Consider the following 53,745-nt stretch of genomic DNA (forward strand, 5'->3'; position numbering starts at 1 on the left):
CGCGGACCTGGACCCGTTCGACGGCGCGCCGGTGCAGGTGGTGGAGAAGCCGCCGCAGATCGCGCGAGTGGACGCGAAGCAGGTGCAGAAGCTGATCGTGCCCGCGCCCGAGGCGGCGCCGGCGAAGGTCTCGCGCGCGCAGAGCCCCGCCGAGACGGCCACCCGCGCCAGCGCCAAGGCCGCGCCGCCGCCGGTCCCCGGCGTCATCCAGTACGACGACTTCGCGAAGGTGGAGCTGCGGGTCGGGCTGGTGAAGGCCGCCGAGAAGGTGGAGAAGGCCGACAAGCTGCTGAAGCTCTCGGTGGACGTGGGCGAGCCCGAGCCGCGCACCATCGTGGCCGGCATCGCGCAGGCCTACCCGGAGCCGCAGGCGCTGGTGGGCCGGCGCATCGTGGTGGTGGCGAACCTCGCGCCGCGGCCGCTGCGCGGGATCACCTCCCACGGGATGCTGCTCGCCGCCGGCGAGGCGCCGGACCTGCAGGTGGTCACCGTGGGCGAGGGGATCGCGCCCGGGACGCGGGTGAAGTAGCGCCTCGGCACGGCCCGCCCGCCCGCTTTGCGGGCGGGGCGGGCCGGGTTAGATCCACCCGATGCTGATCGACTCCCACGCCCACCTCGACCTCGACGACTACCGCGGGGACCTCGACGCGGTGATCGCCCGCGCCCGCGAGGCGGGCCTGGCGCGGGTGGTCTGCGTCGGGCTCTGGCGGGGCCCCGGCGACTTCGGCAACGCGCTGGCGCTCGCCGATCGCGATCCCGGCTTCTTCGCCGCGACCATCGGGATCCACCCGCACGAGGCCGCGCGCGTGCCGGAGGAGGACTGGGCCCGCCACGAGGCGCTGGCGCGCGACCCGCGGGTGGCCGCGGTGGGCGAGACCGGGCTCGACTTCCACTACGACCACTCGCCGCGCGACGTGCAGGAGGCCGCGTTCCGCCGGTCGCTGCGGACCGCGCGCGCCGCCGGCAAGCCGGTGGTGATCCACGTGCGCGAGGCGGACGCCGCCTGCCTGCGCGTGCTGCGGGAGGAGGGCGTCCCGGACGCGGGCGGGGTGATCCACTGCTTCACCGGCGACGCCCCCGCGGCGCGCGCCTACCTCGACCTCGGCCTGTACGTCTCGGTGGCGGGCATCGTCACGTTCAAGACCGCCGAGCCCATCCGCGAGGCGGTCCGCATCGTCCCGCGCGACCGGCTGCTGGTCGAGACCGACAGCCCGTTCCTCGCCCCGATCCCGTTCCGCGGGAAGCGCAACGAGCCGGCGCACGTCGTCGAGACCGCGCGCAGGGTGGCCGAGCTGTGGGGCGCGCCGCTCGAGGAGGTGGCCGCGCGGACCGCCGAGAACACCCGGCGGCTGTTCCGGCTCGCCTGAGCGGCGGCGCGGCCCGCCCGCGGCCCGGCGTCAGCCCTCCCAGCTCCCCCACTCGTCGGCGAGGTCCGGCTCGACGCCCGGGCGGTTGCGCTCCTTCCAGGTGACGATCTCCCAGCCGCGCTTCTCGGCGACGGCGCGGAACGGCGCCTTGGGGTTCACCACCACCGGCGTGCCCACCGCCTCGAACAGCGGCACGTCGGCCATCGAGTCGGAGTAGAGGAAGCTGCGGGTCAGGTCGAGGTCGAACCGCTCGGCCAGCGCCTCCACCGCCGCGCGCTTGCCGTCCTTGAAGACCACCGGCGGCAGGATCTGGTCGGTGATGCGGCCGTCCACGATGCGCGTGCGCGTGCCGACCGCGGCGTGCACGCGGAGGTGCCGGCCCACCTCGTCGATGATGTACTGCGACGAGCCGGAGGCGATCACCACGAAGTGCCCGGACAGCAGGTGCTTGCGGATCTGCCGGATGGCGCCGGAGGTGATGCGCTTGCGCAGGTGCCGCTCGAAGCAGACGTGCGCGTGCGCCTTCACCTGGTCCGCGTACAGCCCCTCCTGGCAGCGCGAGCCGACCTCCACCATGTCCTGCTCGGTGAGGCGGTTGCGGGCGTACTCGTAGATGACGCGCGGGATGCGGGACCGGACCTCGGGCCGCATCACGCGCTCGCTGTACAGGTACCAGGTGAAGATGGTCCCGGCGTTCCCGTCGAGGAGCGAGTCGTCGACGTCGAAGATGGCGGCCGTGCGGCCGAACGGGACCATGGACCGGTGCGCCTCCCCCGCGCGTCCGGCCGGCGGCCGCGAGGCCGCGCCGGGCGCGAGGAGGCGATTCTACGACAACTACCCCGCCGGCTTGTCCTCGGGAGCGGGCGTCCCGGCCGGAGCGGGCTCCGGGGCGACGTCCGGCTCGTGCGCGCCGGTGGACTGGTCCTGCGGCGCGGGGGGCGTGGGGGCGGGCGCCTGCTGCTGCTCCGCCTCGGCGGGCGAGGCCGGCTTCTCCTCGGCCGGCTTCCCGGCGTCCTCGAGCTTCTGCGCCAGCGCGGCGAACGGGTTGTGCGTCAGGTTCTTCTTCTCCGGCGGCCGGTGCGGGCCCTTGTCGCCGGGCAGCCGCGGGCCGGTGTAGCCGCGCTTCTTGTCGCCGAACCCGCCGCCACCGCCGCCGAAGCCGCGGTGCTGGTCGCGCGGGCCGCGGTCGGGCCGCTCGGCGCGCTCCGGCCGGCCCTCGCGCGGCGCCTGCGCCGGGGCGGGCGCGCCCTCGGCCTTCGCCTCGCCGGCGCCCTCGGCCGGCTTCGCCTCGGCGGCGGCCTGCTGCGGGCGCGGCTCGCGCTTGCGGTCCTTGGGCTTCTTCGGCGGGCGCGGCTGGCCCGGGGCGCCCGCGCCGTTGCGCGGCACGTAGATGACCGGGGTGAGGAGCTCCGGCGCCGGGCCCTTCTTCTCGGCCTGCACGGTCGGCAGGTTGCCGCGCCAGATCGGCTGCTCGTAGACGTTGTTCGCGTCGGTCCAGCGGCGGTTGCCGCCGTCCTTGCCCATCAGGTTGAGCCAGGAGTTCACCCGGCTGTCGATCTCGTCGATGGCGTGCGTGAGCATCGCCTCGAGCGTCATCGGCACCTTGGGCGAGCCGTACTCGAGCCGCCCGTGGTGGGAGAGGACCATGTGCACGACGTGGTGCTCGAGGTCGCGCGAGGCGCCCACGCGGCGCGCCTTGTCGTGGATCCACTGGGCGGTCATGACGAGGTGCCCGACCAGCCGGCCCTCGTCGGTGTACTCGGTGCTGCGCTCGCCGCTCAGCTCGCGGATCTTGCCCAGGTCGTGGAAGAACGCGCCCGCCACCAGCAGGTCGCGATCGACCTGCGGGAAGTGGTCGGCGAGGCGGTGCGCCAGCTTGAGGCAGGAGACGGTGTGCTCGAGCAGGCCGCCCGCGTAGGCGTGGTGGACCGTCTTCGCGGCGGGCGCGCGGCGCAGCCGGGCGGCCACGTCGTCGTCCTCGAGGAACGCCTTGATGAGGTCCTTCACGTGCGGGTCGACGACGCAGTCCACCAGCGCGAGCAGCTCGGTCCAGTGCGCCGACTCGGCCTCGCTCGGCCCGGGCTTCTCCGGCTTCTTCGGCTCGGGCGGCGGGGCCCAGACGAACTCGGCCGCGTCCAGCGTGGCCGGGTCGACCTTCGCGAGCGACTCGATCCGCAGCTGCGGCTTGCCCTGGAACGCGCCGATGGCGCCCTCCACCTCGACGAGGTCCTTCTCCTCGAAGGCCGCCGCCAGCTCCTCGACCTTCTCGAAGGCGCGCGCCTCGAGCTCGCCGGTCTTGTCCTGGAAGGTGACGGAGAGGTACGTCTTCCCGCTCTTCGCGGTGGGGATCGCCTTGCGGGCGACGAGGAACACGCTCTTGGCGCGCTCTCCCTCCTTGACGTCCTTGGCCCAGATCTTGTCCATGGTGCGCGCAAGCTAGCTCAGGCCGCGCGCGGACACAACACGGATTGGGCGCGGAATCGGGCCATCCGCGGGCTCCGCGCGCGGCGCTCCGGCGTGTGCGACCGCGGCCCCGCGGCCCGGCCGGGGGACGCGCCGCGGGCCACCTCCGCGGACGATCCGCCGCGCCGGTGTTATGGGGTGCGCATGCGGATCGATCGCGCGTCGGATGCGCTCCTGGTGGTGGACCTCCAGCACGACTTCCTGCCCGGCGGCGCCCTCGGCGTCGCCGAGGGCGACCGGATCGTGGAGCCGCTGGCGCGCCTGGCGCCCGCGTTCTCGACCGTGGTGGCGACGCAGGACTGGCACCCGCCCGGCCACGTGTCGTTCGCCTCCACGCACCCGGGCGGCGAGCCCTACGCGTCGATCGCGCTGTCGCAGGGCCCGCAGGAGCTCTGGCCGGACCACTGCGTCCGCGGCACGCGCGGGGCCGCGCTGCACCCGGCGCTCCCCGACGCGGCCGTCACGCTGGTGCTGCGCAAGGGCACGCGGCGCGAGGTGGACTCCTACAGCGCCTTCCGCGAGAACGTCGGCCCGGACGGCCGGCGCCCGTCCACCGGGCTGGGCGCCTGGCTCTCGGCCCGCGGCGTCCGCCGGGTGTTCCTAGGCGGGCTGGCGCGCGACTTCTGCGTGCGCGTGTCCGCGGTGGACGCGGCCGCCGAGGGGTTCGAGGTGGTGGTGCTGGACGACCTCACGCGCGCGGTGTTCCCGGAGCGGCGGGAGGCGGTGGATCGCGAGCTCGCGGCCGCGGGGGCGCGCCTGGCGCTGAGCGGCGACCTCATCCGCTGAGGCGCCACCGGGCGGGCGCTCAGAAGAGCGCGCGCTGGCGCGGCGCGGACGGCGCGGCGAGGCAGGCCGCGTCGTCGTTCGCGGGCGAGTTGACGCGCGGTGACACGGGGCGGACCGCGAGCACGCCGTCGCCGGGCGCGGGCAGGGCCGGCGGCGGGCCGGCGAGCCAGGCGTCGAGCAGCGCCGGCGGCACGAGCAGCGGCATGCGGTCGTGCAGCCGGCCCACCTCGGCGTTCGCGGCGGTGGTGAGGATCGCGAAGGCGGGTCCGCCCCCGGGCGCCTCGCCCCACAGCGCGGCCAGCAGCAGCGTGCCGCCGGCGCGCGGGTGGAGCCAGCTCGGCCGGCGATCCGCGGCCGGGCCCTCCCACTCGTAGAAGCCGTCGGCGGGCACCGCCGCCCGCCGCCCCGCCCACGCCTCGCGGAACGCGGGCCGGTCCGCGGCGCCCTCCACCCGCGCGTTCAGCAGGAGCTTGCCGCCCGGGCCCGCCAGCCCGAACGCGGCCGGCTCGAGCCGGCGCGCGCCGCCGCGCCCGCGGAGCACCGGGTGCGGATCGCCGGGGGCCACGTTGAAGCGGGGCCGCCAGCGCGCCGCGAGCGCCGCGTCCACCTCCGCCGCCCACTCGCGGGCGAGCGCGGCGAGGTCCGCCACGGTCAGCGTGAAGCGTCCGCACATGCGCCGGACCATAGCAGGCGGCGAGCGCTCCCGCCGCCGCCGGCCCGGGTGGCGCCCGGCGTTTGCGGTGCGCGCGGGCCGGGAGAACCTTCACCCCGGGGGGTGGGATGCGCGCGCTCGTCTACGAGGGGCCGTACCGGGTCAAGGTGAGGGACAAGCCCGCGCCGCGGATCGAGCACGGGGAGGACGTGGTGCTCCGGGTGACGCGCGCGGCGATCTGCGGCTCGGACCTGCACCTGCTCCACGGCTTCGTCCCGGACACGCGCGTGGGGAGCACGTTCGGCCACGAGTTCACCGGCGTGGTCGAGGAGACCGGCCCGGCGGTGCGCACGCTGCGGGGCGGCGACCGGGTGGTGGTCCCGTTCAACATCTCGTGCGGGCGCTGCTTCTACTGCACGCGCGGCCTCTCCGGCGACTGCGAGGCCTCCAACCCCATGTCCGACCTGGCCTCCGGGGTGTACGGCTACTCGCACACCACCGGCGGCTACGACGGCGGGCAGGCGGAGTACGTGCGCGTCCCGTTCGCCGACGTCGGGCCCATGAAGATCCCGGAGGACCTGGAGGACGAGGACGTGCTGCTGCTCTCGGACGTGCTGCCGACCGGCTACCAGGCCGCGGAGATGGGCGGCGTCCGCGAGGGCGACGTGGTGGCGGTGTTCGGCTGCGGCCCGGTGGGCCTGGTGGCGGCGCGCTCGGCCTGGCTGCTCGGGGCGGGGCGGGTGATCGCGGTGGACCGGGTGCCGGCCCGGCTGCGCTTCGCGGAGCGCTGGGCCGGCGCCGAGACGCTCGACCTGGAGGCGGCGGGCTGGGACCCGGTCCCGGTGCTGAAGGAGCTGACCGGCGGGCGCGGGCCGGACGTGTGCGTGGACGCGGTCGGGCTGGAGGCGTCCGGGTCGCCGTGGCAGACGCTCCTCGGCCGCGGGCTGAAGCTGCAGGCCGGGTCGGCGGTGGCGCTCTCCTGGGCCATCCACGCGGTCCGGAAGGGCGGGACGGTGTCGATCGTGGGGGTGTACGGACCGCCCGCCAACCTGGTGCCGATCGGCGCGGCCATGAACAAGGGGCTCACGCTCCGGACCGCGCAGGCGAACGTGAAGCGCTACATGCCGCACCTGCTGGAGCACGTGCGGGCGGGGCGCCTCGACGGGAAGGGGCTCATCACCCACCGGTTCCCGCTGGAGCGGGCCGCGCACGCGTACGCGGTGTTCGGGGACCGGGCCGACGGGTGCGTGAAGTGCGTGCTGGTCCCGGGCGCGGCGGCGTGACCGCGCGGGACGAGGGGGGACGGATGCAGGGGATCGGGCCGGGCACGATGCGCGCCGGGAACGGGCCGCCGCCGGGCGCGGGCGTGGACGGCGCCCTGCCGGCGCGGCCGGGCGTGCCACGGGAGCAGCGGGAGCTGGCGGTGCCCGACGTGGACCGCGACGAGCCGGCGCGCCAGCCCGGGGCGGACGCGCTGGGCCGGACCGGGCTGCGCGTCCGGACGCCGGTGTTCGGGACGGCGCAGCCGGCGCGGGGTGCCTCCGGCGCGCTGCGGCGGGCCGCCTACCGCATCCCCGAGCACCGCGCCGGACGCTGGGCCCTGCTGCTGGCGGCGGACCGGGTGGACGTGCTGGAGCACCGGCTCCGGCGGGCCGGGTGGGCGCTTCCCGCCCTCGCGGCGCTCGCGGCGGGGTACCTGGTGGCCTCCCGCGCGCTGCGCCGCCGGTGAGCGCGCCGGCGCCGGCCTTGCGCCCCCGGGCGCCGCCGCCGAGGATCCGCGCGCGGGCTCGCGTGAGGAGGACTTCGCGGCGCGTTCTGCTGCTAGAATGGCGGCGGCGCCCGTCGAGGAGGTGTGCTTGCCCGCCGTCACCCGAGTGCTGGTTCCCATCGACTTCTCGCCGTCGTCGCGGGCGGCCCTGGAGTAGCGATCTTCGTCGCGGGCAAGCACGGCGCCGAGCTCGAGGTGCTGCACGTCTGGGAGCCGCCCGGCTACGTCGGCCCCGACACGCTCGCGCTGCTGCCGGTGGGCAGCGGCCAGCCGGGCTGGGAGCAGACGCGCAACGAGGTGCAGCGCGAGGTGGATCACTTCCTCGCGAAGGCGGCGGCGCGCCCGCGCTCGCTCTCGGTGCGCGTCGAGGCGGGCGAGCCGTCCGACGCGATCCTGGGCATGGCGCGGGAGGGCGGCGCCGACCTGATCGTCATGGGGACGCACGGGCGCACCGGCCTGTCGCGCCTCCTCATCGGCAGCGTGGCGGAGGCGGTGCTGCGCCGCTCCACCTGCCCGGTGCTGACCCTGCGCGTCGCCTCGCGGGCGCCGCGCGAGTCGGTGCCGCTGTAGCAGCGACGGGCGGACGCGTCCGCCCGTGATCGGGGGGGACCGGGGACGGGCGTCGGCGTCGGCTCCGCGGGGCCGCCGCGCGGGCCGGTCCCGAGGAGGAGGTCGTCCCGATGACGCTCGTCTGCGAGGCGATGAACCGGGCGCCGGCGACGGTGGAGGCGGACGCGACGGCGGCGCGGGCGCTCGCCGTGGTGGAGGCCACCGGGGCCGCGCACCTGCTGGTGATGGATCACGACGACCTGATCGGCATCCTCTGCGCGTGCGACCTGCGCGCGGCCGGGCCCGACGAGGCGGTCTCGGAGCGCATGAGCGTGCCGGTCATCACCATCCGTCCGGACGCGACGCTGGAGGACGCGGCCGTCACCCTGGGTGACTGCGGGGTGGGCTGCCTCCCGGTGGTGGTGGGCGGCCTCGTGCTCGGGACCGTCGGCGAGGAGGAGCTCGCCGCGGCCGGGATCCAGGGCCGGCTGCCGCACCGGCGCTGCCACCCGCGCGCGCACGGGCTGGAGCCGGCCGGGCCCCACCTGGCGCACCATCACTGAGGGTGACGGGCGCGCGCCGGAGCGCACGCCCGCGTGGCCTCCCCCTTGCTACGGAAAGGGCGGGGGAGGCGCATGCGCAAGCAGACCGTCCAGGCGTTCATGACGATCGGCCCGGTGGTGATCGCGCCGGAGCGCACGCTCGCCGACGCACACCGGCTCATGCGCGAGCGCGGCATCCGCCACCTGCCGGTGGTGGACGCGGGCGCGCTGGTCGGGGTGGTCTCGCAGCGCGACCTGTACCTGCTCGAGACGCTGCGCGGCGTGGACCCGGAGCAGGAGCGCGTGCGCGAGGCCATGACGCCGGAGCCGTTCGCGGTGCCCCCGGACGCGGCGCTGGACGAGGTGGCCGAGCACATGGCGGAGCACCGGCTCGGGTCCGCGGTGGTGGTGGACCGCGGCGCGGTGATCGGGCTGTTCACCACGGTGGACGCGCTGCGCGCGCTGGCGGCGCTGGTGCGCCGGCGCGGCGCGAGGCCGGCGCGGAGCCCACCCCGCGAGCCTCCCGCCGGCGTGTCAGGCCGGACCGACCGCTGAACGCACGCTTGCGCAAGCCGTGCGCCAAGTCGCCGGGGGCACGCAACTCTCGCGGCCGAATTCCCGGAAACCGCTCGGAAATCCGCCGCGCTGGGCCCGGGCACGGCTCGTGAAGAGCGTGGCCGGCATGAGCCGGTTCGAAGCGGACGCCCGCGAGGTGCTGCTGCGGCGTCGCCGCTCGCTCAGCCAGGGCGTCGCGCCGCCACGCCCATCCGATCCCGCCGCGCGCTGGGCAGACTACGAGTCCATCCCGGCGCCGGTGCCGGAGGGCGTGCGCCGCGAGCTGGCCGAGATCGACGCGGCGCTCGAGCGCATCCAGCAGGGCCGCTACGGCACCTGCCTCGCGTGCGGCGGCCCCATGGGCCTGCAGCGGCTCCGGGCCATCCCCGAGGCGCGCTACTGCATCGCCTGCAGCGGTCACCACCACGCCGCCGAGTAGCGCCGCGGCGCGCGGAAATGCCCGTCGCCGCCGCCGGTTGAACCGGTGAGCGGCAGGACGCATCCGGGTGGCGCTCCCGCCTGGGTCCTGCTATCACCCGGGCGCTCGTGACCACGGAAACCTCTCCCAGGAACGCGCCGGTGCTCGCCTACCCGCTGGGCGACGCGCTCTACCTGAACGTCACCAGCGGCTGCACCCTCGCCTGCACGTTCTGCCCGAAGATCCGCGACGACGACTTCACCGTGGGTGGATTCGACCTGCGGCTGGCGCGCAACCCGGACGCCGACGAGGTCTGGCGCGCGATCGGGGAGGTTGGCCTGGAGGGGCGCTCCGAGGTCTGCTTCACCGGCTTCGGCGAGCCGACGCGCCGGCTGGAGGTGGTGCTCGAGCTCGCGCGGCGCCTCCGCGCGGCGGGCGCGCGCCGGATCCGGCTCGACACCGACGGGCTCGCGAACCTGCGCGAGGGGCGCGACGTCGTGCCGGAGCTCGCGGCCGCCGGCGTCGGCGCGGTGTCGGTGTCGCTGAACGCGCCCGACGCGGCGACCTACGCGCGCATCTGCCCGAGCCGCTACGGGGAGGCGGCGTACGAGGCGGTGAAGGCGTTCATCCGGGCCGCGGTCGGCGTCATCCCGGACGTCGCCGCGAGCGCGGTGGCGATGCCGGGCATCTCCGAGGCGGCGTGCAGGGCGGTGGCGGAGTCGCTCGGCGCCCGCTTTCGTTGGCGCCCGTACGACCGGGTGGGGCGTATCCCGTCCTCGGCGGGGTCGGCCCGGGTGGGCTGAAGCTGCGGAAGCCCGGGGGAGTAACGGGGTTTTTCAGGTGTCGGCGTCAGGACTTGGCCTCGGGTAGTCACTGGACCTCGGGGCGAGAATGGTGCATAACCTGCGGACCGACGCAGGGTTTGCGCAGGTCAGGAGCGGCATGAGCATGCCTAATGTGGGCGCCCGGCCGGGCAAGGAACGGATCCTGGTGGTGGACGACGAGCAGAACGCTCGCGTCGCGCTTCGGACCATCCTGAGCGAGGAGGGGTACGAGATCGCCGAGGCCGCGGACGGCGAGGAGGCCCTGGCGCTGCTCCCCGGGTTCGCGCCGGCGGCGGTGCTCGCCGACGTGCGGATGCCCCGGATGGACGGCATCAACCTGCTGCGCCGCGCGCGCGAGCAGGGCTCCGACGCGGTGTTCGTGATGATGACCGCGTTCGCGAGCGTCGAGGCCGCCGTCGAGGCGATGCGCGCCGGCGCCGAGAACTACCTCGTCAAGCCGCTCGACGTGAACGCGGTGCTGGTGGTGCTGGAGAAGGCGCTCGAGAAGCTGCGCCTCCAGCGCGACACCGCGAACCTGCGCGAGCGCGTGCGCGAGCGGTACCGGTTCCACAACATCGTCGGCGACGCGCCCGAGCTGCACGCGGTCTACGAGGTGGTGAAGCGCGCCGCGCCCACCCGGGCCACCGTGCTGATCCTGGGCGAGTCGGGCACCGGCAAGGAGCTGTTCGCGCAGGCGCTGCACGAGGAGTCGCCGCGGGCCGACAAGGCGTTCATCAAGGTGAACTGCGCGGCGCTCTCCGAGACGCTGCTCGAGTCCGAGCTGTTCGGCCACGAGAAGGGCGCCTTCACCGGCGCCATCGGCCGCAAGGAGGGGCGCTTCGAGCTCGCCGACGGCGGCACGCTCTTCCTCGACGAGATCGGCGACATCTCGCCGGCGCTCCAGATCAAGCTGCTCCGCGTCCTCCAGCAGCGCGAGTTCGAGCGCGTCGGCGGGACCCAGACGCTCAAGGTGGACGTGCGCCTGGTCGCCGCCACCAACCGCGACCTCGCCGCCGAGGTGAAGGCAGGGCGGTTCCGCGAGGACCTCTACTACCGGCTGAACGTGGTGGCGGTGACGCTGCCGCCGCTGCGCCAGCGCAAGGGGGACATCCCCGCGCTGGTGAGCCACTTCATCGACAAGTACTCGAAGGCGTACGGCAAGGACATCCGCGGCCTCGCGCCCGGCACGCTCAACGCGGTGCTGAGCCACGACTGGCCCGGCAACGTCCGCGAGCTGGAGAACGTGGTGGAGCGCGCGGTGGTCCTCTGCAAGGGCTCCGAGCTCACCGCCGACGACCTGCCGCCCACGCTGCGCGGCCCCCGCCCGCGCGAGCGCGCGCCGGGCGCGCTCATCCCCGGCGCCACCCTCTACGAGATCGAGCGCGAGGCGATCCTCCGCACGCTCGAGATGGTGGGCGGCTCCACCTCGCGCGCGGCCGAGATCCTCGGGATCAGCGTCCGCAAGATCCAGTACCGGCTGAAGGAGTACGCGGCCGGCGGGCGCGAGGGCGCGGCGGGGCACGACCACCACCACGACGCCGAGCACGAGCCCGAGAAGGCCGGCGGGATGGAGTAGGGCGCGGCCCGCGCGCTCACTGCGCGCGCGGGAGCCGCAGCGTGAAGCGCGCGCCGCCCTCCGGGCTGTCCTCGATCCGGATGGTGCCCCCGTGCTGCGTGACGATCGCGTGCACGATGGAGAGCCCCAGGCCGGAGCCGCGCGCCTTGGTGGTGAAGAACGGCTCGAAGATGCGGTCGCGCTGGTCGGGCGAGACGCCCGGGCCGTCGTCGTCGATGAGGATGTCCACCATCGGCGACGCGTCGGGGTGGTCCACGTCGGCGGGCGCGGGCCGGCAGGAGACCCGGACCAGCCCGCGCGCGTCCACCGCCTCGAGCGCGTTCAGGCACAGGTTCACCAGCACCTGCCGCAGCCGCTCCTCGTCGCCCGCGACCGGCGGCACCGGCTCGAGCTCGCGCTCCAGGCGGACGCCGCGGCGCTCGGCCTCGCCGCCGAGCAGGTCCACCACCTTCGTGATCACCGGCGCGACCTCGATGGCCTTGCGGACGAACTCGCGCGGGCGGGCGAACTGGAGGAAGTCCTCGAGGATGTGATCGAGCCGGCGGATCTCGTCCTTCACCAGCGTGAGCGGCTCGAGCAGCGGCCCCTGCCGCTCCGCCTCGAGCTTCTGGACGCGCCGCTCCAGCACCGAGAGCTGGAGCGCGGCGGCGTTGAGCGGGTTGCGGATCTCGTGCGAGAGCCCGGCGGTCATGGTGCCGACGGCGGCCAGCTTCTCGGCCATCTGCGCGCGGCTGGCGAGGTCGCGCTTCTCCTGGTGCAGGCGCACCTGCCGCATGGCCTGCTCCACCGTCAGCAGCAGCTCCTGGGTGGCGCACGGCTTCACCAGGTACGCGCAGGCGCCGGCGCGCACCGCCGCCACCGCCGACTCCAGCGTGGCGAACCCGGTGAGCAGCACCACCTCGCCGTTCGGCGACAGCTCCTTCAGCCGCGGCGCGAGCGCGGTCCCGTCGCCGTCCGGGAGCTTCAGGTCCACCAGCGCCACGTCGAAGCCCTGCTCGGCGAGCGGGAGCGCGGCGGCGCAGCTCCCGGCGCCGGCCACCGCGTACCCGGCGCCCTCCAGGATCTCGGACAGGTTGTCCACCAGGCTGGCGTTGTCGTCCACCACCAGCACGCGCGGCCGCCGCGGCCCGTTGCCGTGCTTCACGGGCCGGGCACCGCGGAGGGGGCGCGCGCGCCGTGGAGCCGCTCCACCGCGGCGAGCAGCGCGGCGGTGTCGAACGGCTTGTGGAAGAAGCCCTGGTGCGGGAGCGCCGGCCATGCGTCGTGGTGGGCGGTGACGACGATCATGGGGAGGCCGGGGTACTTGGCCGCGAGCCGCTGCATGGCCGCGCCGTCCGGGCCGCCGGGCACGCGCAGGTCGACCAGCGCGCAGAACGGCTGCACCGGCCCGAGCCGCTCGGTCTCCAGCACCGAGGCGGCGGTCACCGCCGCGAAGCCGCGCGAGCGCAGCGCCTCGCAGAGGTTGTCGGCGAGCCGGGGATCGTCCTCCACCACCACCGCCAGGCCGTCGCGCCGGGCCGCCTCGAGCAGCTCCACCAGGTACGCCGCGTTCACCGGCTTCTGCAGCACCGCCACCAGCCCCTCGCGCCGCGCGGCGTCGAGGTCGTTGTCGCCCACGTAGGCGGTGATGACCAGGGCGGGCGCGCCGGGGTCGAGGCGGCGCAGCTCGTGGACCAGCTCGGCGCCGCCCATGAGCGGCATGCGCATGTCGGTGAGGATGGCGTCGAAGCGGGTCCCGCGCGCGAGCGCCAGCGCCTCGGCGCCGTCGCCCGCGAGCGCGACCTCGTGGCCGGCGTCGCGCAGGATCTCGGCCAGGTTCTCGGCGAAGTCGCGGTTGTCGTCCACGATGAGGTAGCGGCGCATGCGGGATCCTCCGCTCAGGCGGGGAGGCGGACGGTGAACCGCGCGCCGCCCCCGGGCCGGTCCGAGTACTCCACCGAGCCGCCGTGGCGCTCGGCGATGCGCTTCACGAGCGCCAGGCCCAGGCCGATGCCCTTGTCCTTGGTGGTGATGAGCGGCTCGAACAGGCGGCGGCGCGTGGCCGGGTCCACGCCGGGGCCGGTGTCCTCGACCTCCACCTCGACCGCGCCGTCGGCGCGCCGCGCGCGGACCGTCACCGCGCCCTCCGGCGCCGCCGCGAACGCGGCGTTCTCGAGCAGGTTCACGAACACCTGCCGGAGCTGGCCCGGGTCGCCGTCCACCGGCGGCAGGCCCTCGAACCCCTCCACCGCGACCGACACGCCCGGCGCGTGCTTCACCGCGCCGGCGGCGGCGGCGACCACCTGGCCGACGTCCACCGGCTCGCGCGCCAGCGGCCGGTTGCGGATCATGTCGAGCAGGTTGGAGATGATCCCGTTCGCGACCCCGAGCTGCTCGCCGATGCGGTCCACGTGCTTGCGGGCGCGCTCGTCGTCGCCCACCCGCCCGCGCAGGATGTAGAGCGAGGTCTCGATGACGCCGAGCGGGTTGCGCAGGTCGTGCCCGATGGAGCCGACGAGCTGGCCGAACGTCGAGAGCCGCTCCACCCGCGCCTGCTGCGCGAGCAGGTCGTCGCGGTAGGTGTGCAGCATGATGGCGAGCTCGAGGTCGAGGATCTTGGCGAGCGCGTTGCGCACCCGCTCCAGCTCCGGCGGGTCGGCGTTGAAGCGCTCCCAGGAGACGCGCATCAGCTCGGTGCGGATCACGTTCATCGCGCCGAACATGTAGTGCTGCGGCAGGCCGATGCGGACGTGGACGCGGCCGATCCGCGTGCGGTGCTCCCAGTACGCCTCGTCCCACGGGCCGGTGAGCAGCGTGTCCATCCACGCGATGAGCGTCACCTTGAGGTGGCCCACCCGGCTCTCGCCGCCCACGAGCGCGGTGCGCGCGCCCTCGTGCCCGAGGATGCGGTCATAGAAGACCTGGGCGATCCGGTCGAGCTGCGGCGCCGCCGCGCCGTGCAGGGCGCGGAGCGCCCGCTCGTCCCCGGCGTCGAAGTGGACGTAGCGCTTCAGCTCCTCGAGCACGGTCTCGGGCATTCGACCCGTATGTAAGGGGGACCCGGGCGGCCGGTCAACGCGCGTTGCCCCGGGCGGGCCGGCGGGCGCCGGCCCCGGTGGAGCCCTAGGCCTGGCCGGCCCGCTCCCGCGCCTTGACGGCCTCGGAGACCAGATCGAGGTCGCGGACCACGTCGGCGGCGAAGCGCACGAAGTCGGCCTCGGTGACGATGCCGACCAGCAGCCCGTCCTCCTCGCACACCGGGAGGCAGCCGAACTTCCGCTCCAGCATGAGGCGCGCGGCGTGGGCCAGCCCGGTGCCGGGGCGCACCGCCACGGGCTCGCGCGTCATCACCTCGGAGACCGCGCGGTCGCGGGCCGCCGGCGCGCCGGCCTGGCCGGAGCGGAGCAGGTCGCGCTGCGTGAGGAGGCCGACCAGCTTGCGCTCGCGGACGACCGGCAGGTGCCGGATCCCGCCCAGCTTGAGCAGGGACTCGGCCAGCGCGAGGTCGTCGCTCTCGCGCACGGTGACGAGGTCCCTGGTCATGAAGTCCGCCACCGAGATCATGAGGCCTCCGCGCGCGTCGCGCGCGCGGCGAGTGTAACCCGGGACCGGGCGCGCGGCATCGCCTCAGCGGACCACCAGCACCGGCTTCGAGCTGATGTGCACCAGGCGGTCGGAGACGCTGCCCAGGAACATCCGGGCCACCGCGCCGTAGCCGCGGCTGCCGACCACCACCATGCCGACGTCCACCGCCGCGGCCTCCTCGGCGATGGCCTCGGCCGGGGAGCCGTAGAGCACGGTGGTGGACACGTCCAGCCCCGGCTCCTCCAGCGCCTTCACGGCCTTCTCCAGCAGCGCGTCCGCGTAGGCGCGGTGCTCCTTCTCGACCTCGGCGATGGTGAGCCCGTAGACGTCGGGGGAGGAGCAGCTTCGGGACCACGTGCACCAGGGTCAGCTTCGCCCCGAAGCGCAGCGCCACGTCCGCCGCCATCCGCGCCGCCTTCAGCGAGGTGTCCGAGCCGTCCACCGCCACCAGGATCCGCTTCATGGCCGCTCCCCTCCGGTTCAGGCACGCCTTCCCCCTTCAAGGGGGATGCCGGCGCGGGCAGGGGAAGGAGGCGGGACGCTCGGGCGCGCCGGGCAGGTCTGCGAGCCTCGCCCGCTCCAGCGTCCGACCGGTCACCGCGATCTCCAGGCTCGCCCGGAACGCTCGCCGGGCGAATCGCGGGTGCCGTGCGGGCGCCTGGGCTCCCCCGCCTGTGCGGGTGGCTCCAGCAAGTCTGCCCGGGTTGCGCGAGACGCGTCCCTGGAAGAACGGAGAGCAACGGAGAGGCCAGCCGCGATGGGTGCGGCGCCGGGTAAGGCGGGGAGGTGGGCCGGGCCGGCCCGGTGGGCCGGGGGAGGGGGAAACGGCGGTCGGACGCGGGGTCGGCCCCAGGGCTCGCGCACCGGCGCGCAGCCCGCGGCGCGCGGGCGCCGGGGGAGGCGTGCGCGTGCGGCGGCGCCACGCCGGGCGACGGCGCAGGGTCCGCGCGCGACGCCCGGTGGCCGGCGTGTGCGCGGTGGCGCACCCGCGATGCGGCACCGCCGGTGCCCAGGGGCACCGGCGGCCGTGGAACGAGGCTGGCGGGGAGGCGAGGGCGGCGGACGCCGCGCCTCGATCAAGCCTGCTTCGAGCCCTGGTCCGACGACGACTGCGTCGGGGTGCTGCCGTTGCCGGAGGCGGTGGGCTTCTCGTCCTCGCCGCCGAACGCCTTCTTGAAGCTGCGGATGCCCTGGCCGAGCCCCGCGCCGAGCGCCGGGAGCCTGCTCGCGCCGAACAGGATCACGACGATCGCGAGGATGAGCAGCAGCTCCGGCATTCTGAGACCGAACATGGGGGTGTTCCTTTCGTCGCCTGACGCGCTCCTCTTCTAACAGGGATCAGGCCGCGTTGTCTTCCATCGCGAGCGCGGCGAGGCGACGCTGATCGAGGACCTTCACGCCCCGCGACGCGTCCACCACGCCGTCCTTCTCGAGCTTGGTGAGGCAGCGGGAGAGCGTCTCCGGGCGCATCCCGAGGAGGCGCGCGACCACCTGCTTGCGCACCGCGTTGGGCCTGTCGGCGAGGAACCTCGCATGGGCGAGCGCGAACCGGGCCACGCGCGAGAGGCAGTCGCCCTGGCGCCAGTTGACCTCGTCGCGCTGCTGCCGCGACTCGGTGAGCAGCAGGTCGAGCACCACGCGCGCGGCGCTCTTGTCCGGGCCCACCCACTGCGAGAGCGCGTCGCCGCCGATGCCGCAGATCTTCACGCGGGAGAGCGCGCGCACCTCGAACGGCGAGGGCTCGGCCTGCATCGCCTCGGTGCAGAGCAGCGAGCTCGGGCCGCGGAGCGACAGCAGCAGCTCGGAGCCGCGCGGCGAGACCGCCGAGAGGGCCACGAAGCCCTCCTTGACGAAGTAGACGGTGCGCGGGCGCTCGCCCTGGGCGCAGATCGTCGCACCCGATTCGCGGGTGGTCGGCGTCAGCCGGCAGCGGCCCTGGGACGCGATCCCGAGCGAGCAGGAGCCGCAGTCCGAGACGGGAGTGTTGGAGAGCACGGCGGGATCCTCCGATGGCGAACGGCGCCTTGATCGGCGTCTGTTTGCACGAGCTAGGCCCGCGAGAGAGCGGGGTTTTGCCCGCCTGCTGCCGCAGACGTTGCGCTTTGGCCCGGATCAATACTCGCCCGGCGCACCTTTTGCGATCGGGTCGTCTCGCGATCGCCTCGTCGCGGCGCAGCCACGTGGCATGATGCGGTCCACGATGGACAGGCTCCTCCGCATCCGCGACGGCATCCTCGCCGCGCTGCTCCCGGTCGGCGCCGAGGACGTTCCCTCCGAGGAGGCGCTCGGCCGCTGGCTCGCCTCCCCCGCGCTGGCGAGCGTCCCGGCCCCGCCGCACACCTGCGCCGCCATGGACGGCTACGCGGTGCGCGCCGCGGACGTGACCGCGCCGGCGGTGCTCCCGGTCCGCCAGACGATCTACGCGGGCGACGTGCCCGCGGCGCCGCTCTCGCCCGGCGAGGCGGCGCGCATCTTCACGGGCGCGACGCTGCCGCAGGGCGCCGACGCGGTGGTGCGCGAGGAGGCGACGCGCGAGGAGGGCGGCGGCGTCCGCTTCCTCGAGGCGGCGCGGCGCGGCGAGCACGTGCGCCAGGCCGGCGAGGACGTGCCGGCCGGCGGGCTGGCGCTCGCGGCCGGCGTGCGCGTCGGCCCGCGCCAGGCGGCGCTGCTGCGCGCGGTGGGCGGGCCGGTCGTGTCGGTGCGGCGGCGGCCGCGCGTGGCGGTGCTCTCCACCGGCGACGAGGTGGTATCCGGCCGCACGCCGGACTCGAACGGCGAGGCGGTGGCGGGGCTGATCCGGGCGATCGGCGCGGACGTCGAGCGGCGCCCGGTGCCGGACCGGCTCGAGGCGGTGGTGGCCGCGATCCGCGAGGCGCTCGCGAGCGCCGACGCGGTGGTCACCATCGGCGGCGTGTCGATCGGCGCGCGCGACCTGGTCCCGGAGGCGCTCGCGCACCTGCAGGCCGACGTGCGCGTCCACGGCGTGCCCATGAAGCCGGGCAAGCCGTTCCTGTTCGCGCTCGCCGGCGGCGCGCCGGTGCTGGGGCTGCCGGGCAGCCCGTCGGCGTGCCTGGTGGCGTTCGAGGTGTTCGCGCGCCCGGCGCTGCTGGCGCTGTGCGGCGCGGCCCGCACCGAGCGGCGGGCCGTGCCGCTGCGGCTGGCGGCGCCGGCGGAGGGGCGGCCGGGCCGGGCCCGGCTGCTGTGGGCGGCGGTGGAGCCGGGCGGGCGCGCGCGGCCGCTGGGCCGGGACTCGGCGCAGGTGCGCGGGCCGGCGCTCGCCGACGCGCTGCTGTTCGTGCCGGCCGACGCCGGCGACCTGCCGGAGGGCGCGGAGGTGGCGGCGTGGCTGCTCGAGGACTGCGCCGGGTGAGGCGGCGCGCGCCGCCCATCGTGGCGGTGAGCGGGCCGAGCGGCGTCGGGAAGACCCGCCTCCTGCGCCGGCTGGTGGCGGAGCTGGCGCGGCGCGGCCTGCGCGTCGGCATCCTCAAGCACACCGGCCACGAGCACCCGTTCGACCGCCGGGGCAAGGACACCGAGGTGCTCCGGCGCGCCGGCGCCGTGGCCGCGGCGATCGAGGGGCCTTCCGGCATGGCGTACTTCGGCCCACCCGCCGGCGGCGCGCGCGCGCTCGCCCGGATGCTGCCGCCGGTGGACCTGGTGCTCGCCGAGGGCTGGAAGCGCGAGCCGCTGCCGCGCGTCGAGGTCCACCGCCGCGGCGTGTCGCCGGAGTTCCTGTGCGCGCGCGACCGGCGCGTGTTCGCGGTGGTGACCGACGCGCCGCCCCCGCGCCCGCTGCCGGCGTTCGATGCGGACGACGCGTCCGGGCTCGCGGACCTCCTCTGCACGCGCTGGCGGCTCGGGCCCGCGCCGCGGCGCACCGCGGGCGGGCGGTCCGCGGCGCCGCGCCGGCGCGGGTGATACAACCGATCGCGATGCCCGCGCTCCTGTGCCCGATCCTCCTGTCCGCGGCCCTGGCCGCCGAACCCGCGCCCGCGCCGCCGCCCGCCGATCCGTTCCTGCGCCAGTACGCGGAGACCCGCGGCTTCCGCGCCGGGCGGCCCACCGCCGTCCAGCTCTCGCCCGACGGTCGCGCCGCGCTGTTCCTCCGGTCCGGGCCGCGGTCGCGCGCGCAGGCGCTCCTCGAGACCGACCTCGCCACCGGGGCCACCCGCAGGCTGGTCGAGGCCGACGGCGCCGGGGCGCTCACGCCCGAGGAGGCGGCGCGCCTGGAGCGGCAGCGGATCACCGGCCGCGGCATCACGCACTTCGTGCTCTCGCGCGACGGCGCGCACGTCGTGTACGGGCTGGGCGGGCGCCTGTGGCTGCTGGACCGGGCCGCCGGCCGCGCCGCCCCGCTGCCCGGCTCCGAGGGCGCCCTCGATCCGCGCTTCTCGCCGGACGGCCGGGCGCTCGCGTACGTGAAGCGCGGCGACCTGTACGTGCGCGCGGTGCCGGGCGGGACCGAGCGGCGGCTGACCCGCGCCCGCGGGCGGGACGTCACGAACGGCCTCGCCGAGTTCGTGGCGCAGGAGGAGATGGACCGCGACGAGGGCTACTGGTGGTCGCCGGACGGGCGGCGGATCGCCTACGCCGAGGTGGACGAGTCGGCGGTGGAGCGGCGGATGCTCTGCGACCCGGCGCGCCCGGCGCGGCCGTGCGAGGCGCGCGCCTACCCGCGCGCCGGCACGCCCAACGCCGCGGTTCGCCTGAAGGTGGTCGCGGTGGCGGGCGGCCGCGCGGTCGAGATGAGATGGGACGCGGCCCGCTATCCGTACCTCGCCGCGGTGCGCTGGGCGAGAGGCGGCCCGCTCGCCCTCGTCGTGCAGGACCGGCTCCAGAAGGAGGAGCGGGTGCTCGCGGCCGATCCCGCCACCGGCAGGACCCGCACGCTGCTCGTCGAGCGCGACGACGCCTGGCTGGACCTGTGGCCCGGCATGCCGGCGTTCCTCCCCGACGGCCGCTTCTGGTGGGTGACGGAGCGGGGCGGCGCGCCGGAGGTGGAGCTGCGCGCGGCCGACGGCGCCCGCCTCGAGGTGTCGGTCCCGCGGGCGCTCGGGTACGCGGCGTTCGCCGGGGTGGAGGGCGGCGCGCTGGTGTTCGCGGGCGCGCCGGATCCCACGCGCGAGGAGCTGTACCGGGTGCGACCCGGCACGCCGCCGGAGCGGCTCGCGCTCGGCGAGCCTGGGCCGGCGACGCGCCGGGCGGCCCTGGCGCCCGGCGGCGGGACCCTCGCGGTGACCTGGAGCACGCTGCGCCGGCTGCCGGTCACCGCCGTGTTCGGCGCCGACGGCTCGCGCCTGGCGGTGCTGCCGAGCGTCGCGGAGGAGCCCGCGTTCGTGCCCACCACCGAGCTGCGGCAGCTCGGCGGCGCGGACGGGATCCGGGCGGCGGTGCTGCGGCCGCGCGCGCTCGGCGCCGGAGCGCGGCTGCCGGTGGTGGTCGAGGTGTACGGCGGCCCGGTGCCGGCCTGGTACGTGCCGCAGGTCGCGCACCGGCCCATGCTGATCGAGCAGTGGCTGGCGGACCAGGGCTTCCTGGTGGCCGTGTTCGATGGGCGCGGCACGCCGCGCCGCGGCCGCGACTGGGAGCGCGCCATCGCCGGCGACCTCGGCACCGTGCCGCTCGAGGACCAGGTGGCCGCCCTCGAGGCGCTCGGGCGCGAGGTCCCGGAGGCCGACGTGGCGCGCGCCGGGATCACCGGGTGGTCGTTCGGCGGGTACCTGGCGGCGCTCGCGGTGATGCGGCGGCCGGATCGGTTCCGGGCGGCGGTCGCGGGCGCGCCGGTGGTGGACTGGGAGCAGTACGACACGCACTACACCGAGCGCTACCTCGGCCTGCCCGGCGAGCACCCGGAGGCGTACGCCCGGAGCGGGCTGCTCGCCTGGGCGCCGCGGCTGGACCGGCCGCTGCTCCTGCTGCACGGCACGGCCGACGACAACGTGTTCCTGTCGCACTCGCTCGCGCTGGCGGACGCGCTGTTCCTCGCCGGGCGCCCGTTCGAGCTGGTCCCGATCGCCGGCGCCACGCACTCGGTGCCGGACCCGCTCGCGGCCGAGCGGCGCTGGGAGTGGACCGCCGGGTTCTTCCGGCGGGCGCTGGGCGCGGTGCGGCCGGGCCCCGCCCTCGCGCCGGCGCCCTGACGCCACGGCCCTGACACCACCGCCCCGGCCGGGGAGCCCCCGGCGCGCACGGACGCGCCGTGAATGCGTCCGGCGCGTACACCCGTGGTCACGGGACTGACGGTCCGTCCGCGCGGCGGTAGGTGATCCCTGCCCGGAAGCGGGCAGGGGGGCGGATGCGCGAGACCGGCGGCATGGAGGATGGGTCGGGCGAGGAGGTCGAGCTCGCCTACGGCTCGGCCGCGGCGGCGCGCCGCGACGCGGTCCCGCAGCTCGAGCACGGCCTGCTGGTCCGGACCCGCGCGCAGGTCGCGCCGGGAGCGTGGCTGCGCATCCGGCTCGGGCTCGCCGAGGAGCGCGTCGAGCTGCACCTCGCCGGCGAGGTGCGCTGGACCACGCCGCTCGCGGACGGGGCGCTCGCGGCGGTGGCGCTCCGGCCCGCCTCGCACCGCGATCGCGTCCAGCTCGACCTCCTGTTCCAGCGCCGCACCGCGGGCGCCGCGCCGGAGCCGCTCGCGCCCGGCGACGCCGGCGAGGCCGGGCCGCTCACCGCCGCCCTGTTCGCGCCGGACCCGCTGCTCCGGGCCGGCCTGGCCGAGGCGCTGGAGGCGCTGGGTCGCCAGGGCGGGCGGCCGGTGGTGGTCGCGGCCGCCGCGGACCCCACCGCGCTGGTCCGGGCCCTCTCGGCGGCGCCGCCCGGCCTGGCGGTGCTGGACTGCGACGCGCTGGGGGCCGCCGCGGCGCCGCTGCTCGCGGCGATCCGCGGCCACGCCGGCTGCGCGCTGCTGCCCGTGGTCCTGCTCGCCGGGGATGGCGCGAGCGACGCCGAGGACGCGCACGCGGTGGTGCTCGCGAAGCCGGTGGACCTGCGCCGGTTCGGCGAGCTGGCGGCGGCGCTGCTCGGCGCCGGCGGCCCGTGTCAGCGGTGCGACGCGCCGGGCGCGCCAGCGGCCTGACGCGCGCGCAAGGTCGCGCCGCGACGGGCGATCGCCGCGGCGGCACCGTCCTTGCTCCGGGGCGGGGGATGGCCAGGGTGAAGGTCTCGCTGTGCCTCATCGCGAAGGACGAGGAGCGGATGCTCCCCGGGTGCCTCGAGTCGGTCCGCGGCGTCGCCGACGAGATCGTGCTGGTGGACACCGGCTCGACCGACCGGACCCGCGAGCTGGCGCGGGCCGCCGGCGCGAGGGTGCTGGAGCGCCCCTGGGACGACGACTTCGCCGCCCCCCGCAACCTAGCCGCCGCGCACGCCACCGGCGACTGGATCCTGCCGCTCGACGCGGACGAGCGGCTCGCCCCGGCGGCGGGCGCGGCGCTGCGGCGGGCGCTGCGCGGGGCGGCCTTCGACGTGGGGCTGGTCCGCTGCCACAACGCCGACGCGCCCGATGCGCCGGCGGCCGAGGTCCTCTCCGGCGCGCGCCGCGCCGGGCCGCCCGCCCTGCTGCCGCGCGTGGTGCGGCGCGCGCCCGGCCTGCGCTGGGCGGGGCGGATCCACGAGAGCGTGCTGGACTGGGCCGCGGCGCGCGGCGGGCGGATCGTCCCGCTCGACCTCGACGTCGTGCACCTCGGCTACGCGAAGGAGATCTGGGACGGGCGCGGCAAGCGCGCGCGCAACCTGGCCCTGCTGCGCCGGCGCGCCGAGGAGGAGCCGGACAGCATCATCGCGCTCGGCTACCTCGCGGCGGAGCTGCTCGCGCTCGGTCAGGCGGAGGAGGCCGGGGAGGTCGCGGATCGCGCCTGGGCCGCGCTGGGCCGCCAGCCGCGCCACCGCTCCATCCGGCGCCTCGCGGTGGTGCGCGCCGCGCTCGCGGTGCGCCGCGGCGACGCCGGCGCGGCGCGGGAGGCGGTGGATCGGGCGGAGGCCGCCGGCGGCCCGAACCCGGACCTGGCGTTCTTCCGGGCGTGCGCCCTGGAGCTCTCGGCCGGCGGCACGGGCGCGCCGGACCGGGACGAGCGGCTGGCGCGGGCCGCCGCCGAGCTGCACCGCGCGCTCGCGCTCCTGGAGGGCGGGGTGTTCGAGCAGGTGATCTACGCGCAGCGGGCGCGGGTGCTGGCGCGGCTGGGCGCGGTCGAGCTGCGGGCCGGCCGGCCGCAGGCGGCGCGCGCGGCGCTCCGCGCGGCGCGCAGCCCGGGACGGCCCGCCGACGCGCTGCCGCCGCCGGAGGCGATCGAGGCGGCGGCCGGCGAGGCCGAGGCGCTGGTGGCGCTGGGGCGGGCCGGGGAGGCGCTCGCGGCGGTCGAGCCGGCGCTGGCCGGGGGCGGGACGCCGCGCGCCTGGGCCGCCGCGGCCCGGGCCGCGCACGCGCTGGGCGCGCTGGACGACGCGCGGCTGTTCCTGGCGCGCGCGCGGGCGGCGCCCGCCGCCTGATCAGCGGCCGCCCGCGGCGAGCCGCGCGGCGGCGGCCTCGAACGCCTCGGCGATCGGGGCGAGGGCCCGCTCGGCCTCGCGCGCGGCGCGCGCGTCGCGGGCCAGCGCGGCCGCTCCGAGCCGGTCGCACACGAACCGGTAGACGGCGGCGAGCTGGTCGCACAGCTCCGGGGCGCGCGGGCGATCGAGCGTGGCGTGCAGCTCCACCACGATGTCCGACGCGAGGGTGAGGGGGCGGGCCGCCTCGGCGGCGCGGCCCTGTTCGAGCGCCTCGGCGCCGGCGCGGACGTTCCGCAGCGCGGCCTGGAACAGGAGCACCATCAGGCGCTCGGGGGAGGCGGTCTGGCGCTCGGCCTGGGTGTAGCGGCGGGCGGCTGGGTTCACGGGCGCACCTCGGGATCGGGAGGGAGGGGGCCGGGGGCGGCCCCGGGCTCGGGGCGCGGGGTCACCTTCCGGGAGGTCGGGGCGGCGGGGCGCTACCCGCCCAGCAGCTTGAGCGCGAGCTGCGGCGCCTGGTTGGCCTGGGCGAGCACCGCCACGCCGGCCTGCTGCAGGATGTTCGCGCGCGCCAGGCGCGAGGTCTCCTCGGCCACGTCGGCGTCGCGGATGCGGCTGTTCGCGGCGGAGAGCGCCTCGGCGAACGCCTGGATGTTCGCGATGGTGCTCTGGAACCGGTTGCCCACGGCGCCCAGGTCGGCGCGGCTCCGCGAGATGGTCTCGATGGCGGCGTCGAGGGTGGAGAGCGCGTCGCGCGCGCCCGCGGCGGTGGTGAAGTCGAGCGTGGAGGCGTCCAGGCCGAGCGCGGCGGCGGTCGCGTCCAGGGTGGAGAAGCCGATGCGGTCGCCGCCGGACGCGTCGCGCTCCACGCCCACCTGGAACCCGAGCGCGCTGCCGGTGCCGTCCAGCAGCGGCGTCCCGTCGTATTTGGTGACCACCGCGATCCGGTCGATCTCGGCCCGGAGCTGGTCGGCCTCGGCCTGCACGTAGCCGCGCTCGGCGCTGCCGATGCCGTCGGAGGCGGCCTGCATGGCCAGCTCGCGCAGCCGGCTCAGCACGTTGGAGGTCTCGTTCAGCGCCGCCTCGGTGGTCTGGATCACCGAGAGGCCGTCGTTGGCGTTGCGCGCCGCCTGGTTGTAGCTGCGGATCTGGGCCTCGAGCTTGGTGCTGATGGCGAGCCCGGCGGCGTCGTCGCCGGCCCGGGTGATGCGGTAGCCGGAGGACAGGCGCGACATGGAGGACTCGAGCGCGGTCTGCGTGGCGGACAGGTTCCGCTGCGCGTCCAGCGAGGCGAGGTTGGTGCGGATGGACAGGGACATGGTCGGTCTCCGGGGCGCGCCCGCCTGGACGCGACGGGCGCTTCACCCCGGGATTCGGCGCGCTCCGGCCCGGGCTTAAGGGCCGCGGCGCGGCCCGTCTCACCCGCGCCGGTAGGCGGCCGCCGCGCGACGCGAGCGCGCGGCGCGGTCGAGCGCGTCGAGCAGGCGGGCGCGGCCGGCCTCGGCGCGAGCCAGCGCGCGGCGCTGCGAGTCCACCGCCCGCGCGACCCCGCGCGGGTCGAGGCGGGCGCGCGCGGCGGCGAGCGCCTCGCAGGCGGCCGCGGCCCGGCGGACGGCGCGGGCCGCCGCGGCCACGTCGTCGCGGGCGAGCGCGGCCTCGACCTCCGCGAGCGCGTCCTCGAGCATGGTGCTCACCGCGCCTCCCCGCGGCGCGCGCCCGCGAGCAGCGGCGCCACCACGCGCTCCGCCTCGCGCGCCAGCGCGGCGTCGCCGAGCAGCGCCGCGTCGGTGAGGCGGCGCGCCGCGCGCACGCACGCCAGGGCGACCGGGCCCTCCGGCGCGTGCCCCGCACCGGGCGCGAGCGCGGCGAGGCGCACCGAGACCAGGTGGTCCACCGCCGCGCCCAGGGCGCGGACCGCGTCGGCGGGCCGGCGCGCCTCCAGGGCGGCGGCGCCGGTGCGCATCAGCGCGACGGCGCGGCGGAGGTGGGCGCCCGGGTCGGCGGGGCCGGGGCCCGGGCCGGGCCCGGCGAGGCAGGCGGTCACGATCCGCTCCCGTTCCGCGGCTGGGCGGTCTGGCTGGCGAGGAAGTTGCCGATCGACTTGAGGCCGCTGACGGTGTTCTCCATCGCGGTGAACTGCCGGATCAGGTTCTGCTGGAAGGCGTCGATGCGGAGCTGCAGCGCGGCGGCCTGGCCGTCGAGGTCCTTCACCGTGCGGCCCAGCCCCTCCTGCCGGAGCACCAGCGCGCCGTCGCCGGCGCGGGTGTGGTCCGTCACGAGCGACCTCACCACGGCCGCGAGCCCGGTGCCCGGGGTCGAGAACAGCGCGTTCACCGCGGCGGGGTCGCGCGAGAGCGCCGAGGCGAGCGTGGCGGCGTCGACGGAGAGGCTGCCGTCGCGCGCGGTCTTCACGCCGAGGTCCGCGAGCGTGCGCACGCCGGCCAGGCCGGGCACCTCGGTCACCAGCACGCGCTGGAGCCGGGCCTGGAGCGAGCGCAGCGTGGAGTCGCCGGCCAGGGTGGTGGCGCGGTCGGAGTCCTTCGCGACCGCGAGGTGGCGCTGCACCAGCCGCATCGCGCCGTTGTAGGCGTCCACCAGCTTCTGCAGCCGCGCCTGGGTGCCGTCCGCGTCGGTCCCGAGCACCAGGTCCTCCGCCGGGCCGCCCTCGGCGCCGAGCGTGAGCGTCACCCCGGGCAGCGCGTCCGCGATCACGTTGCCGGTCCGGGTGAACGTCAGGCCGTCCACCTGCACCTGCGCGTTGCGCGCGGCCTGGACCTCGGCGAGGCCGGGCGCCTGGCCGGCGGCGCCGGCGTCGGCGGTGAAGGCGATGGACAGCGCGTCCGCGGGTGTCCCGCCGAGCGGGTGGCCGGTGTCGCGGGCGGTGACGGAGAGCCAGGACGAGGTGCCGTCGTCGAGCACCACCGCGGACACCGGGGCGCCGCTCTGCCGGATGGCGTAGGCCACGTCGGCGAGGCTGGCGCCGTCCGCGACGGCGATGGGGGGGATGGCCGCGCCCTGCACGGTGAGCCGGAGGGTCCCGCCGGCCACCCCGGCGCCGGGGGCGAACGCGGCCGAGCGCCACTTGGCCGGCTGCGCGAGCGCCGTCACCGCCACCCGGTAGCTGCCGGCGATGGCGTCCGAGCCCGGCGCGGCCGAGAACGCCTTGGGGCCGGAGCGCACCTGCGTGGAGAGGACGCCGTGGTCGCCGAGGTCGGCGGCGGCGGCGGCGAGGGTGGACAGGCTGGAGATGACGTCGCCCAGCGCCGAGATCTGCGTGCGGAACGCGGCCTGCCGCTGCCGGAGCTGGTCGAGCGGCCGCGACTCCAGCTTGACGAGCTGGTCGACGATGGCGTTGGTGTCCATCCCCGAGGCGAGACCGCCCGCGCGGAACGATGCGTCCATGAAGGCCTCCGGCCGCCCCCCGGCGCGTGGCCGGGGGGCGGCGCGGGAAGTTCACCGCGAGATCACCCGAGCAGCTTCAGGGCGAGCTGCGGCATCTGGTTCGCCTGGGCGAGCACCGAGACGCCCGCCTGCTGGAGGATGTTGGCGCGGGCGAGGCGCGAGGTCTCCTCGGCCACGTCCACGTCGCGGATGCGGCTGTTCGCGGCCGAGAGCGCCTCGGAGAACGACTGGATGTTGTTGATGGCGCTCTGGAACCGGTTGCCGACCGCGCCCAGGTCGGCGCGGTTCTTCGAGACGGTCTCGATGGCCGCGTCGATCGACGACAGGGCGTCCCGGGCGGTGGTGCCGGTGGTGAAGTCCAGGGTGGTCGCGTCCAGGCCCAGGCTGGCGGCGGTGGCGTCGAGCGTCGAGAAGGAGATCTGGTCGTTGCTCGCCGTGTCCTTCTCCACGCCCACCTGGAAGTTCAGCGAGGTGGCCGTGCCGCTCAGCAGCGCGGTGCCGTTGTACTTCGTCACGTTGGCGATGCGATCGATCTCGCCGGTGAGCTGGTCGGCCTCCGCCTGGACGTAGGCGCGCTCCTTGTCGCCGATGCCGTCCGAGGCCGCCTGCATGGCCAGCTCGCGGAGGCGGGTGAGGATGTTCGAGGTCTCGTTGAGCGCGGCCTCGGACGTCTGGATCACCGAGAGGCCGTCGTTCGCGTTGCGCACGGCCTGGTTGTAGCTGCGGATCTGCGCCTCGAGCTTGGTGCTGATGCCGAGGCCGGCGGCGTCGTCGCCGGCCTTGGTGATGCGGTAGCCCGAGGACAGGCGCGACATGGACGAGTCGAGCGTGTTCTGGGTGTTGGACATGTTTCGCTGCGCGTTGAGCGAGGCGATGTTCGTCCGGATCGAGAGGGACATCCGTGGTTCTCCTTGTCGGTGTGGCGGGGCGATCGGTCTGGTCGCCCTCACCCTCCGCATCGGCGCGCCGGCGGCCGGCGATAAGGCCGGCCGGCGCCCGCGCTCACCGCAGCCGGTCGAGCAGGGTGAGCTGGAACCCCTTGGCGGTGGCGGTGAGCGCCGCGTCCAGCGCGCGCTGCGCCAGCGCCAGCTCGCTGGCGGCGGCGATGGGGTCGGCGTCGGCCAGCTTCCCGATGGCCGCGCGCGCGTCGTCGCGGGCCGCCTGGCCGGCCCGGGTGGCGGCGTCGAGCGCGGCCATGGCGGCCCCGGCGGCGCCGCGGGCGGAGGAGAGCTGGTCGGTCCCCCGCGCCAGCGGGGAGAGGGTGGCGCGGATCGCCTCCGGGTCGTCGGCGTCGAGCGCCGACGCCAGCGCGGCCAGCGTCGCGAGCACGTCCACGCCGCCGCCCGCGCCGGCGATGGCCACGTCGGCGCGGACGCCGGCCGGCTGCCGCACCCCGGGGGCGAGCTCCACCTCGCGCACCCCGGCGTCGCCCAGGTACGCGCCGCTCGCGTCGAACGGCGGCGCGCCGTCCCGGAACCCGCCCAGCAGGTACCGGTTGCCGACCTTCACCCCGAGGCTGGCCACCGCCGAGGCGAGGAGGCCGCGCACCTCCCGGGCGCCGGTGGCCCGCTGGGCCGCGTCGTACGGGGCGCTCGCGAACTTCGCGGCGAGCTCCTGCGCCCGGGCCAGCCCGTTCGCCACCTCGCCCAGCGCCGCGTCCACCGCGGCGAGCTCGTCCGAGGCGCGGCCGGTGGCGGTGGCGACCGCCTCCATGCGCCGCGCCTTCACCCGCTCCGCGGCGACGCGGGAGGCGGCCCCCGGGTCGTCCCCGGGGTGGACCACGCGCACGCCGCTCGACGCCTGCGCCACCGCGCGGTCGAGCCGCGCGCGGGCCTGGCCGCCCTCCCGGGCGGCGCGGTCGAAGGTCATCCGGTCGGTCACGCGCATCGCGGCTACTCCAGCTTCAGCAGGGTGTCGAACATCTCCGACGAGGCCTGGATCACCTTCGAGATCGCCTCGTAGGCGCGCTGCGCCTTCTCCATCTCCAGCAGCTCCTCGTCCACCGAGACGCCGCTGGCCGACTCGCGCATCGCGGCGAGGTGGTCGGCCATGCCCGCGTCCTGGGCGGCGGACGCGGCCAGGCCCCGCGCGGCGGCACCGAACGCGCCGGTGATCCGCGCGAGCGCGCCGGTGGCGTCGACGCCGGCCAGCAGGTCCGAGCCCTGGCCGCTCGCGATCCGCGCGGTCGAGGTGGCGAGCAGCGCGAGCACGTTGCCGGCGTCGCCGGGCTGGCCGGCGGCGGTGGCGGTGGCGAGCCGCGAGGGATCCGCCGCCACCGCGCCCGCCACGGCGATGCGCCGGGCCGCGCCGGCGGAGGTGGTGCCCACGTCCAGCAGGTCCAGCCCGGTGGAGCCGTCGAGCCCGTAGCCGGCGCGGTGCGCGGCGTTGAGCTGGTTGCCGACCGCCCAGGCGAGCTGGTCGAGCGCCGTGATCGCGTCCTTCAGCGGGCCGGACGACGCGTCCACCAGCCCGCCCAGCTCGCCGCCGGGCGGGGCGTCGGCGGAGGTGCCGCCGATGGCGAGCTGCACGGAGAGGTGGCCGTCCGGGCCGGGCTGCGGGAGCAGCGTGGAGGCACGGAGGCCGGCGACCAGGGCGGCGCCGCCGGGCAGGAGCAGCGAGACGTCGCCCTCGCTCGTCGCGGCCGGCACCGCGCCGGTGAGCGCGGCGAGCCGGTCCACGGAGCGCTGGCGCGCGTCGAGCAGGTCGTTCGGCTCCCCGGCGCCGGCGGCGCGCGCCGCGCGGATGTCGCGGTTCAGCGCGGCCACCTCGGCGGCGAGGGCGTTCGCCTCGGACAGTCCGGCGGCGATGCGCGCGTCGGCGCCGGCGCGCGCGTCCTCCAGCCCCTGGCGCGCGCGGTTGAGCGAGAGCGCGAGCGTGCGGGCGGCCGCGACGGCCGCCTGGCGGAGGCCGGGATCGGAGGGCGCCTGCGACAGCTCGGTGAGGGCAGCGTAGAGGCCGCCGAGCGCGTCGGCCGGGCCGCCCTCGGCCTCGGGGTCCAGCACCTGGACCGCCTCCAGGAGCGAGGACGCCGCGGCGGAGCGGGCCGACCGCCCCTGCGCGGCGGGGAGCTGCGCCTCGAGGAAGCGGTCTCGCGCCTGCGTCACCTGCGCCAGCGCCGCGCCGCGGCCGATCCAGGCCCCGCCGGCCTGCTGGGCGGGGAGGACGGTGGTGAGCACCGCGCGCTGGCGGGCGTACCCGGGGGTGTTGGCGTTCTGCAGGTTGTGCGAGGCGGTCGCGGCGGCGGCGCGCTGCGCCGCGAGGCTGGCGGCGCTGGAGGAGAGGATGCTCAGCAGGTCGGCCACGGGGTCGCTCCTCAGCGGCGGCGGGCGGCGCCCGCGGGCGCGCCGCGCCGGTCGTAGGCGGCGGGGCAGGGGCAGAGCGCGGCGAGGTAGCCCTGGACGCAGGCGCGCGCCCGCGCCGCCAGCGCGAGGTTGAGCCGGTCGCGCTCCGCGATCTCGGTGGCGAGCGCGCGCACCTCGGCGAGCAGGACCCCGAGCGCGTCCGCCGCGCGGGGCGCCCGCGCCCGCAGCCGGGCCAGCGTCGCCTCGCCGCCGGGGGCGGCGCGCGCCAGCGCCGCCGCGAGCCGCTCCTGCAGCGCCGCCACCTGCGCGTTGAAGCCGGCGCGGGCGCTCGCGCCGTCGAGGATGCGGGGGGCGTCGAGCGCGCGCAGCGCCTCGGGCACCGCGGCGGCGCGGGCCGCCTCGGCGCGGAGCGCGTCGCGCAGCGCGGCGGCGGCGGCGAGGACGTCGTCCATCGGGCGCCTCACCCCTGGAGCAGCGCCCGCAGCCGCGCGGTCAGCTCGGCGTCGTCGAGGATCCGCTGCGCGATGCGCTGCGGATCCGGCCGGAACGTGCCCTGCCTCACCGCCGCCTCGATGGCCTCCAGCCGCACGGCCCGGTCCTTTGCCGCGCCGCCCCGGGCGGCGGCCGCGGCGGCCTCGAGGCGCGCCAGCGACTCGGTCGACACCCGGTCGGCCGCCGGTGCACCCGGCTCCCGGGTGCGCTGCGACCCCGCGGCGCGGCCTGCCTCGACGCGACGGATCTCTGCGGCATCGTTGACCTTCATGGAGACCTCCTGCTCACGGTCCGCTCCTGCCGCTCTCATCGGCACGCCGCGCGTAGATCTTGAGGGCTCGCGTCGGGTCGATCGCGCGGCCGGCCATCCGGACCTCGAAGTGGAGGTGCGGCCCGGTGGAGCGGCCGGTGCTGCCGACGCGCGCCAGCTCCTCGCCCGCGGCCACCACCTGGCCCGGGCGGACGCGCACCTCCGCGGCGTGGCCGTACAGCGTCACGAGGCCGCCGCCGTGGTCCACCTCGACCGCGTTGCCGTACCCGCCGCGCGGTCCGGCGCGGACCACCACCCCGGCCGCGGGGGCGCGCACCGGCGTGCCCTCCGGCGCGGCGACGTCCACGCCGTCGTGGCGCGCGGCGGCGCCGGTGAAGGGATCGGCGCGCGGGCCGAACGCGCTGGTGATCCGCCCCGGCAGCGGCGGCGCGAGCGCGCCGGGCGCCACGGTCGCGGTGCGCGGCGGCGCGGCCGGGCCGGCCAGGGGGGCGGGCCCGGGATCGCCGCCGCCCAGCGACCGGGTGATCTCGCCGGCGAGCCCGATGCCCCCCGAGCGCGCCACCGCGTCGGAGAGCGCGTCGGCGAACAGGTCGGCGCGGACCCCGGCGCCGGCGCCCTCGCCGCCCCGGAACGCGCCGCTCGTCCGCACGATCTCGCGGAGCAGCATGGCCTCCAGCGCCTGCGCGGCCTCCCGCAGGCGCGGATCCGCGGCGGGCGCGGCCCCGGCGGCGGGCGCGATCACTCGAGCACCTCGAGGTCGGCGTCGAGCGCGCCCGCGGCGCGGATCGCCTCCAGCACGGCCACCAGATCCCGCGGGCTCGCGCCGAGCAGGTCGAGCGCGCGGGCGAGGTCCTCGACCGAGGCGGCGGCGGGCAGCGCCACCACGCCCCCCGCGGCCTCGGCGGCGGCGGCGCGGTCGCGCGTCGACTCCACGGTGCGGCCGGCGCCGAACGGCGCGGGCTGCGAGACCGCCGGGTCGCGCTGCACGCGCACCTGGAGGCCGCCGTGCGCCACGGCCACCGGGCGCAGCCGCACCCCCTCGCCGGCCACCACCGTCCCGGTGCGCTCCGACACCACCACCCGGGCCCGCTGGTCGGCCTCGACCTCCAGCAGCTCGACCTCGGCCAGGACGCCCACCGCGTCGTCCCTGCGCGCCGCCGGGGGCGAGAGCTCCACCGCGGCCGGATCGAGCGCGCGGGCGGTGCCGGCGCCGAGCTTCGCGTTCACCGCCGCGGCGACGCGGGTGGCGGTGGTGAGATCGGGCCGGCGCAGCGCGAGCACCAGCGGCGCCTGGCCCAGCGCGAAGTCCACCGCGCGCTCCACCGTGGCGCCGCCCGCCACGCGCCCGGAGGTGGGCGTGTTCTTGCGCAGCTCGGCGCCGCCGGCGCCCGCGTCGTAGCCGGCCACCTGCACCGGGCCCTGGCCGACCGCGTAGACCTTGCCGTCGCCGCCGGAGAGCGGCGTCACGAGGAGCAGCCCGCCCGCGAGCGAGCGCGCGTTGCCCATCGAGGCGACCGCCACGTCGATCCGGGTCCCGGGCCGCGCGAACGGCGGCAGCCGCGCGGTGACCATCACCGCGGCGACGTTGCGCGAGCGGACGTCCTTCGGATCGATCCGGATGCCGAGGCGCCCGAGCATGCCCGCCACCGACTGCTGCGTGAACAGCACGCGCTCGGAGTCGCCGGTGCCGGGCAGGCCCACCACCAGGCCGTAGCCGTACAGCGCGTTCTCGCGGACGCCCACCACGTCGGCGAGCTCCTTCACGCGCGCGGCGGCGGCGGGGGCCGGCGCGGCGAGCGCGGCGGCGAGGGCGAGGGCGAGGGCGGCGGGGGTCGGGCGCGCGGGCATGGCGGGGCTCAGAACGGCCAGAACCAGCCGAGGAGGCGGGAGAGCCAGCCCTGGCGCTGGTTGTCGGAGAGCACGCCGCGGCCGGTGAACTCGATCTCGGCGTCGGCGACCATCGAGGACTTCACGCCGTTCTCCTGGTCGATGTCGATCGGCCGCACCACGCCGGAGATGTAGAAGTGCTGCTCCTCGGCGTTCACCAGCACCACGCGGTGCCCCTCGATGAACAGGTTGCCGTTGGGCAGGACCTTGCGGACCACCGCCGGCACGGTGGCGGTGAGCCGCTCGGTGCGCGCGGTGGAGCCGAGCCCCTGGAACCCGGTGTCCGCGCCGCCCTTCAGCGCGTACGGCTTGCTCAGGGAGGAGAGGAACGCCTCGATGGACGCGTTCAGCTCGCTGCGCCGCGTGAGATCGGTGTCGGCCGAGCGCTTCGCGTCGGCGATCTCCTCGATCCGGACCACCACCAGGTCGTTCTCGCGGAGCGCGCGGGCGTCGGTGTAGAGCATCGACGCGGCGCGCCCCTCGCGCCAGATCGAGCCGGCCGTGGCGGCCTGCGCCTCCTGCCCGGAGGCGCCCGGCACGGCGTAGTCGCGGCGCTTCGGCACGTAGCCGGCCACGTGGGCCGGGCCGCAGGCGGACAGCGCCAGGACCAGCGCGGCGAAGGCCGCCACGGCGAGGGCGATGCGGGTGAGCGCGCTCACGGGACCTCCACCAGGATCCGGCCGTCCTGCAGCCGGCCCTCCACGCGGCGGCCGCCGGGGAGGAGGGCGCAGGCGCGGCCGCGCACGCATGGGACGGCGCGGGCCGCGCGGGTGATCTCCAGGCCGCCGGCGCGGACCACCACCTCCACCGGCTCGCCGGGCGCCGGCCCGGCGCGGACGTCGGCCGCGGCGAGCAGCGCGCCGGCGGCGAGGGCGCGGGCGGCGCGCGCGCGGGGGGGAGGTCGGCCAGCGGGGCGCGCCCGGGCACGCGCTCCGCCTCGGCGGGCTCGACCGCGCCGGCGATCGGCTCGCCGCCGCGGAGCGCGCGCGTCGTCCGGAGGGCCGGCCCGGTGACGCGCACCGCGGCCCAGGCGAAGGCGCGGCAGGGCCGGCCGGCGCCGTCGCGCCCGTCCACCTCCAGCGGGATCTCGCCCGAGGCCTGCACCGGCCGCAGCGCGCGGTAGCCGCCGGGCGCGCAGCCGGGCGACCCGCCGCGGAGCGCCTCGACGCGCGCCCGGGCACCGTCGGGCGCGAGTGCCGAGGCCACCGCGGCCTCGGCCGAGGCGGCCGGGGGCGGGGCGGCCGGGGGCGGGGCGCCGAGGGCGGCGAGGAGCGCGGCGGCGAGGCCGAGGGCGGGCATGGCGGGGCTCAGCGCAGCGAGGTGAGGCGCTGCAGCATCTGGTCGGCGGTCTGGACCACGCGCGAGTTGAGCTCGTAGGCGCGCTGGGTGGCGATCATGTCGATCATCTCCTCGACCGCCTTCACGTTGGCGCCCTCGAGGAAGCCCTGGGCGAGCGTGCCCGCGCCCTGCTCGCCGGGGCGGGCCTCCACCGCCTCGCCGCTCGCGGCGGTCTGGAGGAGCAGGTTCCCGCCCGCCGCCTCCAGGCCGCCCGGGTTCGGGAAGGTGCAGAGCTCGAGCCGCCCCAGCTCCTGCGGCGCCTCCCGCCCGGCGACCTGCGCGCGCACGGTGCCGTCGGCGTCCACCGTCACGCGCGTCGTCTCGGGCGGGAAGGTGATCTCCGGCTCCACTACCTCGCCGCGCGCGGTGACCAGCCGGCCGGCCGCGTCCACCCGGAAGTTCCCGGCGCGCGTGTAGGCGAGCGAGCCGTCCGGGCGCTGCACGCGGAAGAAGCCGTCGCCCTCGACGGCGAGGTCGAGCGCGTTGCCGGTGGTGAGCAGCTCGCCCTGGCCGAAGTTGCGGACGGTGGAGCCGGTGCGCACGCCGAGGCCGACCTGCAGCGCGGCGGGCGCGGTGCCGCCGCGGGGGTCGGGCGCCTCGGCGCCGTGGAGCGTCTCGGAGAGCAGGTCCTCGAACTCGGCCCGCTGCCGCTTGAAGCCGGTGGTGCCGGTGTTGGCGAGGTTGTTGGCGATGACGTCCATCCGGAGCTGCTGGGCTTCCATGCCGGTGGCGGCGGTGTAGAGCGAGCGGAGCACGGGGGGTCCTTTCACTTCACGCGCGCCACCTCGACGGCGCGCTGGTCGAGCTGCCGGTACGTCTGGATGGCCTGCAGCGAGGCCTCGTAGGCGCGCTGGGCCGAGACGAGCTGGATCGACGCCTCCAGGGCGCCGGCGTTGCCGAGCTCGAGCTCGCCGCTGCGCACCGCGCCCTCCGCCGGCAGCGCCCGCCCGCCGGCGCCCGGCGCGAGCAGGGAGGGGCCGACCCGGTCCACCGGGCCGTCCAGCCGGGCCAGGCCGAGCGCGGCGACCTCCACGTCGCCGGCCCACACGCGCCCGGCGGCGTCCACCCGCGCCTCGAGGTCGGGCGGGAGGACGATGGGCTCGCCGCGGGCCGAGAGCACCGGCCGGCCGTCAGAGACGAGACGCCCGCCGGCGTCCAGCGTCAGCCGGCCGTCGCGCGTGTACGCGGCGGCGCCGCCGGCGGTGCGCACGGTCAGGAACAGCCCCGCCTCCGGCACCACGTCGAGCGCGTTGCCGGTCCGCTGGGTCGGGCCGGGGCGCAGGTCGATCCCGGTGGCGACCGCGGCGGCGTAGCGCTTGTCCTGGGCCGCGCCGGGCGCGAGGAAGCTCTCGAAGGCGGGGCGCGCCGCCTTGAAGCCCGGCGTCTGCGCGTTGGCGAGGTTGTCGGCGACGGCGTCGAGCTGCTCCGCCCGGGCCACCGCGCCGCACATGCTCACGTAGATGCCGTCCGCCATGTTCGCGTCTCCCGCCCGGCGCCTTCGCAAGCGTCGCGCCAGCCGGGCGCGCCACGGGACCGTCGCGGCGCGGGGGGCCCGTGGCGTGCAAGGCGGGGCCGGCGGGGGAGTGGAGGGGCGGCTTGGCCCGGACGCGGCTGGATCGGCTGGTGAAGGTGCGCGAGCGCGCCGAGGCGCGCGCCGAGGAGGGCCTGGCGCGGGCCCGGGGCGGCGTGGCGCGCGCGGCGGAGCGGCTGGAGGCGACGCGCGCGGGCGCGCGGGCCGACGGGCGCGGCGCCGGAGCGGCCGGCCTGTGGGCGGTGGAGGAGCTCGCGCACGCGCGGGCGCTCCGCTCGGTGGAGGCGGCCGAGGCCGAGGTGGCGCAGGCGCTCCGGCGGGAGGCGGTCGCCCGGGCCGGGGTGGCGGGCGCGCGGACCGAGGCGGAGGCCGCCCGCCGCGCCCGCGAGCGGAAGCTCGCGGAGCAGCGGGTGGAGGAGGAGCGCGGGGAGCGTCGCGCGCTGGACGAGCTCGCGACGCTCGCGTTCAACCGGCGCGCCTGAGCGCCGGCGGGCGCGCCGCCGCGGCGGCGAAGGGCAGCTGGCCCACCCGCGGCCGGGGCGCGGCCGGGCGGGCGCGCAGCGCGGCGCGGCCCGGGTCGAGCAGCATCCACGGCGCCCGGGCCTCCTCCGGCCCGGCGGCGCCGCGGGCCAGCCGCAGCACGGACTTGGAGAAGCCGTCCTTGCCGCGCGGCACCAGCGCGAGCGGCGCGTCGGAGGGGCGCATGCGCTCGAAGCCGAGCTTCTGGTAGACGGCGAACGCGCGCGGGTTCTCGGCCTGCAGCGTGACCCTCCCGCCGGCGCCGGCGCCGCGGGACAGCGTCACGGCGCGGTTGACGAGCGCGGTGCCCGCGCCGCGCACGGTGCGCGCGTCGGGCGGATCGGCCGGGCCGAGCAGGTTCCACGGGGCGGTGGCGAGCAGCTCCACGAACGCGGCCCCGGGGCACACGAAGAGGGAGGTGACGGCCTGGATGCGGCCGCGGTGGACGGCGGCGTGGACGGTGCGCTGCTCGGTGACGCCCTCGCCCTCCTCCTCGCCGGCCAGCACGCGGGCGAGCTCGCCGACGATGCGCAGCGAGTCCTCCAGGCGGGCCCGCGTGGCGGGGGCGACCCCGCGTGCCAGGAAGGCCTGGGCGGTGAGGACCCAGCCGCGCAGCTCCTCGGCGAGATCCGGGTCGTCGGGATCGAAGGTGGTGAAGCGGAAGGTCGCCCGCCCCGTGGGACGGGCGCATCGTTCGTCTGGGTCGTCGTACGACGGCATGGCTCAGCGTGCTCCTGGCGGCGCCCTTCGCGTCCGCCTCGACCGCGTCCTCGCCGGCGGGGACATCCCGGAACGGCGGCGCGGTCGGGCCAGACGACAGCACCGGGCCCGGGGCCGGTAAAGGTTTCCGCGAACGGCCGCCCGTTTCGCGGGGTTCCGCCTGTCTTGGCTCCGGTGTAGGCCCGAATGCTACCCGGGAACGTAGGCAAATGTGGTTACATCTCCGACACGAGCGTGCGGAGCTTCTTCACCGCCTCCGCGTGGAGCTGGCAGACGCGCGGCTCGGACACCCCCAGCACCTTCGCGATCTCGCGGTAGGTGAGCGCCTCGTCGTAGTACAGCGCCAGCAGCACCTGGAGCCGCTCCGGCAGCGCGGCCACCGCGCGCGCCAGCGCGCCGCGCCGCTCGGCCGCCGCGAGCGCCTCGTCCGCCGGCGGCGCCGGGGCGGGCGCGACGTCGTCCTCGACCGGCGCGGGGGGCGCGGCGAGCAGGAGCAGCTCGCCGACCTGCTCGGCGGGCAGCCCCACCGCATCGGCCACCTCGACCGGGTCCGGCTCGCGGCCGATGGCCTGCTCCAGCCGCGCCCGGGCCGCCTGGACGCGGTCGGCGTCCGCGCGGAGGCGCCGCGGCAGGTGGTCCATCCGGCGGAGCTCGTCCAGCATGGCGCCGCGCACCCGGTGCTCGGCGAAGGTCTCGAAGCGGACGTCCTGGGACGCGTCGAAGCGCCGCGCCGCCTCGAGCAGCCCCATGGCGCCGGCGGACCAGAGGTCGCCCGGGTCGACCGCGTGGCCGGTGCGGGCGGCGAGGCGGCGGGCGCAGCGATCGAGCAGCGGCGCGTGCCGCCGGAGCAGGGCGTCGTCCGGCCCGGGGGCGGGCGGGCCGTAGCGGGCGAGAGCGGCGTGGGCGGCGGGCATGGCGGGCTAGGCGGGCGAGGCGGGCGAGGCGGCGGGCTGCCGCTCGCGGAGGAGCTGCTGCCAGAACAGCTTCACGCCGCCGGGCAGGGCCTCCGGCGGCGGCGCGGTGAGCAAGGCGTCGCAGAGCGCCTGGAGCGCGCGGCTGGCGTGCGCGCGCGGGTAGAGCTCGACGAGCGGCTGCTGCACGCGCCCGGCCCGGGGCAGGTCCTCGTCGCGCGGGATGGCGCCGAGGTAGGCGAGGCGCGCGTCGAGGAACTTGCCGGTGACCTGGGTCAGCCGCCGGAACACGTCGCGGCCCTGGAAGTCGGCCGCCTGGTTCGCGACCACCCCGAACCGCGTCACGCCGGCCTGCTGGGACAGGACCTTCACCGTGGCGTAGGCGTCGGAGAGCGAGGTGGGCTCGGGCGAGACCACCAGCAGCGCCTCCTGCGCCGCGCCGGCGAAGAAGAGCACGTTGTCCCCGATGCCCGCGCCGCAGTCCACCAGCACGAGGTCGAAGCGCCGGTCGAGCGCCTCGAACGCGGACACGAGCGTGAGCTTCTGCGCGTCGGTGAGCCGGGTGAGCGACTGGATGCCGCTCGACGCGCCGAGCACGCGCACGCCGCGCGGGCCCTGGGTGAGCACCTGCTCGGCGGTGGCCGCGCCCTCGAGCAGGTGGCCGAGGTGGTGGGTGGGGCAGATCCCCAGGACGATGTCGGCGTTGGCGAGGCCCAGGTCCGCGTCCACCAGGAGCACGCGGCGCCCGGCGCGGGCGGCGAGCACCGCCAGGTTGGCGGAGATGTGCGTCTTGCCCACGCCGCCCTTGCCGCTCGTCACGGCGATCACGCGCAGCGGCGGGGCGGGGTCGCGCGGGGCGACGCGGTCGCGCAGGCCCTGGGCCTGGTCGGCACGGGCGCGCTCGGGGGAGGCGGTCACGGGGCGTCCTTTCCGGCGACGAGGTCCACCAGCGCCGGGCCGGCGAGCGCGTGCACGTCCTCGGGCACGCGCTGGCCGTCGGTCACGCAGGCGATGGGGCGGCACACCCGCACCGCGGCGGAGAGCACGCTGCCCGGCCCGGCCGCCTCGTCGAGCTTCGTCAGCACCAGGCGATCCGGCGCGAGCGCGCGGTAGCGATCCGCCACCGCGGCCAGCTCCAGCGCGCCCGCCGCCGCCGACACGGCCAGGTGGAGCTGGACCCGCGGGACGGAGCGGACCAGCGCCGCCTGGCGCTCCACGTCCTCCACCGAGGCGTGGCCGGCGGTGTCCACCAGCACGAGGTCCACGTCGGAGAGCCGATCCAGCGCGCGCCCGAGCTCGCCGCGGTCGCGCGCCACGAGCACCGGCACCTCCATGATCCCGGCGTAGCGCGCGAGCTGCTCGGCGCCGCCGAGCCGGTAGGTGTCCACCGTCACGAAGGCGACGCGCTTGCGCGTCTCCAGCAGCGCGCGCGCCGCCACCTTGGCGAGCGTGGTGGTCTTGCCCACGCCGGTGGGGCCCACCACGGCGAGCACGCGGCGCGCGTCGTGGAGCCACGGGGCGCGGCACGGCACCAGCCGCTCGCCCAGCAGGTCCTTCACCGCGCGCCAGGCGCGGGCAGGGTCCGCGCCGCCCAGCTCCAGCGCGGAGCGGACCAGCCCCTCCGCCAGGGCCGGCTCCACCCCGCGCCCCACCAGCCGGGCGTAGGCGTCGGCGCCGGCCGGCGGGAGCTGCAGCTCGCGCCCGGCGCGCGCCTCCAGCGTCACGGCGGCGAGCGCGCGGCGCGTCTCCTCCACCGAGCGGCGCAGGAGGCGCAGCTCGTCCTGCAGCGGGTCGTCGGGCGGGCGCGCCGGCGCGGGCGCCGCGGCGGGCAGCGGCGGCGGGCGCGGCGCCGCCGCCGCGGGGCGGCGCGGCGGCCCCGCGAGCGCCGGGCCGGGGCCGGCCGGCTCCAGCGCGGCGGTGATCTCCACCTCGGCGCGGCGGAACAGCCCGCCGTCCACGGTGCGGGTGGCGAGGATGACCGCCTCGGGGCCGAGCGCGGCCTTCACCGCGGCGAGCGCGGCGGCGGAGTCGGGGGCGCGGAAGGTGCGGACGGTGGGCGTCATCGGCGTGGCTCCTGGCGCCCGGTAGTGCAACCGTCAGGCCGCGAGCTGCGGCTGCGCCTGCACCGTCCCGGCCGGCTCCACGGTGGTCCCGGGCACCAGCTCGCGCGCCGCCAGCACCTGGACGTCGGGCACGAAGCGGCTGGCGAAGTCGAACAGCGGCCGGCGCAGGTCCGGTGGCGCCAGGACGACGACGGGGTGCCCCGCGCCGGTCAGGCGCGTGGCGCCCGACTCGAGCGACGCCACCAGCCGCCGCGCGGTCTCGACGTCGGGGGCGAGCGCCGCCTCGCCGTCGGACGCGCCCAGGGTGGCCCGGAGCGTCTCCTCGGTGCCGCGGTCGAGCGTGAGCGCGCGCACCACGCCGTCGGCGTTCGCGGCGCGGGCGGTGAGCTGCCGCGACAGCCGCCGCCGCGCGGCCTCCACCAGCCAGGCCGGCTCCTTCGAGCGCGGCGCCGCGTCGGCGACGGCCTCCAGCACCGTGCGCAGGTCGCGCACCGACACGCCCTCGCGGAGCAGCCCGCGGACCACCCGGACCAGCTCGCCCAGCGAGATCGCGCCGGGGACCACGTCCTCGACCAGCTTGGGCGCGTCGCGGCCCAGGACCCCGAGCAGCTCCTGCACCTCCTGGCGGCCCACGATCTCGTGCGCGTTGCGGCGGAGCAGCTCGGAGAGGTGCGTGGTGATCACCGACGCGGCGTCCACCAGCGTGAGCCCGAGCGCCTCGGCGCGCGGGCGATCGGCCGGGGTGATCCACACCGCGCGCAGGCCGAACGCCGGGTCCACGCCCGGCACGCCCTCCACCGCGGGGTCGCCGCCGTTCGGGTCGAGCGCCATGAGCCGCTCGGGGTGGGCGAGGCCGCGGCCGAGCTCGACCCCGCGGAGCAGCACGCGGTACTGGCCGGGCTCGAGGTGGAGGTCGTCGCGCAGGTGCACCGGCGGGAGCACGATGCCGAGCTCGGTGGCGAGCTGGCGCCGGAGCGCGGTGACGCGCCCGGGCAGCTCGCCGCCCCTGTCCAGGTCGATGAGCGGCACCAGCCCGTAGCCCACGCCCAGCTCGAGCGCGTCGAGCGCGAGCAGGTCCTGGATCCGCTCCGGGCCCTTCTCCTCGGCGGCGGGGCGCGGCGCGCGGGCGGCGGCCTCCCGCCGGGCGGCGGCCCGCCGCGCCGCGAGGAGCAGCGCCCCGGCCACCCCGCCGAACGCGACCAGCGGCATGCCCGGGAGCAGCCCGAGCGCCACGAGGACGCCCGCGGCGGTGCGGAGCACGGCGGGCCGGCCCAGCATCTGGCTCGCGACCTGCGTGCCGAGGTCGCTGCCGGCGGCGCGGGTCACCACCAGGCCGGAGGCGGTGGAGACGAGCAGGGCCGGCATCTGCGAGACCAGCCCGTCACCCACCGTGAGCAGAGTGTAGGTCTCGGCGGCGGCGGAGAGCGAGAGGTGGTCGCGCAGCAGGCCGGCCAGCAGCCCGCCCGCGATGTTCACCCCGGTGATGGCGAGGCCGGCCACCGCGTCGCCGCGCACGAACTTGGAGGCGCCGTCCATGGCGCCGAAGAACTCGGTCTCCCGCTCCAGCGCCTGCCGGCGGGCGCGCGCCTCGCGGTCGTCCACCAGGCCGGCGGCGAGGTCGGCGTCGATGGCCATCTGCTTGCCGGGGAGCGCGTCGAGGGTGAAGCGCGCCGCCACCTCCGACACGCGGTTCGAGCCCTTCGTGATCACCGTGAAGTTCACGATGAGCAGGATGAGGAACACCACCAGCCCGACCACCAGGCTGCCCCCCACCGCGAAGCGCCCGAACGTCTCGATCAGGTGGCCGGCCGCGCCGGCGCCCTTGCCGCCGTCGGTGAGGATGAGCCGGGTGGTGGCGACGTTGAGCGCCAGCCGGAACAGCGTGACGAGCAGCAGGAGCGAGGGGAACACCGAGAACTCGACCGCGCGGGTGAGGCCGAGCGCGACGAGCAGCATGAGCACCGAGAGCCCGATGGACAGGGCGAGGAACACGTCCAGCGCCGCCGCCGGGAGCGGGACGATCAGGATGGCGAGGATGCCGAGCACCCCCACCGCCACCGCCAGCTCGGCCCGGCCGCCCGCGGGCGCCCCGGGGGTCGTGGTCGTGCTCACGCGCGCGCCCCTCCGTCGCGGCGGCCGGCGGCGCGGTAGACGAACGCGAGCACGGCGGCCACGGCCTTGTAGGTCTGGGCGGGGATCTCCCGGCCCACCTTCACCTTCCGGTACAGCAGCCGCGCGAGCGGCACGTCCTGCACCACCGGGACGCCGTGCTCGCGCGCGAGCGCCCGCATCTGGCGGGCCAGCTCGCCCTTGCCCTTGGCGGTGACCCGCGGCGCGCGCCCCTCGTCGCGCCGGTAGCGGAGGGCGACGGCCACGTGGGTCGGGTTCACCACCAGCGCGTCGGCGCGCGGCACCTCCAGGCGCGCCTGGTTGCGGAGCAGCTCGCGGTGGCGCCGCCGCCGCTGGCCGCGGACGAGCGGATCGCCCTCGTCCTCCCTCACCTCGCGCTTCGCCTCCTCCTTCGTCATCCGGTGCTTGCGCGCGAAGCGCCACCGGGCGAGCCCCAGCTCCGCCAGGGCGAGCGCGGCGGCGGCGAGGAGCACCGGGAGCGCCACCCGCGCGAGGAGCGCGAACAGGGCGGCGAGCTGCTCCCCCGGCGCGGCGCCGAGCAGCGCCGGCAGCCGCGCCACCCCGTCGCGCGCGGCGCCCCGGCGGCCGCGGCGAGCGCCGCGACCTTGGCGAGCGCCAGCGCGAGGTCGAGGAGGAAGTCGCGGGAGAGCGGGCGCAGCAGGCGGCCGGGCTGGAGCAGGCGCGAGGGATCCGGGGCGGCCAGCCGGGGCCAGAAGCCGCCGCGCGTCTGCGCGAGCGTGGCCGCCGCGCCGCCGAGCGCCGCGGCCGCGCAGACGCCCAGCGCCGCCGCCGCCGGCCGGACCGCCAGCGCGGGCAGGGTGGCGAAGGGCGCCCGGTCCACCGAGGCGGCGGCGTGGCGCAGCAGCTCCGCCAGCCCGCTGCCCAGCCCGGGCGCCTGCGCCACGAGCGCGAGCGCCGCGCCGGCCAGGCCGGCCGCCAGCGCGGCGTCGTGGCCGAGCGGGACCTGGCCCTCCTCGCGGGCGCGCGCCAGCCGCTGCGCGCTGGCCGGCTCGGTGCGGTTCTCCTGGTCCTCGGCGTCCGCCACGCGTCACCCTCCCGGCCCGGCGAGCGCCGCCACTGCGGCCCGCGCGGCCAGCTCGGCGGCGGCGGGCGCGGCCAGGTACAGGGCCAGGCCGGCGGCGAGCGTGGAGGCCGAGAACCCCACGTTGGAGAGCGAGAGCTGCGGGGCCATCCGGCCCATCACCCCCAGGAGCAGGTGGCCGAGCAGGGCCGCCGCCATCACCGGGAAGGCGAGCCGGACCGCCAGCGCCACCGAGAGCGTCGCCTGGCCGGCGGCGCGCGAGGCGAGGCCGGCCAGGTCCGGCGCGGCGCCGGGGGGCCAGGCCAGGGCGGCGCGGGTGAGCCAGACCACCGCCTCGCGGTGCACGCCGAGCGCCACCGCCACCGCCTGCGCCACCACGAACACCGTCTGCGAGACCGCGCTCGACTCGGCGCCGGTGATGGGATCGACGAGGGCGGAGTACCCCAGGCCCGCGGAGAGCCCGGCGAGATGGCCGGCGGCGAGCGCGGCGTCGAGCGTCCAGCGCGCCGCGAGGCCGGCGAGGAGCCCGGTGGCGGTCTCGGCGAGCGCGGCGCCGGCCAGCCCGGCCAGGCCGGCGGGCGGCGGCACTGCGGGGGAGCCGGCGCCGGCGTGCACCGCCCAGGTGAGCGCCAGGGCCAGGCCGAGCCGGACCCGGGCCGGCACCACCCGCGCGCCGAGCACCGGCGCGACCGCGCACAGGCCCGCGGTGCGGAGCAGCAGCAGGCCGAAGCCCCAGGCGGTGGCGAGCGGCAGCTCCACTCAGCGCCCCGCCATCCGGAGGATGCACTGCGCCAGGAACCCGGAGAGCCGGTCCATCATCCAGCCGCCCAGCAGCCAGATCACCGCGCCGGCCGCCGCGGCGCGCGGGAGGAAGCCCACCGCGGCGTCGTTCACCTGCGTGGCCGCCTGCAGCACGCCCACCACCAGGCCGACGAGGAGCAGCGCGCCCAGCACCGGCCCGCCGACCGCGGCGAGCAGCAGCAGCGCCTCGCGCAGCAGCGCGCCGGGCAGCTCCGGGGTCACGCGAAGCTCCGGGCCAGCGCGCCGACCACCAGCCGCCAGCCGTCGGCCATCACGAACAGGCCGATCTTCACCGGCAGCGCGACGAGCGTGGGCGGGACCATCATCATGCCCATCGACATGAGGATCGCCGAGACGAGCAGGTCCACCAGCAGCAGCGGCACATAGAGGAACAGGCCCATGCGGAAGGCGGTGGTCAGCTCGGAGATCATGAAGGCGGGGACGGCGATGGACATCGGGATCGCGTCGCCGCTGGCGGGCCGGGGCGTGGCGGAGATCTCGTAGAACAGCGCCAGGTCCTGGTCGCGCGTCTGGCGCAGCATGAACTCGCGCACCGGGCCGCTCGCGCGCTCCAGCGCCTCCGCCTGGCCGATGCGGTCGTCGAAGTACGGGCCCAGCGCGTCGGCGTACACGCGGGTGGCGGTGGGCGACATGACGAAGGACGAGAGGACCAGCGCGAGCCCGACCAGCACCTGGTTCGGCGGGACCTGCGGCGTCCCGAGCGCCTGGCGCAGGAAGGAGAGCACGATCACGATCCGCGTGAACGAGGTGACCGAGACGAGCAGCGCGGTCGCGAAGCTCAGCGCGGTGAGCACCAGGAACAGCTTCACCGGCGCGGAGCCGCCGCCGTTCACCGAGAGCTGGAGCGCGCCCTCGGCGGCGGGACTCGCCACCGACAGCGCCGCGATCGGCAGGCCGAGCGGGCTCACCGGACCCTCCCGGCCTGGCCGCCGGCCAGCTTGCGGCGCAGCGCCTGGTCCTCGGCGCTCTCCGCGAGCAGCGCCTCGAAGCCGGGCGCCGGGGCCGGCGCAGCGGACCGGCCGAGGCCGCGCAGCCGCGCGAGCAGGTCGGGCGGCGCGGCGCGGGCGGGGAGCGGCGGGGGCGAGGCCGGCGCGGGCGCGGCCGCCGGGAGGGGCGGGGCGGCGGGGAGGGCGCGCAGGAGCGCGAGGCCGGCCTCGCTCGAGCCGAGCAGCAGCACCTCGTCGCCGACGCGCGCGAGCACCAGCGCGCGGCGGGGGCCGAGGCTGGTGGTCTCGAGCACCTCCACGTGGCGCGGCGCGGCGCGGCGCCGGCGGGCGAGGAGCAGCGCCGCGGCGGCGAGGGCGGCGAGCAGCAGCCCGGGCGCGGCGAGCGATCGCCCGAGCGCCGGCGTGCCCGCGAGGTCGAGGGCGCGGGCGGCCGGCGGCGCCTGCGCCGGCCCGGAGGGCGCGGGCGAGGGCGACGTGGCGGCATCCGCCGCAGCGGGCGCGGGGAGCGGGACGGCGGACAGCAGCAGCGCGGCGAGGAGCGCGGTGGGCATGGGCTCGGCTCCTAGCGCAGGCGCTGGATGCGCTCCTGCGGCGAGACGATGTCGGTGATGCGCACGCCGAACTTGTCGTTCACCACCACCGCCTCGCCGCGCGCCACGAGCCGTCCGTTGACCAGGATGTCGAGCGGCTCGCCGGCGACCTTGTCCAGCTCGATCACCGAGCCGGGCGCGAGCTGGAGCAGGTCCTGGATGGTCATGCGGGTGCGGCCGAGCTCGACGTCGATCTCGAGGGGCACGTCGAGCAGCAGGTCGAGGCGCCGGGTCGAGTCGCCGTTGCGAGGGGTCTGGGCTTCCATCGGGATCCTCAGCGGAGGAGGGTGGCGGGGGTCAGCGCGGGCGGGCGGAGCGGCTGGTCCAGCACCACCGCCAGGCTGCCGCCCGAGACGGTGGGCGTCCCGAGGAGCTTCTCGCGCCCCTGCACCACCACCGGCACGGGCCTGCCCTCGTCGGTGTCGAGCAGCAGCACCTCGCCCTCGGCGAGCTCGAGCAGGCGCGCGAACGGGATGCGGGCGCGGCCGTAGAGGCCGCGGAGCTCCACCGGCACCTGCTCCACCTCGCGCGCCAGCGCGTCGGCGAACCGCTCGTCGGCGCGCTGCGAGAGGCGGCGCGGCGAGGAGAGCTTCTGCTTGGCGGACTCCACCGCGGCGTAGGGGATGACGAGGTGCAGCCGCCCCTCGAGGCCGCCCTTCAGCTCGAACCCGGAGACGATGCCGACGTCGGTGGGCGGGGCGATGCTGGCCATGCGCGGATCGGGCTCGAGGCGGAGCACCTCCGGCTCGAAGGGCAGCACCGGCGCCCAGGCCTGCGCCATCGCGTCGGCGAGCAGGCGCAGGAGGCGGCGCAGCACGAGCTGCTCCACCGAGGTGAGCTCGCGGCGCGTGTCGCCGCCCTCCTCCGGCTGGCGGACGCGCCGGTCGCCGAGCGCCGCCGCGAGCAGCGCCTCGGCCAGCCCGGCCTCCAGCACCGCCAGCGCGAAGCCGTACGACGCGCCCAGGCCCAGGATGCACACCGAGGCGGGCGGCGCGAGCAGCGGCGCGAGGTCGGCGAACTTCAGCAGCGTGGCCGGCGCGGAGGCGATCCGGAGCGCCAGCCGCGTCCGGCCGGCCAGCCCGATCCCCAGCATCGACGCCACCTGCTCGTTGATGGCGTCGAGCGTGGGCATCTGGCCGCGGATGATCCGGTCCTGGCTGGTGAGGTCGTACGGCGCGACCTGGGCCCGGCTGGAGGGCGCGCCCTCGGCGGCGAGGCGGCCGTCCTGGATGGCGCTCATGAGCGCCTTGATCTCGTCGGAGGTGAGGATGGCGGGCACGGGCGGGCTCACTGGATGACGAGGTCGGTGACGTAGAGCGCGCGGACGTCGACGCCGGCGGCCAGCGCCCCGAGCCGCTCCGAGAGCGCCGCCTTGGTGCGGGCGATGGCGTCGCTGCCCCGCAGCTCCTCCACCGTCCGGTCGGAGAGGTAGGCGATGAACGCGTCGCGGACCCGCGGGACGAGCGGCGTGAGGCGGGTCCGGTCCTCCTCGGTGGCGACCTCGACGTCGAAGGTGACGCGCGCGTAGCGGTCGGCGTCGGTGTCGCGCAGGTGGACGATGAAGTCGGCGAGCTTGATGGTGGGCCCGGGCGGCGCGGCCGCGCGCTCGTCGCCGTGCGCCGGGCCCGCCGCCGGGGCGGGCGGGGCGCCCGCCGCGCCGCCGCGCAGCAGGAACGCCGCCAGCAGCCCGGCGACCGCGAGGAGGTTGAGCGCGAGGAGCGCCGGAACCAGCTTCGAGCCGCCGGGCGCCGGCGCGGGGGGCGGGGTGGGGCCTTCGTTCGCGTCTGCCATGTCGTCTCCCGCGCGACCCCGGGAGCAAGCCGCGCGCCACGCAGGAGGGGCCTGATGCCGCGGGGTTGGGAGGACGTCAGGCGGCTGGCGCCGTCACCGCGGTGACGGCGCCGGGGAGGTGCTAGTCGTACAGACCGCGGACGCGCTCGCGCAGGCCGCGCGTCAGCGTGCGCAGCACGTCGTCGGAGATGCCGATGACGGAGCGCCCGATCATCACCAGCGCGTCCACGTCCTCGGCGTCCACGGCGCCGGCGAAGATCCCGGACCTCTTGGCGAGCGCGTTCGCGAAGCACACCGCGTTCGCGAGCGAGGCGCGATCGCCCTTGTCGTACTCCGTCGCCTCCCGGACGCACGCGACGATGGGCGCGGGGAGCTGCCACCGCTCCGCCAGCGCCACCCCGACCCGCCGGTGCACCCGGCCCACCACCATCAGCCACTCGCCGGAGTCGATCCAGCCGCGCTGGTACACCTCGGTGAGCTGCCGCTCGACCTCGAGCAGCACGCTCGCCACCACCGGCTTGCCCACGTCGTGCAGCAGACCGGCCAGGTAGGCCGACTCGGAGTCGCCGGTCCCTGTGAGCGCGAGCACGTCGCGGGCGAGGATGCCCACCGCCACCGAGTGCTCCCAGAGCGCCTTCAGGGCGGCGTTGATCTGCGCGTCGCGCGAGACGAACAGCTTCTGCGCCGACGCCTCCACCAGCAGCGCCTTCAGCGCGCGGGTGCCGAGCCGCGCCAGCGCCTCCTGCAGCGTGATCTTGCGCGTGCCGGCGGCGAAGGCGGCGCTGGTGGCCATGCGCAGCGCGCGGGCCGCCAGCACCGGGTCCTTCTCCAGGATCTGCGCCGCCTCCTTCATGCCGGCGTCCGGGTCGCGCAGCACGTCCAGCACGCGCGCGGCCACCGCGGGCAGGGTGGGCAGGACGAGCTGGTCGGCCTCGATCCGCCGGACGAGGATCGCCTCCAGCTCGGCGGAGAGCTTGTCGACGCTCATGCGCGTCGCGCTAGGCGGCGCCGCCCGCGCGCGCCTCCTGGACGGTGGCGAACAGCCGGAGGTCCTTCGTCTCGGTGTAGCCGCCGAGCGCCTTGCGGACCTCGGGCGCGCCGACCAGCGCGAGCGACATGCCGAAGTCCCGCGCCTTCTCCGCCACCGCGTTCACCAGCTTCGGCAGCCGGTCGCCCTCGAGCGGCGGCGTCCCCACGTCGAGCACCACCTCGTCGTAGCAGGCCGCCGCGACCTTCTCGAGCGCGTCGGCGAACACCGCGTGGACCCGGTTGTAGAAGCGGTCCACCTTGTCGGCCCGGCCCGCGAACGGCGCCAGGCGCAGCACGTTGTCCTCGATCTGCAGGAAGTCCTGGTTGTCGAAGTACTGGAGCAGGAAGTCGTCGATGGTCTCGGGGCGGAACGGCTTGAAGAGCACGTCGTCGAAGCCCTGCTCCCGGACCTCCTTGGTGACGTCGTTGGCGGTGCGCAGCGCGAGCGCCACCAGCGCGGCGTGCGGCTGCAGCACGCGGATCTGCTGCGCCAGCACGGCGCTGTTCACGTCGGGGATCTCGGTGTCCACCAGCACCACGCGGTAGACGCGCTCGCGGCAGGCGGCCAGCGCCGAGGCGGCGCTGGTGTAGCCGTTCAGGCTCACGTGCTGCGGCACCATCGAGCGCAGCTTCTTCTGGACGTTCTCCATGTCGTCCACCACCAGCACGTCCACGAACCGGCCGCCGGCCGGCGCCGGGGCCGCCGCGGCCGCCTCGGCCGGCGCGACCTCCACCGCCGGCTCCGCGCCGAGGCCGCCCACCCCGCCGCCCTCGCCCTGGAGGACCGAAAGCACCTTGGAGCGCAGCTCCTCGGGCTTGAAGGGCTTCAGGATGTAGTCGGAGATGCCGAGCTTCATGGCACCGGCCACGATGCTCCGCTTGGACTCCGAGGTGAGCATGATGACCGGCGTCTGGTTGCCGCCGTCGCGCATGCTCTGCAGCATGGCGGGGCCGTCCATGTTCGGCATCGTCACGTCGAGCAGCACCAGGTCCACCTGGGCCTGCGCGAGCTGCTCCAGCCCCTGGATGCCGTCCTCGGCCTCCAGCACGTCGAACCCCAGCTCCTTCACCTGCTTGCCGACGATGGTGCGCACCGCGCGGCTGTCGTCCACGGTCAGGATGGCGGGCATCTCTTGCCTCCGGCCCCGGCGCCCGGCCCGTCACGGGCCTCGCGCCGGCGCGAAATCGTCAATGGGTCAGGCCAGCCCCTCGAACACCCACAGCACCAGGCCGAGGTGCTCCGCGCGCAGCACCACGCTGTTCGCGCTCTCCGGGGGCGGCGGCACCGGCGGCTGGCCGGCGGGGACCACCCGCGGCAGCCCCAGCGCCTGCTCGAGGCGCAGGTGCGCCTTGAGCAGCCCGGCGGTCATGTTGACCAGCTCGCAGAGCGAGTCGGACAGCATCTCGTCCGAGACCTCGTCCGCGCCGATCTGGAACAGCGCCGCGGTCAGCGCCGTGCAGCCCTCGCGATCCGAGGACAGGCCCACCGTGAGCGGGCGAGCGCCGTCGATGGCGAGCACGGCGCCGCGCCACACCAGATCGCGCCACGGCGTCCGGGCGGCATCGGGGACGAAGGTGAGTCCCAGCATCGTCTGGGTCACTCCCGACACCACGGAGGCCATCTGTTCTGGGGGCGGCAAGGTCGTCATGAGCGGGCACCGGGGCTGTGCCGGGAGCGTCCCGGCGCCGCGATCGGGCGCGGACCCCGCGGTGGCACTCTGCAAGCGCCTTGCCTCGACGCGGCGGCCGCCGCCGGGACGCGGGGCTCGCCTCGCGCGCAGCGCGCCGGGCGGCCCGGCGCCGGGCCTCGCGCAGCTTCGCGCTGCGCCCCAGCGGCTTCGTGGATCGACGCGGCGGGCGGCCGATCCTGACGCCAGGCGCATGACGCGCGCCGGCGGCGTGTCGCGGCGGACACGGGTCCGCCCGGGCCCCGGGGACGCCGCGGCGGCGACCCGTGGCGGGAGACGCCGGACTGCGCACGCGCGACGCGCCGCGGCCGCCCGGGCGCGGGTCCCGGGATCCGGGCACGCGCGCTGCAACGGCGTGCGGCTCGACCGGCACGGCCAGGACGCGGCGCCGGGAGCGATCGGAGGACGGCATGTCCGGAGGACCAGGGGACGACGCGCGCGAGGCGGTGGCGGCCGCGGTGGTGGCGGCGGATGCGGCCGACCCGGCGTCGCTCCGCGAGGTCTCGCGCGCGCTGGCCGCGGCCACCGCCGCGGGTGCGCTCGACGGCGCGCTCGCGGCGGAGGCGGGCGCGCTGGGCCGCGCGCTGGACGGGAGCGACGGCGACGACGTCGGCGGGGCCGCGGCGGCGCTGGCCCGCCTCTCGGCGCTGCTCGGCGGCGGCGAGCTGGAGCGGCCCGTCGAGGCGGAGGCGCTGCCGCCGGCGGCGCGGGCCAGCCGCGACGCGGACACGCTCGAGCTCATCGGCGACTTCCTGGAGGAGGGGCTCGACGGCCTGGCCCGCGCGGACGAGACGCTGCTCGCGGTGGAGCGAGACGGGCCGCACCCGGATCGCACCAACGCGCTGTTTCGCGTCTTCCACACCATCAAGGGCGTGGCCGGGTTCCTGGAGCTCGGCGAGATCGTCTCGCTCGCGCACACGGCCGAGACGCTGCTCGACCACGTGCGCAGCGGCCGCGCGGCGCTGGCCGGCGAGACCTTCGACGTGACGTTCGAGGCGACCGCCGCGCTCCGGAGCCTGCTGGAGCGCCTGCGCGAGGCGGTGGACGCGCGCGCTGACCTCCTGCCGGACGCGCGCGTGCCCGGGCTGGTGGCGCGGATCGCGGCGGTGAGCGCGGCCGCCGAGGCGGCGTCGGAGGCGGCGGGCGAGGGGACGACGCCGGCCATCGCGGCGGCCGCGGACCTGGCCGCGGGCCCCGTCGCCGTCGCGGCTCCGGCCGCGGCGAACCCGCCGCCTCGGCCCGCGCCCGCGCCGCCGACGCCCGCGCCTGCGCCTGCGCCTGCCGCGGAGCCGGAGGCGTCGGCCGCGCCCACGCCGCCGCCGCACGGCGGTGGTCAGCTCCGCGAGACGGTGAAGGTGGATCTCGAGCGGGTGGACTCGATGGTGGAGATGATCGGCGAGCTCATCATCGTCGAGTCGATGGTGGTGCACGCGCCGGAGCTGGCGGCGGTCGCCTCCCTGCGCCTGCGCAACTCGCTCAACCAGATGACCAAGATCAGCCGCGACCTGCAGAACGTGGCCATGCGGATGCGCATGGTCCCGGTGCGCGGCGCGTTCCAGAAGATGGCGCGCCTGGTCCGGGATCTCTCGCGCAGGACCGGCAAGGACGTGATCCTCGAGACCTCCGGCGAGGACACCGAGATGGACCGCAGCATGGTCGAGCGCATCGAGGATCCGCTCGTGCACCTGGTGCGGAACGCGCTCGACCACGGTATCGAGCCGGAGGCGGAGCGCCTCGCCGCGGGCAAGGCCGCGCGGTCCGTCCTGCGCCTGGCCGCCTACCACGAGGGCGGGTCGATCGTGGTGGAGCTGACCGACGACGGCCGGGGGCTGCAGCGCGACCGGATCCTGCGCAAGGCGCGCGAGCGCGGGCTGGTGGGCGACGGGCAGGAGCTGTCCGACGCAGAGGTCCACGGGCTGGTGTTCCTGCCCGGCTTCTCCACCGCGGCGAAGGTCACCGAGATCTCCGGGCGCGGCGTGGGCATGGACGTGGTGAAGCGCAACGTCGAGGGGATGCGCGGCCGCGTCACCGTGGCCTCGCGCGCGGGCGGCGGGACCACGTTCCGGCTGGTGCTCCCGCTCACGCTCGCCATCATCGACGGCATGCTCGTCTCCTGCGGAGGCGAGACCTACATCCTGCCCAGCCTCTCGATCGTCGAGTCGCTGCGGCCGGCCGATGACACGATCCGACGCGCCGCGGGACGCGGCGAGGTGATCGACGTCCGCGGCGAGATCCTGCCGCTCCTGCGCCTGCACCGCCTGCTCGGCGCGCGCGAGCGTGCGGCGGGCACCGACGATCTGCGCGTGGTGGTGGTCGAGGGGCTGGGTCGCAAGGTGGGGCTGGTGGTGGACGAGGTGGTCACCCAGCAGCAAGTGGTGATCAAGCCCCTGGGGAGCGGCCTCGGCGACACGGACTTTCTCTCCGGCGCGGCGATCCTCTCCGACGGCCGGGTGGGGCTGATCCTGAACGTGGACCGGCTGGCAGGGCTCGCGTCGCGCGACGCGGCGGCCGACCGCGGCGCCCGGCTGGCGGCGGGGGCCTAGGGTGGACGCGGAGACGTACCAGGGCTTCCAGCGCATCGCCCATGAGCGGGCCGGGATCTTCCTGCGCCCGGGCAAGGCGGCCCTGGTGGAGGCGCGGCTCGCGCGGCGCCTCCGGGAGCTGGCCCTCTCCACCGAGCGCGAGTACCTGGAGCACCTGCAGGCGGAGGGCGGCGACGAGCTGGTGCGGTTCCTGGACGCCATCTCCACCAACTTCACCCACTTCTTCCGCGAGGCCGATCACTTCGAGGCGCTGGTCCAGTCGGTGCGGGTCGCACGCCGGGTGGGACAGCGGCGCTTCCGGGTGTGGTGCGCCGGCTGCTCCTCGGGCGAGGAGCCCTACACCGCCGCGATGGTGCTCGAGCCCGAGCTCGACGGCTGCGACTGGCGGATCCTCGCGACCGATCTCTCCACCCGCGTGCTGGCGCGCGCGGCGGAGGCCACCTACGCGGACGAGGAGGTGGCCGCCATCCCGGCGGCGCTGCGGGCGCGGTTCCTCGCGGCGCGACCCGGGCCCGGCGGATCGACGCTGCACGAGGTGGTCCCGCGGCTGCGGGAGCGGGTGGTGCTCCGCCGCCTCAACCTGGCCGAGCACCCGTACCCGATGCGCGGGCCGCTCGACGCGATCTTCTGCCGGAACGTGATGATCTACTTCGACCGGCCCATGCGCGCGCGGCTGGTCGAGGAGCTCGAGCGCCTGCTGCGCCCGGGAGCCCCGCTGTTCGTGGGCCACTCGGAGACGCTGGCGGGGATCCCCACGCGGCTGCGCAGCGAGCGCCCCTCGGTGTACCGGATGCCGGAGGCCACGTGAGCCTCGTCACCGTGGGCATCGGCGACCTGGTGGTTACGGGTGAGCCGGGCGGCGTGATCGTGACGCACGGGCTGGGCTCGTGCATCGCGCTCGTCGCCTGGGATCCCGGCCGCCACGTCGGCGGCATGCTGCACTTCCAGCTCCCCACCTCCGCGCTCTCCCCGGAGCGGGCGCGCGGCGCGCCGGGCACGTTCGCCGACACCGGCATCCCGCTGCTCTTCGAGCGGCTGTACGCCCGCGGCTGTCGCAAGGAGGACCTGGTGGTCAAGGCGGCGGGGGGCGGGAGCTTCAACGACCTGTACGGCGGCTTCGACATCGGCCGGCGCAACCACGCCGCCATGCGGCGCATCCTGCGCCGCGCGCGGGTGGCGGTG

63 protein-coding genes and 1 pseudogene (2 of these 64 cut by a window edge) are annotated in these 53,745 nt (G+C 77.1%); 20 read left to right on the forward strand and 44 right to left on the reverse strand.

From position 1 onward, the window contains the following. Together metG and ACOQFB_RS08440 are read left to right on the forward strand one after the other, a co-directional pair. Positions 1–529 carry the 3' portion of a methionine--tRNA ligase gene (gene metG, locus ACOQFB_RS08435; protein WP_421610199.1) on the forward strand. The gene continues 1,556 nt to the left of window position 1, outside the view, so only the last 529 of its 2,085 coding nucleotides appear in the window; the start codon falls outside the window, past its left edge; it ends in the stop codon at positions 527–529. A 61-nt stretch (positions 530–590) separates the two neighbouring features. Further along, positions 591–1,367, forward strand: a complete 777-nt coding sequence (locus ACOQFB_RS08440) for a TatD family hydrolase (RefSeq protein WP_421610198.1) — start codon at positions 591–593, stop codon at positions 1,365–1,367. A 30-nt stretch (positions 1,368–1,397) separates the two neighbouring features. Here the strand turns inward: ACOQFB_RS08440 and ACOQFB_RS08445 are convergent, their stop codons facing one another. Further along, positions 1,398–2,123: an HAD family hydrolase gene (locus ACOQFB_RS08445; protein ID WP_059437743.1), complete on the reverse strand. Its 726-nt coding sequence runs from the start codon at positions 2,121–2,123 to the stop codon at positions 1,398–1,400. 78 nt (positions 2,124–2,201) lie between these two features. Then, a complete protein-coding gene (locus tag ACOQFB_RS08450; protein ID WP_421610197.1) occupies positions 2,202–3,791 on the reverse strand; it encodes a 3'-5' exoribonuclease YhaM family protein in 1,590 nt (529 codons plus the stop codon). Positions 3,792–3,974: 183 nt separating this feature from the next. On the opposite strand from ACOQFB_RS08450, the gene ACOQFB_RS08455 reads away from it, so the two are divergent. Next, positions 3,975–4,616 carry a nicotinamidase gene (locus tag ACOQFB_RS08455; protein WP_059437741.1) on the forward strand — a complete coding sequence of 214 codons (642 nt, stop codon included), beginning with the start codon at positions 3,975–3,977 and terminating at the stop codon, positions 4,614–4,616. 19 nt (positions 4,617–4,635) lie between these two features. Here ACOQFB_RS08455 and ACOQFB_RS08460 read toward each other — a convergent pair whose 3' ends face one another. Continuing rightward, positions 4,636–5,289 carry an SOS response-associated peptidase gene (locus tag ACOQFB_RS08460; RefSeq protein WP_421610196.1) on the reverse strand — a complete coding sequence of 218 codons (654 nt, stop codon included), beginning with the start codon at positions 5,287–5,289 and terminating at the stop codon, positions 4,636–4,638. A 107-nt stretch (positions 5,290–5,396) separates the two neighbouring features. Between ACOQFB_RS08460 and ACOQFB_RS08465 the strand changes: the two genes are divergently transcribed. The 8 genes from ACOQFB_RS08465 (at position 5,397) to ACOQFB_RS08500 (ending at position 11,500) form a co-directional block, all read left to right on the forward strand. Then, on the forward strand, positions 5,397–6,551 hold the full coding sequence (locus tag ACOQFB_RS08465; protein WP_421610195.1) for a zinc-dependent alcohol dehydrogenase: 1,155 nt from the start codon (positions 5,397–5,399) through the stop codon (positions 6,549–6,551). 23 nt (positions 6,552–6,574) lie between these two features. Beyond that, a complete protein-coding gene (locus ACOQFB_RS08470) occupies positions 6,575–6,997 on the forward strand; it encodes a hypothetical protein (RefSeq protein ID WP_059437738.1) in 423 nt (140 codons plus the stop codon). A gap of 123 nt (positions 6,998–7,120) precedes the next feature. Then, positions 7,121–7,606, forward strand: a complete 486-nt coding sequence (locus ACOQFB_RS08475) for a universal stress protein (protein WP_494492531.1) — start codon at positions 7,121–7,123, stop codon at positions 7,604–7,606. 110 nt (positions 7,607–7,716) lie between these two features. Continuing rightward, complete coding sequence (locus ACOQFB_RS08480) at positions 7,717–8,148, forward strand: CBS domain-containing protein (protein ID WP_059437736.1); 432 nt, start codon at positions 7,717–7,719, stop codon at positions 8,146–8,148. 72 nt (positions 8,149–8,220) lie between these two features. Continuing rightward, positions 8,221–8,682, forward strand: coding sequence for a CBS domain-containing protein (locus tag ACOQFB_RS08485; protein WP_059437735.1), 462 nt, complete (start codon positions 8,221–8,223; stop codon positions 8,680–8,682). Between the two features lie 127 nt (positions 8,683–8,809). After that, positions 8,810–9,121 carry a TraR/DksA family transcriptional regulator gene (locus tag ACOQFB_RS08490; RefSeq protein WP_059437748.1) on the forward strand — a complete coding sequence of 104 codons (312 nt, stop codon included), beginning with the start codon at positions 8,810–8,812 and terminating at the stop codon, positions 9,119–9,121. Positions 9,122–9,228: 107 nt separating this feature from the next. After that, a complete protein-coding gene (locus tag ACOQFB_RS08495) occupies positions 9,229–9,903 on the forward strand; it encodes a TatD family nuclease-associated radical SAM protein (RefSeq protein ID WP_059437734.1) in 675 nt (224 codons plus the stop codon). 145 nt (positions 9,904–10,048) lie between these two features. Further along, positions 10,049–11,500: a sigma-54-dependent transcriptional regulator gene (locus ACOQFB_RS08500; RefSeq protein WP_059437747.1), complete on the forward strand. Its 1,452-nt coding sequence runs from the start codon at positions 10,049–10,051 to the stop codon at positions 11,498–11,500. Between the two features lie 16 nt (positions 11,501–11,516). Here ACOQFB_RS08500 and ACOQFB_RS08505 read toward each other — a convergent pair whose 3' ends face one another. The 8 genes and pseudogenes from ACOQFB_RS08505 to ACOQFB_RS08540 all read right to left on the reverse strand — a co-directional run bounded on the left by ACOQFB_RS08505 (position 11,517) and on the right by ACOQFB_RS08540 (position 17,059). Beyond that, on the reverse strand, positions 11,517–12,644 hold the full coding sequence (locus tag ACOQFB_RS08505; RefSeq protein WP_421610194.1) for a sensor histidine kinase: 1,128 nt from the start codon (positions 12,642–12,644) through the stop codon (positions 11,517–11,519). Further along, positions 12,641–13,363, reverse strand: coding sequence for a response regulator (locus tag ACOQFB_RS08510; RefSeq protein WP_421610193.1), 723 nt, complete (start codon positions 13,361–13,363; stop codon positions 12,641–12,643). Before ACOQFB_RS08510 ends, ACOQFB_RS08505 begins: the two co-directional genes overlap by 4 nt. Before the next feature lie 14 nt (positions 13,364–13,377). Next, positions 13,378–14,517: a sensor histidine kinase gene (locus ACOQFB_RS08515; protein ID WP_421610192.1), complete on the reverse strand. Its 1,140-nt coding sequence runs from the start codon at positions 14,515–14,517 to the stop codon at positions 13,378–13,380. An 85-nt stretch (positions 14,518–14,602) separates the two neighbouring features. Beyond that, positions 14,603–15,043, reverse strand: coding sequence for a CBS domain-containing protein (locus tag ACOQFB_RS08520; protein ID WP_059437729.1), 441 nt, complete (start codon positions 15,041–15,043; stop codon positions 14,603–14,605). Positions 15,044–15,106: 63 nt separating this feature from the next. Further along, entirely contained in the window at positions 15,107–15,319 is a 213-nt protein-coding gene (locus ACOQFB_RS08525) for a universal stress protein (protein ID WP_494492532.1), read from the reverse strand. Positions 15,320–15,452: 133 nt separating this feature from the next. Then, positions 15,453–15,527 (reverse strand): annotated as a pseudogene (locus ACOQFB_RS08530) (universal stress protein); the annotation flags it as partial. A 613-nt stretch (positions 15,528–16,140) separates the two neighbouring features. Beyond that, a complete protein-coding gene (locus tag ACOQFB_RS08535) occupies positions 16,141–16,356 on the reverse strand; it encodes a twin-arginine translocase TatA/TatE family subunit (protein WP_011420389.1) in 216 nt (71 codons plus the stop codon). Positions 16,357–16,402: 46 nt separating this feature from the next. Continuing rightward, complete coding sequence (locus ACOQFB_RS08540) at positions 16,403–17,059, reverse strand: Crp/Fnr family transcriptional regulator (protein WP_421610191.1); 657 nt, start codon at positions 17,057–17,059, stop codon at positions 16,403–16,405. Between the two features lie 205 nt (positions 17,060–17,264). Between ACOQFB_RS08540 and ACOQFB_RS08545 the strand changes: the two genes are divergently transcribed. From ACOQFB_RS08545 to ACOQFB_RS08565, 5 genes are all read left to right on the forward strand, one after another. Continuing rightward, positions 17,265–18,434: a molybdopterin molybdotransferase MoeA gene (locus tag ACOQFB_RS08545; protein WP_421610190.1), complete on the forward strand. Its 1,170-nt coding sequence runs from the start codon at positions 17,265–17,267 to the stop codon at positions 18,432–18,434. After that, positions 18,407–18,982: a molybdopterin-guanine dinucleotide biosynthesis protein B gene (mobB, locus tag ACOQFB_RS08550; RefSeq protein ID WP_421610189.1), complete on the forward strand. Its 576-nt coding sequence runs from the start codon at positions 18,407–18,409 to the stop codon at positions 18,980–18,982. The genes ACOQFB_RS08545 and mobB overlap by 28 nt, the downstream gene beginning before the upstream one ends. Positions 18,983–18,996: 14 nt before the next feature. After that, positions 18,997–21,204 carry a DPP IV N-terminal domain-containing protein gene (locus tag ACOQFB_RS08555; protein WP_421610188.1) on the forward strand — a complete coding sequence of 736 codons (2,208 nt, stop codon included), beginning with the start codon at positions 18,997–18,999 and terminating at the stop codon, positions 21,202–21,204. A 155-nt stretch (positions 21,205–21,359) separates the two neighbouring features. Further along, positions 21,360–22,139, forward strand: coding sequence for a PilZ domain-containing protein (locus tag ACOQFB_RS08560; RefSeq protein WP_421610187.1), 780 nt, complete (start codon positions 21,360–21,362; stop codon positions 22,137–22,139). 68 nt (positions 22,140–22,207) lie between these two features. Further along, on the forward strand, positions 22,208–23,548 hold the full coding sequence (locus ACOQFB_RS08565; RefSeq protein WP_421610186.1) for a glycosyltransferase: 1,341 nt from the start codon (positions 22,208–22,210) through the stop codon (positions 23,546–23,548). Here ACOQFB_RS08565 and ACOQFB_RS08570 read toward each other — a convergent pair whose 3' ends face one another. The 16 genes from ACOQFB_RS08570 to ACOQFB_RS08645 form a co-directional block, all read right to left on the reverse strand. Further along, positions 23,549–23,932 carry a flagellar export chaperone FliS gene (locus tag ACOQFB_RS08570; RefSeq protein WP_421610185.1) on the reverse strand — a complete coding sequence of 128 codons (384 nt, stop codon included), beginning with the start codon at positions 23,930–23,932 and terminating at the stop codon, positions 23,549–23,551. A 92-nt stretch (positions 23,933–24,024) separates the two neighbouring features. After that, positions 24,025–24,864, reverse strand: a complete 840-nt coding sequence (locus tag ACOQFB_RS08575; RefSeq protein WP_421610184.1) for a flagellin N-terminal helical domain-containing protein — start codon at positions 24,862–24,864, stop codon at positions 24,025–24,027. A 99-nt stretch (positions 24,865–24,963) separates the two neighbouring features. Next, positions 24,964–25,239: a hypothetical protein gene (locus ACOQFB_RS08580; RefSeq protein ID WP_421610183.1), complete on the reverse strand. Its 276-nt coding sequence runs from the start codon at positions 25,237–25,239 to the stop codon at positions 24,964–24,966. Further along, positions 25,236–25,589, reverse strand: coding sequence for a hypothetical protein (locus tag ACOQFB_RS08585; protein WP_421610182.1), 354 nt, complete (start codon positions 25,587–25,589; stop codon positions 25,236–25,238). The genes ACOQFB_RS08580 and ACOQFB_RS08585 overlap by 4 nt, the downstream gene beginning before the upstream one ends. Beyond that, positions 25,586–26,947, reverse strand: a complete 1,362-nt coding sequence (gene fliD / locus ACOQFB_RS08590; RefSeq protein WP_059438794.1) for a flagellar filament capping protein FliD — start codon at positions 26,945–26,947, stop codon at positions 25,586–25,588. Before fliD ends, ACOQFB_RS08585 begins: the two co-directional genes overlap by 4 nt. 62 nt (positions 26,948–27,009) lie before the next feature. Further along, a complete protein-coding gene (locus ACOQFB_RS08595; protein WP_059438793.1) occupies positions 27,010–27,846 on the reverse strand; it encodes a flagellin N-terminal helical domain-containing protein in 837 nt (278 codons plus the stop codon). Positions 27,847–27,949: 103 nt separating this feature from the next. Next, positions 27,950–28,834, reverse strand: coding sequence for a flagellin N-terminal helical domain-containing protein (locus tag ACOQFB_RS08600; protein ID WP_059438792.1), 885 nt, complete (start codon positions 28,832–28,834; stop codon positions 27,950–27,952). Positions 28,835–28,839: 5 nt separating this feature from the next. Beyond that, positions 28,840–30,249 (reverse strand): flagellar hook-associated protein FlgK, encoded by a 1,410-nt coding sequence (flgK, locus tag ACOQFB_RS08605; RefSeq protein WP_421610181.1) that lies wholly within the window; start codon positions 30,247–30,249, stop codon positions 28,840–28,842. A gap of 11 nt (positions 30,250–30,260) precedes the next feature. After that, a complete protein-coding gene (locus tag ACOQFB_RS08610; protein ID WP_421610180.1) occupies positions 30,261–30,701 on the reverse strand; it encodes a hypothetical protein in 441 nt (146 codons plus the stop codon). Positions 30,702–30,709: 8 nt separating this feature from the next. After that, a complete protein-coding gene (locus ACOQFB_RS08615) occupies positions 30,710–31,012 on the reverse strand; it encodes a flagellar biosynthesis anti-sigma factor FlgM (RefSeq protein WP_059438789.1) in 303 nt (100 codons plus the stop codon). A gap of 13 nt (positions 31,013–31,025) precedes the next feature. Beyond that, positions 31,026–31,754 (reverse strand): M23 family metallopeptidase, encoded by a 729-nt coding sequence (locus tag ACOQFB_RS08620; RefSeq protein ID WP_421610179.1) that lies wholly within the window; start codon positions 31,752–31,754, stop codon positions 31,026–31,028. Next, positions 31,751–32,860: a flagellar basal body P-ring protein FlgI gene (locus ACOQFB_RS08625; protein WP_421610178.1), complete on the reverse strand. Its 1,110-nt coding sequence runs from the start codon at positions 32,858–32,860 to the stop codon at positions 31,751–31,753. Before ACOQFB_RS08625 ends, ACOQFB_RS08620 begins: the two co-directional genes overlap by 4 nt. An 8-nt stretch (positions 32,861–32,868) precedes the next feature. Next, complete coding sequence (locus ACOQFB_RS08630) at positions 32,869–33,558, reverse strand: flagellar basal body L-ring protein FlgH (protein WP_421610177.1); 690 nt, start codon at positions 33,556–33,558, stop codon at positions 32,869–32,871. Then, on the reverse strand, positions 33,555–33,698 hold the full coding sequence (locus ACOQFB_RS08635; RefSeq protein ID WP_494492533.1) for a hypothetical protein: 144 nt from the start codon (positions 33,696–33,698) through the stop codon (positions 33,555–33,557). The genes ACOQFB_RS08630 and ACOQFB_RS08635 overlap by 4 nt, the downstream gene beginning before the upstream one ends. Positions 33,699–34,206: 508 nt before the next feature. Next, the gene (flgG, locus tag ACOQFB_RS08640; RefSeq protein ID WP_421610175.1) at positions 34,207–34,992 is read right to left on the reverse strand and encodes a flagellar basal-body rod protein FlgG; all 786 of its coding nucleotides are present in this window, start codon (positions 34,990–34,992) and stop codon (positions 34,207–34,209) included. Positions 34,993–35,003: 11 nt separating this feature from the next. After that, positions 35,004–35,711, reverse strand: a complete 708-nt coding sequence (locus ACOQFB_RS08645) for a flagellar hook-basal body complex protein (protein WP_421610174.1) — start codon at positions 35,709–35,711, stop codon at positions 35,004–35,006. 122 nt (positions 35,712–35,833) lie between these two features. Between ACOQFB_RS08645 and ACOQFB_RS08650 the strand changes: the two genes are divergently transcribed. Beyond that, complete coding sequence (locus ACOQFB_RS08650; RefSeq protein ID WP_421610173.1) at positions 35,834–36,250, forward strand: flagellar FliJ family protein; 417 nt, start codon at positions 35,834–35,836, stop codon at positions 36,248–36,250. Here the strand turns inward: ACOQFB_RS08650 and ACOQFB_RS08655 are convergent. The 17 genes from ACOQFB_RS08655 to ACOQFB_RS08735 all read right to left on the reverse strand — a co-directional run bounded on the left by ACOQFB_RS08655 (position 36,234) and on the right by ACOQFB_RS08735 (position 49,933). After that, positions 36,234–37,007: a GNAT family N-acetyltransferase gene (locus ACOQFB_RS08655; protein WP_421610172.1), complete on the reverse strand. Its 774-nt coding sequence runs from the start codon at positions 37,005–37,007 to the stop codon at positions 36,234–36,236. The genes ACOQFB_RS08650 and ACOQFB_RS08655 overlap by 17 nt on opposite strands. A 215-nt stretch (positions 37,008–37,222) precedes the next feature. Next, positions 37,223–37,921, reverse strand: a complete 699-nt coding sequence (locus ACOQFB_RS08660) for a sigma-70 family RNA polymerase sigma factor (protein WP_421610171.1) — start codon at positions 37,919–37,921, stop codon at positions 37,223–37,225. 6 nt (positions 37,922–37,927) lie between these two features. Further along, positions 37,928–38,836, reverse strand: a complete 909-nt coding sequence (locus ACOQFB_RS08665) for a MinD/ParA family protein (protein ID WP_059439547.1) — start codon at positions 38,834–38,836, stop codon at positions 37,928–37,930. Continuing rightward, positions 38,833–39,981 (reverse strand): flagellar biosynthesis GTPase FlhF, encoded by a 1,149-nt coding sequence (gene flhF / locus ACOQFB_RS08670; RefSeq protein ID WP_494492534.1) that lies wholly within the window; start codon positions 39,979–39,981, stop codon positions 38,833–38,835. The genes ACOQFB_RS08665 and flhF overlap by 4 nt, the downstream gene beginning before the upstream one ends. A gap of 33 nt (positions 39,982–40,014) precedes the next feature. Then, positions 40,015–42,093, reverse strand: coding sequence for a flagellar biosynthesis protein FlhA (gene flhA / locus ACOQFB_RS08675; RefSeq protein ID WP_059439560.1), 2,079 nt, complete (start codon positions 42,091–42,093; stop codon positions 40,015–40,017). Further along, positions 42,090–42,617 carry an EscU/YscU/HrcU family type III secretion system export apparatus switch protein gene (locus ACOQFB_RS08680; RefSeq protein WP_494492576.1) on the reverse strand — a complete coding sequence of 176 codons (528 nt, stop codon included), beginning with the start codon at positions 42,615–42,617 and terminating at the stop codon, positions 42,090–42,092. Before ACOQFB_RS08680 ends, flhA begins: the two co-directional genes overlap by 4 nt. Beyond that, the gene (locus ACOQFB_RS08685; RefSeq protein WP_494492535.1) at positions 42,506–43,156 is read right to left on the reverse strand and encodes an EscU/YscU/HrcU family type III secretion system export apparatus switch protein; all 651 of its coding nucleotides are present in this window, start codon (positions 43,154–43,156) and stop codon (positions 42,506–42,508) included. The genes ACOQFB_RS08680 and ACOQFB_RS08685 overlap by 112 nt, the downstream gene beginning before the upstream one ends. A gap of 3 nt (positions 43,157–43,159) precedes the next feature. Further along, positions 43,160–43,912 carry a flagellar biosynthetic protein FliR gene (locus ACOQFB_RS08690; protein WP_421610872.1) on the reverse strand — a complete coding sequence of 251 codons (753 nt, stop codon included), beginning with the start codon at positions 43,910–43,912 and terminating at the stop codon, positions 43,160–43,162. Continuing rightward, entirely contained in the window at positions 43,913–44,176 is a 264-nt protein-coding gene (locus tag ACOQFB_RS08695; RefSeq protein WP_237758222.1) for a flagellar biosynthetic protein FliQ, read from the reverse strand. Continuing rightward, a complete protein-coding gene (gene fliP, locus ACOQFB_RS08700) occupies positions 44,173–44,883 on the reverse strand; it encodes a flagellar type III secretion system pore protein FliP (protein WP_421610871.1) in 711 nt (236 codons plus the stop codon). The genes ACOQFB_RS08695 and fliP overlap by 4 nt, the downstream gene beginning before the upstream one ends. After that, positions 44,880–45,473, reverse strand: a complete 594-nt coding sequence (locus tag ACOQFB_RS08705) for a flagellar biosynthetic protein FliO (RefSeq protein ID WP_421610870.1) — start codon at positions 45,471–45,473, stop codon at positions 44,880–44,882. Before ACOQFB_RS08705 ends, fliP begins: the two co-directional genes overlap by 4 nt. Positions 45,474–45,484: 11 nt before the next feature. Continuing rightward, positions 45,485–45,778 (reverse strand): flagellar motor switch protein FliN, encoded by a 294-nt coding sequence (fliN, locus tag ACOQFB_RS08710; protein ID WP_059439449.1) that lies wholly within the window; start codon positions 45,776–45,778, stop codon positions 45,485–45,487. 8 nt (positions 45,779–45,786) lie between these two features. Next, positions 45,787–46,791: a flagellar motor switch protein FliM gene (locus ACOQFB_RS08715; RefSeq protein ID WP_237758194.1), complete on the reverse strand. Its 1,005-nt coding sequence runs from the start codon at positions 46,789–46,791 to the stop codon at positions 45,787–45,789. A gap of 8 nt (positions 46,792–46,799) precedes the next feature. Continuing rightward, positions 46,800–47,303 carry a flagellar basal body-associated FliL family protein gene (locus ACOQFB_RS08720; RefSeq protein WP_059439451.1) on the reverse strand — a complete coding sequence of 168 codons (504 nt, stop codon included), beginning with the start codon at positions 47,301–47,303 and terminating at the stop codon, positions 46,800–46,802. A 121-nt stretch (positions 47,304–47,424) separates the two neighbouring features. Next, positions 47,425–48,291 (reverse strand): HDOD domain-containing protein, encoded by an 867-nt coding sequence (locus ACOQFB_RS08725; protein ID WP_059439452.1) that lies wholly within the window; start codon positions 48,289–48,291, stop codon positions 47,425–47,427. A 10-nt stretch (positions 48,292–48,301) separates the two neighbouring features. Next, positions 48,302–49,462 (reverse strand): response regulator, encoded by a 1,161-nt coding sequence (locus tag ACOQFB_RS08730; protein ID WP_421610869.1) that lies wholly within the window; start codon positions 49,460–49,462, stop codon positions 48,302–48,304. Positions 49,463–49,528: 66 nt separating this feature from the next. Next, positions 49,529–49,933 (reverse strand): chemotaxis protein CheX, encoded by a 405-nt coding sequence (locus ACOQFB_RS08735; RefSeq protein ID WP_421610868.1) that lies wholly within the window; start codon positions 49,931–49,933, stop codon positions 49,529–49,531. A 497-nt stretch (positions 49,934–50,430) separates the two neighbouring features. On the opposite strand from ACOQFB_RS08735, the gene ACOQFB_RS08740 reads away from it, so the two are divergent. The 3 genes in view from ACOQFB_RS08740 to ACOQFB_RS08750 are tightly spaced (at most 1 nt apart) and all read left to right on the forward strand, a layout consistent with a single transcriptional unit that may run on beyond the window. After that, positions 50,431–52,563, forward strand: a complete 2,133-nt coding sequence (locus ACOQFB_RS08740) for a chemotaxis protein CheA (RefSeq protein WP_421610867.1) — start codon at positions 50,431–50,433, stop codon at positions 52,561–52,563. 1 nt (position 52,564) lies between these two features. Next, positions 52,565–53,371 carry a CheR family methyltransferase gene (locus ACOQFB_RS08745; protein ID WP_059439257.1) on the forward strand — a complete coding sequence of 269 codons (807 nt, stop codon included), beginning with the start codon at positions 52,565–52,567 and terminating at the stop codon, positions 53,369–53,371. After that, on the forward strand, positions 53,368–53,745 hold the 5' portion of the coding sequence (locus ACOQFB_RS08750) for a chemotaxis protein CheD (RefSeq protein ID WP_059439256.1). Its footprint extends 102 nt past the window's final position; only the first 378 of its 480 coding nucleotides appear in the window; its start codon is at positions 53,368–53,370; its stop codon lies beyond the right edge, outside the window. The genes ACOQFB_RS08745 and ACOQFB_RS08750 overlap by 4 nt, the downstream gene beginning before the upstream one ends.

It is taken from the genome of Anaeromyxobacter sp. Red801 (assembly GCF_049201065.2).
Lineage (GTDB): Bacteria > Myxococcota > Myxococcia > Myxococcales > Anaeromyxobacteraceae > Anaeromyxobacter.

Bases quoted from the DNA above. Each gene is read 5' to 3' on its own strand.
- ACOQFB_RS08440 (WP_421610198.1), top strand. From the start codon at position 591: ATGCTGATCGACTCCCACGCCCACCTCGACCTCGACGACTACCGCGGG.
- ACOQFB_RS08445 (WP_059437743.1), bottom strand. From the start codon at position 2,123: ATGGTCCCGTTCGGCCGCACGGCCGCCATCTTCGACGTCGACGACTCG.
- ACOQFB_RS08450 (WP_421610197.1), bottom strand. From the start codon at position 3,791: ATGGACAAGATCTGGGCCAAGGACGTCAAGGAGGGAGAGCGCGCCAAG.
- ACOQFB_RS08455 (WP_059437741.1), top strand. From the start codon at position 3,975: ATGCGGATCGATCGCGCGTCGGATGCGCTCCTGGTGGTGGACCTCCAG.
- ACOQFB_RS08460 (WP_421610196.1), bottom strand. From the start codon at position 5,289: ATGTGCGGACGCTTCACGCTGACCGTGGCGGACCTCGCCGCGCTCGCC.
- ACOQFB_RS08465 (WP_421610195.1), top strand. From the start codon at position 5,397: ATGCGCGCGCTCGTCTACGAGGGGCCGTACCGGGTCAAGGTGAGGGAC.
- ACOQFB_RS08470 (WP_059437738.1), top strand. From the start codon at position 6,575: ATGCAGGGGATCGGGCCGGGCACGATGCGCGCCGGGAACGGGCCGCCG.
- ACOQFB_RS08480 (WP_059437736.1), top strand. From the start codon at position 7,717: ATGACGCTCGTCTGCGAGGCGATGAACCGGGCGCCGGCGACGGTGGAG.
- ACOQFB_RS08485 (WP_059437735.1), top strand. From the start codon at position 8,221: ATGCGCAAGCAGACCGTCCAGGCGTTCATGACGATCGGCCCGGTGGTG.
- ACOQFB_RS08490 (WP_059437748.1), top strand. From the start codon at position 8,810: ATGAGCCGGTTCGAAGCGGACGCCCGCGAGGTGCTGCTGCGGCGTCGC.
- ACOQFB_RS08500 (WP_059437747.1), top strand. From the start codon at position 10,049: ATGCCTAATGTGGGCGCCCGGCCGGGCAAGGAACGGATCCTGGTGGTG.
- ACOQFB_RS08510 (WP_421610193.1), bottom strand. From the start codon at position 13,363: ATGCGCCGCTACCTCATCGTGGACGACAACCGCGACTTCGCCGAGAAC.
- ACOQFB_RS08515 (WP_421610192.1), bottom strand. From the start codon at position 14,517: ATGCCCGAGACCGTGCTCGAGGAGCTGAAGCGCTACGTCCACTTCGAC.
- ACOQFB_RS08520 (WP_059437729.1), bottom strand. From the start codon at position 15,043: ATGATCTCGGTGGCGGACTTCATGACCAGGGACCTCGTCACCGTGCGC.
- ACOQFB_RS08535 (WP_011420389.1), bottom strand. From the start codon at position 16,356: ATGTTCGGTCTCAGAATGCCGGAGCTGCTGCTCATCCTCGCGATCGTC.
- ACOQFB_RS08545 (WP_421610190.1), top strand. From the start codon at position 17,265: ATGGACAGGCTCCTCCGCATCCGCGACGGCATCCTCGCCGCGCTGCTC.
- ACOQFB_RS08555 (WP_421610188.1), top strand. From the start codon at position 18,997: ATGCCCGCGCTCCTGTGCCCGATCCTCCTGTCCGCGGCCCTGGCCGCC.
- ACOQFB_RS08560 (WP_421610187.1), top strand. From the start codon at position 21,360: ATGCGCGAGACCGGCGGCATGGAGGATGGGTCGGGCGAGGAGGTCGAG.
- ACOQFB_RS08565 (WP_421610186.1), top strand. From the start codon at position 22,208: ATGGCCAGGGTGAAGGTCTCGCTGTGCCTCATCGCGAAGGACGAGGAG.
- ACOQFB_RS08575 (WP_421610184.1), bottom strand. From the start codon at position 24,864: ATGTCCCTGTCCATCCGCACCAACCTCGCCTCGCTGGACGCGCAGCGG.
- fliD (WP_059438794.1), bottom strand. From the start codon at position 26,947: ATGGACGCATCGTTCCGCGCGGGCGGTCTCGCCTCGGGGATGGACACC.
- ACOQFB_RS08595 (WP_059438793.1), bottom strand. From the start codon at position 27,846: ATGTCCCTCTCGATCCGGACGAACATCGCCTCGCTCAACGCGCAGCGA.
- ACOQFB_RS08600 (WP_059438792.1), bottom strand. From the start codon at position 28,834: ATGCGCGTGACCGACCGGATGACCTTCGACCGCGCCGCCCGGGAGGGC.
- ACOQFB_RS08610 (WP_421610180.1), bottom strand. From the start codon at position 30,701: ATGGACGACGTCCTCGCCGCCGCCGCCGCGCTGCGCGACGCGCTCCGC.
- ACOQFB_RS08615 (WP_059438789.1), bottom strand. From the start codon at position 31,012: ATGAAGGTCAACGATGCCGCAGAGATCCGTCGCGTCGAGGCAGGCCGC.
- ACOQFB_RS08625 (WP_421610178.1), bottom strand. From the start codon at position 32,860: ATGCCCGCGCGCCCGACCCCCGCCGCCCTCGCCCTCGCCCTCGCCGCC.
- ACOQFB_RS08645 (WP_421610174.1), bottom strand. From the start codon at position 35,711: ATGGCGGACGGCATCTACGTGAGCATGTGCGGCGCGGTGGCCCGGGCG.
- ACOQFB_RS08655 (WP_421610172.1), bottom strand. From the start codon at position 37,007: ATGCCGTCGTACGACGACCCAGACGAACGATGCGCCCGTCCCACGGGG.
- ACOQFB_RS08660 (WP_421610171.1), bottom strand. From the start codon at position 37,921: ATGCCCGCCGCCCACGCCGCTCTCGCCCGCTACGGCCCGCCCGCCCCC.
- flhF (WP_494492534.1), bottom strand. From the start codon at position 39,981: ATGACGCCCACCGTCCGCACCTTCCGCGCCCCCGACTCCGCCGCCGCG.
- ACOQFB_RS08705 (WP_421610870.1), bottom strand. From the start codon at position 45,473: ATGCCCACCGCGCTCCTCGCCGCGCTGCTGCTGTCCGCCGTCCCGCTC.
- fliN (WP_059439449.1), bottom strand. From the start codon at position 45,778: ATGGAAGCCCAGACCCCTCGCAACGGCGACTCGACCCGGCGCCTCGAC.
- ACOQFB_RS08720 (WP_059439451.1), bottom strand. From the start codon at position 47,303: ATGGCAGACGCGAACGAAGGCCCCACCCCGCCCCCCGCGCCGGCGCCC.
- ACOQFB_RS08725 (WP_059439452.1), bottom strand. From the start codon at position 48,291: ATGAGCGTCGACAAGCTCTCCGCCGAGCTGGAGGCGATCCTCGTCCGG.
- ACOQFB_RS08730 (WP_421610869.1), bottom strand. From the start codon at position 49,462: ATGCCCGCCATCCTGACCGTGGACGACAGCCGCGCGGTGCGCACCATC.
- ACOQFB_RS08740 (WP_421610867.1), top strand. From the start codon at position 50,431: ATGTCCGGAGGACCAGGGGACGACGCGCGCGAGGCGGTGGCGGCCGCG.